Source organism: Pseudarthrobacter sp. NamE2, from assembly GCF_005796205.1.
Taxonomy (GTDB): domain Bacteria; phylum Actinomycetota; class Actinomycetes; order Actinomycetales; family Micrococcaceae; genus Arthrobacter.
Genome location: NZ_VAHN01000010.1, coordinates 1 through 56381, shown reverse-complemented (window position 1 = coordinate 56381; position 56381 = coordinate 1). Strand labels below are relative to the sequence as shown.

Sequence of the window (56381 nt, the reverse complement as noted above, 5' to 3'; positions counted from 1 at the left end):
CACTGCCCCTACGCCGCCGATGCTGAGGTCCCGCTCGCTGTCCGAGCTGATGCCGCCGCTTGCGAAGGTGTGGGCCAGGACAACGGCGTGGACAACAGAAGACGCTGCGCGCCGTTCGATGTCCTGCCGGATCAACGCCGTGGCCTCGCGGGTGACCTCGAAATGGGTGGCGTCCACTCCGAGCTGCGCGGCAACCAACCTGGGTTCAAGCCACGGAATGCCGTAGATGGCCAGTACTGCGTCCCGCCCTGCCGGATCTGCGCCCAGGGGTAGCAGCAAAGGCTCGGCGAGGCCCTCCACCTGCGTCCTGAGGTGTACTCCCCCGCGTTCCAGCAGCCTGGCGGCGAAGCCGAGGCGGATGGCAGAGTCATGATTGCCGCTGGTGAGGACCACCTTGGCACCGGCGGAAGTGAGCCGGACCAGGGCTTCGTCCAGGAGGTGCACCACATCGACGCCGGGCAGCGCGCGGTCATATACGTCCCCCGCGATCAGGACCACGTCAACCCGGTGCCGGGACACCGCCTCGACGAGCTGATCGACGAAGGCGCGCTGGGCCTCCAGCATGCCCACGCCGTGGAAGGAACGGCCCAGGTGCCAGTCCGAGGTGTGAAGTAACCGCATATTCCTAAGGTATCGGCCGCCACTGACAGTTTGCGTTACCGCGCCGCCGCGCCCACATCAGCCCTGCTTGCCTTCGAAGAACTCCTGCGCCTCGCTGACACCGGCTGCACTGGCGGAACGGCTGCGCGCCGGCGAAGCATTGCGTGCCGGAGTTTCCGGCGCGGTGCGCTCCGCCGCTTCTGAGCGCTCCTCCCGGGCGTCGCCGTCGGACCCGCCTTCCGGTGCTTCCGCTTCCGGTCCGGCAGCGGCGCCGGCGGGCGAGGAAGCGGCGGGCGCGAAGAGGCGGAACAGCAACCCGGCGACGGCTGCACCCACCAGCGGCGCGGCAACGAAGACCCACAGCTGCGCGACGGCCCAGCCGGAGCTGAATATGGCGGAGGCGGTTGCCCGGGCAGGGTTGAACGGCAGGTTGCCCACCGCCTGTCCCAGCTGGAGCAGGGCGGCGAAGGCAAGGCCGACGGCGATGGGCGCGGCCATCCCGGTGGACCGGCCGCGGGCGGCGGCTCCCAGGAACACTGCCACGATAATGGCCCCGCCCAGGACCTCCAGCAGGAGCACGGCTGCCGGAGGCGCCTGGATAATGGAGTGCTCGCCAAAGCCCGCCGTGACAGTGTCGAACGCGGTCCGGGTGTCGGCGATGCCGGGCAGGGTCCGCAGCACCGCGAACAGCGCGAGCGCACCAACCACGGCGCCGGCAAACTGGGCTGCCACGTAGGCGGCAGCCGCGCCGGGACGGATCCGCCCGGCCAGGAGGTGGCCCAGGGTGATCGCAGGATTGAAGTGCCCGCCCGACACGTGGCCAACCGCGAGCATCGCGGCGGTCACCGCCAGGCCGGCGGCAAGCGCGGCCGGCAAGGGGCTGGACTGCGGGATGCTGAACAGCGGCACCCCGAGCCCGGCCACCGCAAGGAACAGGCTGCCGAACCCCTCGGCTGCCAGCTTGGGGAGCAGGCCGTGCCGGACAGTTTCCGGACCGTCGGGCAGGTCGGAATGGCGGGAGTCAACGGGGGTGCTCATGATAAACCTTCAGGTCGATGGCGTCGAGGTGCTGCTGTCAGGCAACCTGGGCATTATTCCAGCCCATGCTGGAGGTTTACTGGACAATGCCACCATTGCAGGGCGGGCAGGGCGGGACGGCGCAGCGGCCACGGTAAATTTACTGCATGAGCATCGAGACCGGTACAGCCACGCCCACCCTGAAGTCACGCATCCACGGCTGCCTGCTCGGGGGTGCGCTGGGTGATTCCCTTGGCTATGCGGTGGAGTTTGACAGCATCGATGAGATCCGGCGCCGGTTCGGCGGAGCAGGCCTGACGGGTTTTGCCCAGCTGTCCGGCAGCCACTTTTCGGACGATACGCAGATGACGCTCTACACCGTGGACGGACTGGTGGAAGCCCTGGAGTGGGCCAACTCCGGCGTTGCCGCCGATGTCAACGCCTGCCTGTGGCTCGCGTACCTGCGCTGGTTGGCGACGCAGGGCGAGGTTGCGGACGCTTCCGCACCAGTCCCCCAGCCGCGGTGGATCGACGGCAACAGTGTGCTCCGCGAGCGCCGCCACCCGGGGAAGGCCTGCATCTCGGGCCTGGCCACGGGCGAGATGGGCACCGCCACGCGCCCGGTCAACCTGGAGTCCAAGGGATGCGGGACGGTGATGCGGTCCGCCCCGTTCGGGCTGATCCCGCACATCGCTCCCGACGCCGTCTACAAGTTGAGTGCCGACGCCGCCTCCCTGACCCACGGCCACCCCTCCGCCCGGCAATCCGCCGGTATCTTCAGCCTGCTGATCCACAGGCTGGTCTCCGGAGAAGGACTCCGGGAGGCGGCCGCCGGCGTGACGGCCCACGCCGCCACCCTGGCAGACGTTGCGCCGGAACTTCCGGAACGGCTGGAGGCGGCCCTCCGGCTGGCAGACAAGGGCCCCGTGCCGCCGGAGGAACTGGTGCAGGCACTCGGGGAAGGCTGGGTAGCAGAGGAAGCGCTCGCCGTCGCACTGTACGCGGTACTCGCCACCCTCCGGGACGGCGGCGCGCCGGGAGGCCCCGCCGGGCATTTCCGGGCCGCCGTTGCGCTTGCTGTCAACCACAGCGGAGACAGCGACTCCACTGGCTCGGTGGCCGGCAACATCCTGGGCGCCTGCTACGGTGAGGACTGCCTGCCCGCCGACTGGCTGGATGCGCTGGAGGCCCCTGAGGTGATCCGTGCCATGGCGGACAGCATGGTGGCCGTGACAACCGGAGAAGGCTAGGCGGTTGCAGGTTCGGCGAATCCGCCCACCATCTGCAGAAATTCGCCCTCGGACAACACCTCGATCACCTGGCCCCGCTCATGGAGCTCAAGCACACGGCGTGCCTTGCCGGTCAGCCTGCCCGAGCGCAGGTCGGATGCCATAAAGCCGTCGCCCACCACGAGGACCGTGGTCCGTCCGGTGACCCGGCTTTCGGTGCGCGCCCCCACCCCGGCCGAGCGCACCTTGGCCTCCGGACGTCCGATGGACAACTGGCCCGTAAAAACAACCGTCTGCCCGTACAGCGGGTGGCCCGGCCCGGCGTCCGGGTTGGGCTCCGGGTTGATGCCCTCCTCCGGCCACCCTGGCTGGAAGGGACGGCCGAGCGCTGCTCCTATGCTGAGTGCCCCGATGGTCGAACCGGTGGCGACGGCGGCCTGGCTGGGTTTGGAGAGTCCGTCCAGGGCGGGGTCGAACGCCTGTTGCCGCGGCAGCACCAGGCCCAGCGAAAGGTAAAGCTCGGCGAGGCTGTTCGCGTTGTTGCGGCGTGCGATGTCGATCAGGATCCCTGCACAGGCCCGGGCGTCCGCGGCCGCGTCGTGGTGTTTGTCCAGCGGCACACCGGCTTCCTCCGCGGCAAACGGCAGTGAGTTGGACACCAGGGAATAGCACCGCCGGGACAGCATCACGGTGCAGACATAGTCATAAGCCGGGCCGGGCAGGCCGGACACTTCCAGGGCGGAGCGGATCACCCCGAGGTCGAAGGCGGCGTTGTGCGCCGCCAGCACGTCGTCTCCAATGAAGGCCCCAATCTCGGCGAAGAGCTCACCGAAACGTGGCCTGCCCGCGACGTCCGCAGCGGTGATGCCGTGGATCCGAACGTTGTGGTAGTCGAAATGGTCGTGGTTGCGCGGCGGCCGCATCAACCATGAGGCTTCCGCCACGATCCGTCCGCCCCGGACCTTCGTGAGGCCGACGGAACAGGGTGAGCCCCGGAAACCGTTCGCCGTCTCGAAGTCGATCGCAGTAAAGTCCAAACCCACGGCCCCCACCTTACCGCCGGTCGCCCGGCAGACCCGTCAAGTACCCTTGAGTGGTGAACTTTCCTGTGATGAACGACCTCGCCGTGTCCCTGCTGGGCGGGGCAGGACCGGTCCAGCCGCAGCTGGCTTCCTTCCTGCCCGACTGGCTGAACCCCCAGGTCTTCCTGGCCGACCCCGCCTTGGCCCCGTGGGTGGTACTGCTTGTCTGCGGCATCGTCTTCGCGGAAACCGGCCTGCTGGTGGGGTTCTTCCTGCCGGGTGACTCCATGCTGTTTACCGCCGGCCTGCTGGTGGCCACGGACACCATCAAGTTCAATGTGTGGCTGTTCGCCCTGCTGATTGTGATTTCGGCCATCATTGGAAACCAGACGGGCTACTTCATCGGCTCCAAGGCAGGCCCGGCAATCTTCAACAAGCCGGAGTCGCGGCTGTTCAAGCGTGAAAACGTGGAAAACGCCCACGCCTTCTTTGAAAAGCATGGCGGCAAGGCCCTGATCCTGGCCCGCTTCGTCCCGATTATCCGCACCTTCGTCCCGGTCATTGTGGGTGTGGCGCAGATGAGCCGGAAAAAGTTCTTTCTTTACAACGTCATCGGCGCGGTCCTGTGGGGCGGCGGCGTAACCCTGCTGGGCTACCTCCTCGGCGACCGTATCCCGTGGGTGCGTGAGAACTTGGACATCATCTTCATCGTCATCGTCCTGGTTTCGGTCCTGCCGATCGGTATCGAGGTCCTGCGCGGCATATCCGCGAAGCGCCAGGCGGCCGCTTACGGGACGGATCCCGTGGACGAGTTCATCGAGGAACACGCTCCCGAGGACGAGCAGAAGACACCCCCCGTACCCTAGGCGGAAGCCTGCAACCACAGAATGCACAAAAGGTGCGCTCCCGCTGCGGCGGGAGCCCACCTTGTGCCATTAACGCTTCAGGAGTCAACTGCCCGCAGGGCCTCCACGATGGACGGCAGGAGTGCACGGAACGCCTTGCCGCGGTGGCTGATGGCGTTCTTCTCCTCGGACGACAGCTCTGCGCAGCTGCGCTGTTCCCCCACCGGCTGCAACACCGGATCGTAGCCGAAGCCGCCTGTGCCGCGCGGTTCCCGGAGCAGGGTGCCCTCCAGTTGGCCGTATTCCACCACTTCACGTCCCGTACTGCCGTCAGTGGCGGGGACAGCCAGGGCTGCCGCGCAGACAAACGCCGCTGCCCGGTGCTGGTCCGGGACGTCCGAGAGCTGGTTCAACAGGAGCGCGAGGTTGGCCTGGTCATCGCCGTGCCGGCCGGACCAGCGGGCGGAAAAGATGCCGGGCGCCCCGCCCATCACGTCGACGGCGAGTCCCGAATCGTCGGCAATGGCCACCAGTCCGGTGGCCTCGGCAACGGCGCGGGCCTTCAGCAGGGAGTTCTCGGCAAACGTCACGCCTGTTTCGACGACGTCGGGGGCACCTGCCGCCGCCGCGTCCACCACCTGCGTATCGACGTCGAGCCCGGGCACCTGGTTGCGCAGGAGCTCGCGGAGCTCACGAAGTTTTCCCTTGTTGTGGGTGGCGAGAACAAGGCGGGGCCCGTCCGTGCTCACAGGGTGTCCGCCAGGGTCTCGCGCTGGATGGCCGCAAGCTGGGTGGTGCCCAGCAGGGCAAGGTCCAGGAGCGCGTCCAGTTCGGCACGGTCGAACGGTGCGCCCTCGGCGGTGCCCTGCACTTCGACGAACTTCCCGGAGCCGGTGACCACCACGTTCATGTCCGTTTCCGCCCGCACGTCCTCCACATAGGGCAGGTCCAGCATGGGGACGCCGTCGATAATTCCCACCGACACGGCCGCGATGGTGTCTACCAGCGGCTGCGCGTTCCTGGCGATTAGCTTGTTGTCGCGGGCAAAGCGGATGGAATCTGCAAGGGCCACGTAGGCGCCGGTGATGGCAGCGGTGCGGGTCCCGCCGTCTGCCTGCAGGACATCGCAGTCCAGCACAATGGTGTTCTCGCCCAGCGCCTTGGTGTCGATGATTGAGCGCAGGGACCGGCCGATCAGGCGGGAGATCTCATGGGTGCGGCCGCCGATCCTGCCCTTGACGGATTCCCGGTCTGAACGGGTGTTCGTGGCCCGGGGCAGCATGGCGTATTCTGCGGTAACCCAGCCCCGCCCCTCGCCCTTCAACCACCGGGGAACACCCTCGGTCAGCGAGGCGGTGCAGAGGACCCTGGTGTTGCCGAACTCGATCAGTGCCGAACCCTCGGCCTGGTTGGACCATCCCCGGGTGATGCTGATGGGCCGGAGCTGGTCCGGGGCACGGCCGTCGGCGCGCACGATTGGCACTGCAGTTGCTTCAGAAGTCATGCCTTTAGCTTATCCACTGCGGACGCGGCCGGCGGCTACCGGGTCCGGCATCCCGCCAGGCCCAGGCGGGCATCAGATGGTGTAATGCACCCCGGCTACCGCAACCGCCACGTCCCCGCCGAAGGCCGGGCGCGCTTCCGCCATAACCGTCGTCTGGGACGTCCAAACCGGGATGTGCGTCAGGAGCAGCCGCCGGGCACCTGCCGCCGCTGCCGCCTCCCCGGCGCGTTTGCCGGTCAGGTGCACATCCTTGATGTCATTGTCCCGGCCTTCCTCGAAGGCCGCCTCGCACAGGAACAGGTCGGCGTCCTTGGCAGCCTCTTCCAGGCCGGGGCAGGAATCGGTATCGCCGGAGTAGGTCAGGGTGCGCGAAATCCGGTTCCCGTCCTTGTCCGGTTCCACCACTTCCACGCGGAGGGCGTAGGCCTCCTCGATGGGATGGTTCACGGCGAATGGCGTGACGGTGAAGGGACCCACCGTTACGGGTTCACGCTCAGCCCAGTTGGTGAAGTCGAATTCCTCATGCATGCCGGGGTCGAGCTCCAGGCCATAGGCGGTGGCCATCCGGTCCGCAGTGGCGGCAGGCCCCCAAACAGGGATCCGGCCGCGGCCCCAGCCGCCCGGCTTCCAGCGGATGGCGACGTGCAGCCCGCACAGGTCCATGCAGTGGTCCGGGTGCAGGTGCGTAAGAAATATCGCGTCGATGTCCTCGAGGTCCGTGTACCGCTGGATGGCGCCCAGTGCACCGCTGCCCAGGTCCATCACGACTTTCCAGGTCCGCTGCCCGTCGCTCGCGGTCAGGAGATAGCACGATGCGGGCGACCCGGGGCCGGGGAAAGAGCCGGTGCAGCCTACGATGGTCAGCTTCACAGGGCGGAACCTCCCGCCCTGCCGGCGGCGAGGCCGCTGTCCGGGAGCGCCCTTTCCACGAAATTGGAGATCCGGGGACGGCTGCGGGCGCTTTGGGCGGCGGCGATCATCTCCGGAGTGATGCGTGCAAGGCTGCCGGTGGGATACTGCGCCGCCACATGGTCCACGTGCCGGACGGACAGGACCTCCGGGCCCAGGAACCTCCTGGCCAGCGCCTCAAACTGGGCGGCGTCGCCCGTTGCCACGAAGTGGTGTTCCGGCGGGGTTGCGGCAGTGCGCTGCAGCTGGTGCATGGCCAGGGCACGGTACACGTCCTTGGCCGTTTCCTCGGCGCTGGAAACGAGCGTGACGTCGGCACCCATGACGTAGGAGATCACGCCCGTGAGCAGGGGGTAGTGCGTGCAGCCGAGCACCACCGTGTCCACCTGGGCGGCCTTCAGCGGAGCCAGGTACTCCTCGGCGACGGCCAGCAGGGCGGGACCGGTGGTGATGCCGGCTTCCACGTAGCTGACGAATTCAGGACAGGCGACCGACGTGATGGACAGGTCGGGCGCCGCGGCGAACGTGTCCTCATAGGCCCGCGATCCGATCGTGGCGGAGGTGCCGATGACACCAACCCGGCCGGCGCGGGTGGCCGCCACGGCCCGGCGGACGGCAGGCTGGATCACCTCGATGACCGGAATGCCGTACCTGGCGGTGTATCGTTCGCGGGCGTCCCGCAGCACCGCGGCCGATGCCGAGTTGCAGGCGATGGTCAGCAGCTTGACGCCGGAGTCCACCAGTTCATCCATAACGCCCAGGGCGTTGGCGCGGACTTCCGCGATGGGCAGCGGCCCGTAGGGGCCATGGGCGGTGTCCCCGACATAGAGGATGGCTTCGTTGGGAAGCTGGTCGATAATGGAGCGGGCTACGGTGAGGCCCCCCACGCCGGAATCGAAAACGCCGATGGGGCGTGCTTCCAGGGCGGCGGCCTGAAGGTCGTCCGGTTCGGATACCTGTTCAGCTGCGGCTGCCGGATCCATGCTCGAGGCTGTTGTCATGATTATTCGAGGATAGGTGCTCGCCGATGCGTCAGCCATCATCTTGTGGCTTGTGACTCATGTCTAATTTGTCACAGGAACCGCAGGTACCGCGGCGGACAGAGCTTAACGGCGCGTTTCCAGCGACTGCAGCATGGCCTGCACCAGGGACTCCTGCAGCCACGTGGCGAAGTTGTAGACCAGGGCAAGGTAGCTCTCCACGTCCTCCGCCTGGGACCAGTCCTGCATGAGGTGGACGTGTTCGGCATCCTCCTCGTCGCGGATGTCCAGCCGCTCGGCGAGCACCAGCCGGACGTCGTTCAGCGCCATGGACCAGTGCTTGGCCCCTTCCGTCGTCAGTACAATCTCGTCCTTGTCCAGGTCGAGCGCGGCCGCGCGCAGGGCTCCGATCTTTGTCTCCCGCAGCGAACGCTCGGTGAGCTGGCGGAACTCAAGTGATGCGGCGCCGTCGTCCTTAACAACGTTGGGCAGGAGCCGCCGGACCGCCCGGTCCGTGGGCTCGGCGACGTCCATGTCCAGGCCGATGAGCGCAGCAAGGGGGTCCTGGCCGTCGCGCTCCTGGGGCTGGAGCATGGAGATGACGTCGTCGATCAGGCTGCGCAGCAGTTCCCGCTCGGCGGGTTCCAGATACCCGGTGATGCCTTTGAGTCCGTATTTGAACGCCTTAGCCACGTTTCCCCTTGCCCTGGCCCGGTCCGCCAGACTTTCCTGAATTGCCGCCGGGACCGCCGCTGGCTTTTTCCACCGTGGCCCAGAGCCCAAAGCCGTGCATGGCAACCGCATGGCGTTCCACCTGCTCCTTGCTGCCGTGGGCAACAATGGAACGGCCCTTCTTGTGGACCTCCATCATGAGTTTGTTCGCCTTGCTCTCCGAGTAGCCGAAATAGCTTTGGAACACGTAGCTGACGTAGCTCATCAGGTTGACGGGATCGTTCCAGATCACCAGGTTCCAAGGGATGTCGGGAGCGGTCAGGGAGTCGGTGGCCTCCTCCGTTCCGGTCCGGGTGCCCTCCTGTGTATCAGGGCCGAGCGCAACGCTTAAGGTCATCTGTCCATTCTATGGGGAGGATGGGCCCACGCCGGCGAGGGGCCCGCGGCGAAGCGAAGCGAGACGTGGGAGCCGGTGGATGGGCCCACACCGGCGAGGGGCCCGCGGCGAAGCGAAGCGAGACGTGGGAGCCGGTGGGGACTAAAGTGACTTTCGTGAGTACCACTGCCGGCTGGGAGCATCCCCGCACGTCCTTTTACACCGACCACTACGAGCTGACCATGCTGCAGGCGTCACTCCATTCGGGCGCGGCGCACCGCAAGTCGGTCTTTGAGGCGTTCACGCGGCGGCTCCCCGACGGCCGGCGGTACGGAATTGTTGCCGGCACCGGCCGGCTCCTGGAAGGCATCGCGAACTTCCGGTTCGGCGAGGCAGAGCTGGACTTCCTCAAGCAGACCCGTGTGGTGAACGACCAGACGCTGGAATACCTGGCCAACTACCGTTTTTCCGGGGACATCTGGGGATACGCCGAGGGCGAGGCGTACTTCCCCAACTCCCCCATCCTGATTGTCGAGGGCACGTTCGCCGAGGCCTGCATGCTGGAGACGTACCTGCTGTCCGTGCTGAACCACGACAGCGCCATCGCCTCCGCGGCCTCCCGCATGATAAGCGCCGCGCACGGCCGGCCCTGCATCGAAATGGGGTCCCGCCGCACCCATGAGGAAGCGGCGGCATCGGCGGCGCGGGCCGCCGTCATCGCCGGGTTCGACAGCACGTCCAACCTCGAGGCCGGCATCCGCTACGGGATCAAGACCGTGGGCACCGCCGCCCACTCCTTCACGCTTTTGCATGACACCGAGCGGGATGCCTTCGAGGCGCAGATCGCGGCGCTCGGCGAGGGTACGTCCCTCCTGGTGGACACGTACGACGTCGAAACGGCCGTGCGGACGGCCGTGGACATGGCGGGTCCCCGGCTGGGCGCCGTCCGGCTGGACTCCGGCGACCTCGTGGACCAGGCCCAGTGGGTCCGCAGGCTGCTGGACGACCTGGGCAACGAAAACACCAAGATCGTGGTCACCTCGGACCTGGACGAGTACGCCATTGCCGCACTGCAGTCCGCCCCCGTTGATTCCTACGGAGTCGGCACCTCCCTGGTGACCGGCTCCGGTGCGCCCACGGCCAGCATGGTCTACAAGCTGGTCAGCCGTGTCGACGACGACGGGAATTTCGTGTCCGTGGCCAAGGCCGCCAAGAACAAGGCGAGCGTGGGCGGGCGCAAGTACGCGCTGCGGAAACTGAACGAACACGGGATCGCCACGGCGGAAATCGTGGGGGTCGGGCACCGGCCGGAGGATGACGGCAACGACCGGCCGCTGCTGCACCAGTTCATGAAGAACGGCGAATTGATGCCCGGGTGGACGGGGCACGAAGGCGTGCTCCGGGCCCGCCAGCGGCACGCGGACTCGATGGCCGAACTGCCACCGGTGGTCAACCGTCTCCAGCGCGGTGAGGCCGCCATTCCCACCATTTACGAGGAGTACTGATGTCGCGTGCCCTGATCATCGTCGATGTCCAAAACGATTTCTGCGAGGGCGGTTCCCTTGCCGTAAAAGGCGGTGCGCGGGTTGCCGGCGCCATCAGCGATTACGTGGACGCCCACCACAATGAGTTCGACCACATCGTGGCCACGCAGGACTGGCATATCGATCCAGGCGACCACTTCTCGGACAACCCCGATTTCAAGGACAGCTGGCCGCCGCATTGCGTGGCCGGAACCCGTGGCGCCGAACTTCATCCGGACCTGGACACCGAGTACATCCAGGCCTACTTCCAGAAAGGGCAGTACGCCGCTGCCTACTCCGGCTTTGAAGGGCTCATGGCCCCCGAGGACGCCGTCCCCACCGGCGAACGGCAGCCCGGCGACGCCAGCCGCTTCGCGCCGGACGAGGACGCCATTGGCCTGGATGACTGGCTGCAGAGCCATGACGTCGAGGACGTTGTGGTGGTGGGAATCGCCACAGATTACTGCGTCATGGCCACGTCCCTGGACGCCGTGCAGGCGGGCTACTCCGTTACCGTGATCCGGTCGCTTACGGCCGGCATTGCCGAAGACCTGGAAGAGGCGGTGGCCGAAATGGAACTTGGCGGAGTGGACGTAGCCTAGGCGGTTGTTCATGAAGTGGCCGGGCAAAATCACCCGGCCACTCTGCGTCGCAGCAGCTACGTGCGGCCGATGAACCAGTCCTGCAGCTTCCGCAGCCGTGCCTGCAACTGTTCCTCGTTCGCCTGCGCCACGGCGGGGCCGCCGCACACCGTCCGCAGCTTGGTGTGCACCACGCCGTGGGGAGTCCCGGTCCGCGCGGCCCAGGCAGCAACGTTCTTGGCCAGCTCGTTCCGCAGGTCCATCAGCATCCGGTGGTCCGGAACGGCCGGGGCGGAACTCTCGGCGGCAGCTGGGGCCTTGCGGTTCTTCCGGCTCAGCTGCTCATGCTGCCGCTGGCGCAGCAGGGTGCCCACCTGCTCCGCGTCCAGCAGCCCGGGAATGCCCAGGAAGTCCATCTCGTCGTCGGACCCCACCTCGCCTCCGGTGCCGAACTCGCCGCCGTCGAACAGCACCCGGTCAAACGAAGCCTGCGAATCAAGCGCCTCGAATTTGCCCTTGGTAAGGCTGTCGGAGGCCTTATCCTCGCGGTTGGCCTCCGCCATCAGCGAGTCCTCCGGATTGAAGAGGCCGTCGCCGTCCTCCTTCTCCGGCCGGTCCAGGGCGTGGTCGCGTTCGGCCTCCATGGAGTTGGCGAGCGCCATCAGCTGCGGCACGGAAGGCAGGAAGACCGAGGCCGTTTCGCCCCTTTTTCGGGCACGCACAAAACGGCCCACGGCCTGGGCGAAGAACAGCGGCGTGGACGTGGACGTGGCATACACGCCCACGGAAAGCCGCGGAACGTCCACGCCTTCGGACACCATGCGCACGGCCACCATCCAGCGCGAGTCCCCGGCGGAGAACTCCTCGATCTTGCTCGAGGCCTTGGCGTCGTCGGAGAGGATGACGGCAGGTGATTCGCCGGTGATCTTTTTCAGCTGCCCGGCATAGGCCCGGGCGTCCTCGTGGTCGGTAGCGATCACCAGGCCGCCGGCGTCGGGAACCGTGCGGCGCACTTCGCTGAGCCTCTTGTCCGCTCCGGCCAGCACGGCCGGGATCCACTCGCCGGCGGGATTGAGCGCGGTCCGCCAGGCATGCGAGGTGATGTCCTTGGTGACCGCGGCCTCGCCAAGCGACGCCGCCATCTCCTCCCCCGCGCTGGTGCGCCAGCGCATCTGCCCCGAATAGGCCATGAACATCACCGGCCGGACCACGTGGTCCCGCAGTGCGTTCCCGTAGCCGTAGGTGTAGTCGGCTTTGGAGCGGCGGATGCCGTCCCGGTCCTCCACGTACTCCACGAACGGGATGGGCGAGGTATCGGAACGGAAAGGCGTCCCTGTCAGGGCCAGGCGCCGGACTGCAGGGTCGAACGCCTCCCGCAGGCCATCACCCCAGGACAGTGCTTCCCCGCCGTGGTGAATCTCGTCGAGGATCACCAGCGTGCGGGCAGCCTCCGTTTTGGCCCGGTGCAGCAGCGGCTTGCTGGCCACCTGTGCGTACGTGACAGCCACGCCGATGAACCCGCGGCCGTGCTGGCCGTCGGAGTTCTTGAAGTTGGGGTCGATGGCAATGCCAACCCGGGCCGCCGCGTCCGCCCACTGCCGTTTCAGGTGGTCCGTGGGCGCCACGATGGTCACCCGGTTAACGGCACCGGAATCAATGAGGGTGGAGGCGATCCGGAGCGCGAATGTCGTCTTGCCTGCACCCGGGGTTGCCACCGCGAGGAAGTCCCGCGGGCTGTTCCGCATGTAAAGGTCAAGGGCTTCCTGCTGCCAGGCACGGAGTTTCGGGGCGGTTCCCCAGGCTGCACGTTCCGGGTAGGCCGGAGGCAGGGTGGGGCCGCCAAAAAGCGTCTCCGTCACTACTTGTTGTTGCCCGGGTTTCCTCCGGAGCCCTTGCCGCCGTCGTCACCCGGACGGAGGCCCTCATAGACTTCCTTGCAGGTGGGGCAAACGGGGAACTTCTTCGGGTCCCGGCCGGGCGTCCAGACCTTGCCGCACAGCGCAATGACGGGCTCGCCGGTCATCGCAGACTCCATGATCTTTTCCTTGCGCACATAGTGTGCAAAGCGCTCCCGGTCGCCCGGTTCCAGCTGCTCGCGCAGTTCTTCGCGCTCAATGGTGGCTGTGGACGTTCCAGCCCCGGAAAGCTCACGCATCGGGTCGTTTTCGAGAGGGTCCGTCATGCTAGTCATGCCCACCATCTTAGCCTTTCCAGATGGCGGAACGTCCGACGGCGGCGCGTGCGTGCCGCTGCCCGTCACCGCCCGGCCATCGGGCATTTTTCCGGCAGCGCTTCCGCTGTTGCCGGCGCTAGATGCCCTGCCAGTCGGGTTTGTTGTCGTAGGTGTGACGGTAGAAATCCGCGAGCTTCAGGGCAGACGCCGCCGCCTCGTCCAGCAGGACAGTGGCGTGCGGATGGAACTGCAGGATGGACGCCGGGCAGATCGCAGCTACGGGGCCCTCGACGAACTCGCGCACCGCCTGCGCCTTCTGTGCCCCGGTGGCCAGCAGGATCACGTGCCGGGCTTCCATGATGGTGCCCAACCCCTGGGTGATGACGTGGTGCGGGACCTCGGCCAGGCTGTTGAAGAAGCGGGCATTGTCCCGCCGGGTCTGTTCGATCAGGCTCTTGATCCGGGTGCGCGAGGCGAAGGAGGAACCGGGTTCGTTGAAGGCGATATGCCCGTCGGTGCCCACCCCCAGGAGCTGCAGGTCGATGCCGCCGGCCGCAGCGATGGCGTCCTCATAGGCCTGGCACGCCGCGGGGATATCCCGGGCGGCGCCGTCGGGCCCGTGGACGTTGCCGGGAGCGATGTTCACCCTGTCCGTAAATTCCCGCCTGATGACTTCACGGTAGGACTCCGGGTGCCCCGCGGGCAGGCCCACGTACTCGTCGAGGGTGAACGCGGAAGCCCTGCTGAAGTCCAGGCCGCCGGTGTGGCGGTCAGCCAGTTCGTTGTAGACCGGCAGCGGTGAGGACCCCGTGGCAAGACCCAGCACCGCGTCCGGTTTCCGCCGGAGCAGGTCCTCGACGGCGTCCGCTGCCAGTTTTGCGATCTGCCTGCTGCCGCCGAGGATGACCACTTCCATGCTGTTCCTTTCTGCCCTACGCCGGTCAGCGGTTGACGGCCACCTGGGCCAGCAGTTCCGGACCGCGTGCATCAAGCCATTTCCCGCCCAGCCTAACGCCGGCCACAAACAGCACAAGCCCCAGCGCCGGTCCCGCCACGAGGTTGATCCAGCCAAAGAGGCCGTTCCCCGTCACCAGCTGGGCGATGACCAGTGCCGCCTCGGGCAGGACCAGCACCAGCAGGACCAGCATTCCGCCGAACTGCACCGCGAGGGTCTGTCCCACATTGCCTGGCGGCTTCTTGAAAGGACTGTCCCCGGGCAGTGGTACGGCCACCGTGTACCGGGCGGAGACCACGGAGGCGAGACCCAGGCCGGTGAAGAGGATTCCGAGGCTCAGGCCGAGCTGGCCCGGCAGCCCGGTCCAGTCTCCGGTGAATCCTGAATAGCCCACGGCGAATACCACCACCACGGGGAGTGCGAACGCCAGGCAGGCCAGGGCGCGGCCCAACCGGTCGGCCACGCCGCTGACACCCGTTGCAAGATGGAGGGCAAAAGCCGTGTTGTCGTAGGAGACATCCGCCGAGATGGACCAGGCGATGATGAAGGCGGAGATGGGCGCCAGGAAGGCGAGGCTGAAGTAGTCGCCCGTCTGGGCACCCTGGAAAACCAGCACCACGGGCAACAGCGGGATGACCACAAGCGATCCCGAATAGCGCGGGTCACGGAACCAGTAGGTGAGGGACCTGGCCATGACGGCACCTGCCGGCACCGCCGGAAGCAACCCCAGCAGGCCCAGCCGACTGCCCTTCCGCTTGCCGGTGCCGGCATACGGCGGAGTGACGAGGGCCCGTTCCAGCAGCAGTTTCCAGCACCATGCCAGGACGGCAATCGCGGCACAGGACACCAGGAGCTTCAGGGCGGCCGGACCGGACTCCCCCGCATGAAGGTCACCGGCCAGGGCCCACGGAGCACCAAGCGGCGTCCAGGACAGTGCCCGGGCGAGATCCGGCAGGAAGGCCGTGGAGTTGGAAATCCCCTGGCCCACGCCGGCGATGATCGGCCCGAGGAGGACCAGCGGGACCATGAAGGCGACGGCGCTGATGTCCCTGAAGCGGCGGGAGGATGCCAGGCTTGCGGTGGCTGTGGTGACTACTTTCGCAACCACCACACAGGTCAGCACGCCCAGCACTGCCCCTGCCAGGGCGCCCAGCACCGGCAGTACGCCGCGGGACCACGTCACCACCGTGGCCAGGGCCACCAGCGTAGTGGCGAGGCCCGGAACGCCGATCAGTCCACCCAGGGCCAGCCCCGCCAGCATCTGCTTCATGGGAATGGCGAACGAGGTGAAGCGGGCCGGGTCCAGGGTCATGTCCGTGGCGGACGCCACCACCGGAACCACTGCCCAGCCCAGGACGGCGGCGGAACCGCCCAGGACCACCGCAGTCTGGACAAGTGCGGGGTCGGCGGTGCGCAGCAGAACCAGCGCCACCACCAGGGTGCCCACGAGCCCCAGCGCGTAGAGTCCCGCGATCGCGAGCCCCACCAACTGCCACGGGCTGCGGCGGAAGCCGTTGCGCAGCAGGGTCAGTTTCAGCCTTAGAAGGTGCGCAACCATTCCAGCCCTTCCGTGCGGCTGCGGCCGCCCACGAGCTGGACAAAGCGGTCCTCGAGCGACGCGCCGGCCCGGACCTCGTCAATGGTTCCGGCAGCGAGCAGGCGCCCGCCGGCCACCACGGCCACGTGGTCGCACATGCGCTGGACCAAATCCATCACGTGGCTGGAGACGATCACTGTGCCGCCGGATGCCACGTAGCTGTCAAGGATGGACCGGATGTTCGCTGCCGACACCGGGTCCACCGCCTCGAAGGGCTCATCCAGAACGAGGAGCCGGGGCGCGTGGATCAGCGCAGTGGCAAGTGCGATTTTCTTGGTCATGCCCGCGGAGTAGTCCACCACCAGTGTCCCGGCGTCCCGTGCCAGGTCCATGGCGTCCAGCAGCTCGCCCACGCGGGATGCCACCACGTCCCTGTCCATGCCGCGCAACAGGCCGGCGTATGTGATGAGCTGCTCTCCGGTAAGCCGGTCGAAAAGCTTCACGCCGTCGGGGAGGATGCCCATCAGCTTCTTGGCCGCCAGCGGTTCCGCCCAGACGTCGATGCCGTGGACCAGGGCCGTTCCGAAGTCCGGACGCAGGAGTCCGGTTGCCATGAACAACGTGGTGGTCTTACCCGCGCCGTTGGGTCCCACGATCCCGAAGAAGGAGCCGGGAGGGACATCCAGGCTGATGCCGTCCACCGCGATCTTCTCGCCGAAGCGCTTGGCGAGACCGCGCATGGACAACGCAGGAGTGGTTCCGGTGGCGGGTGCACCGGGTGCGGGCACATGCAGTGCCGGGCCGGCCGGATCGGGTTGCGGGGCAGTCATGAAGCCAGACTAGTCCCAGCGGCCCGCCTCCGGGGTCCTCCGGAAGGAGTAGCAAGAAGGGCATACGCGGGCATCTCACCCCGCATTGCGGGCCCGTGCGCCTAGCGCGCCTTCCGGATGCGGATCGGCCCTTTGGCGGACTCCGGATCCACCACGGAACCGCGCTGGGTTACTTCCACCTCGCCGGCGTCGACGAGCCTGCGGGCTGCCTGGCGCACAGGTTCCATGAGGTGGCGCCAGTGCTCCCCGCCCAGGGCACGGGCCACATCGGACGGGCAGATCGTGGCGGAGGCTGCCCTTGCAGCCAGCAGCTCCATGATCTTTGCTTCCAGCTCCTGCCCGGTGGGGCCAGTTTGCCCGGTGCCGTGGCTGCCGGTGCCGTGGTTCATGGGGGCCTCCCGGTCAGAAGGCCCGCCGGGGCAGGGCGCGCTCATACTGCGGGACCCAGCCGATGTCATGGCCGAGTTCGAAAGCCGCCCGGAGCCACCAGTGCGGATCGCGGAGCGCAGCCCTGGCAATCAGCACGGCGTCGGCCTGGCCGGTGGCCACGGCATGCTCCGCCTGCCCTGCAGAAGTCAGGAGGCCCACCGTTCCGGTGGGAATGCCCGCCTCCTTCCGGATGGCAGCGGAAAATCCCGTCTGGTAGCCCGGCCCGGGGGTGATCCGCTGGTGCGCCACCGCTCCCCCGCTGGACACATCGATCAGGTCCACGCCGCGCCCGGCCGCCTCACGGGCCAGCCGGAGGGAAGCGGCCAGGTCGACGCCACCCTCCGCCCAATCCGTGGCGGAGATCCTCAGCAGCAGCGGCATGGAGTCCGGAATCACGGCACGGACGGCGTCCACCACCGCAAGCATCAGGCGGTTGCGTCCGGCTTCGTCCCCGCCCCATTCGTCGTCACGCAGGTTGGTCAGCGGGCTCTGGAACTGGTGCAGGAGGTATCCGTGCGCACCGTGGATCTCCACGGTATCGAAGCCGGCGTCCACTGCGCGCACTGCCGCGGCGGCAAAATCCGCCACCACGCCCCGGATCTGGTCCGTGGTCATCGCCTCCGGAACCGCAAACCCGTCAAAGGCCACCGCGGACGGGCCTACCGTGTTCCAGCCGCCGTCGGCCGCGGGGACGGTTCCGTGGTTGCCGGAGAACGGCCACCAGGTGGACGCCTTCCTGCCGGCGTGCGCCAGCTGTGCGCCGATCTTCGCCCCCGCCGCGCCATGCCGGTGCACAAAGGAGGTAATCCGCTCCCAGGCCTCCGCCTGCGCGTCGTTGTACAGACCGGTGTCCCGGGGGCTGATGCGGCCCTCGGCGTTCACCGCTGCCGCCTCTGCCACGAGAAGCGCGGCACCGCCCGCGGCGAAGGAGCCCAGGTGCATCAGGTGCCAGTCGTGCGGAACGCCCGGTGCGGCGTCGGGATCGCAGCTGTACTGGCACATCGGTGACAGCCAGCCCCGGTGCTGAAGCTCCAACGAGCGCAGCTTCAGCGGCTCGAACAGTGCAGGCACTAGAAGAGGACCCGCGCCAGCGCCTGGCGTGCCTTGGAAACCCGCTCGTCGGAGGCGCCGACCACGTCGAAGAGTTCCAGCAGCCGTACGCGGGCGGTCTCGCGTTCCGGGCCAAAGTTCCTGCCGATGAACGCCACCAGACGGTTCAGCCCGTCCTCGACGTGGCCGCCCGCGATGTCGAGGTCGGCAACGCCCAGCTGGGCTTCCAGGTTGTCCGGTTCGTTGGCGGCCAGCGTGCGGATGGTCTCGCTGTCCTGCGCGGACAGCGGCTGCAGCCTGGCCATAAGCTCCACCTGTGCCAGTCCCGCCTTGGCATCGTGGTCGGAGGGCATTTCCTTAAGCGCCTGCCGGTAGGCCTCGGCGGCTGCCTCGTAGTCACCGGCCTCGATGGCGTCGAAGGCGGCCTGGTGCAGGGGCGGAAGCGGGGCGGGCTCCGGCTCGTTCCCGGTACCGGCATCCAGGCTGCCCGTGACACCGTTGGCGGCAGCTACCTTCAGCAACTCGTCGAAGAGGGCCCGTACCTGCTGTTCCTCCGCACTGCCCTGGAAGAGCGGCACTGGCTGTCCCTTGAGGACGGCGACGGCGGTGGGGACCGCCTGCACCTGGAAGGCCTGGGCCAGCTGCGGGAAAGCTTCAATGTCGGCAGCGCCAAGGACCAGCCTGCCTCCGTAGCTGGCAACCACGCGCTCCAGGGTTTCAAGCATCCGGCCGGACTCGGGAGAGTACGGAGCCCACAGGGCGAAGACGACCGGCACCTGCGCGGACAACTCCACGAGCTGCTGGAAGTTTGCCTCGCTGACGTTGACCTTGAGCTCGGGCCCTCCCGCTCCGGCGGGTGCCCCTTCCTGCCCGCCGTTGCCGGCCGGCGTCCCTGTTCCGGCAGGTGCCGGCCGCTGCTTCAGGGTGGACAGGTCGACGGCGCCGCGCAGGTTAAGCAGGCTGGCAGCGGCTGGAGGGGCTGGGCGGGAAGCAGGCGAAGTCATGCTTTCCACTTTAGCCACTCCGGCCGCTGCCGGAAGTACTGCGCGAACGCGTCTATTTAAAGCTGGCACCCACCAGGCCGCGGGTGGCCGCCACCAGCTTCATGGGGTCGGTTGACCCTGCCGGCGGAACGTACACCGCCACGGACTCGGCAAAGTCCAGCACCATGCCGGTGGTTGTTTCCTTGCCGCCGGCCAGGGCAGCGGCGTCGTCTCCGATGGTGAGCTTATCGCCGGCGGCCTTCGGCGTACCTTCGAAGCCGAAGTTGATCCGGCCCAGGACCAGGGCGCCGCCGTCCTCGGTGCGGAAGACCACCGTGCTTTCCGGGACCACCTTGTGGGTGAAGGAGAAGTTGCCGTTTTCACCGGCCTTCACCACTTCGGCCTGGTAGGACAGCGTGTCCGCGATGTACGGCGAGGACTCTCCTTCCACCAGCTTGTCCTTGAAGGGAGACTCGGCAGTGGTGAGGCGGTCAGCCAGGCCGGAAAGGGCTTCCTCACCGCTGTAGAGCAGGCCGGTCTTGTCTGCCGGAGCAAGCGTCTCCGTGCCGGTGCGGCTGATGGTGGGAAGGGTGGCGCCGGGCTGGAGCGGCGTGGCCTCAACCAGTTTGTAATTCTCGCGCGGGGACTGCTGGACCAGTGTCAGCAGTTGGGGAACCACGTTTCCTTCGCCCTGCGTGACGGCCATGACGGAGCGGGGCCAGTCACGCTCGGTGGTGACAACGGTGGTGAGCAGCTTGGTTGACCGGACCGGCATCCGGGCCTCGTAGGACCCCACCTGCGAACGGATCTTGTAGTTCTGCGTCCGCACTTCCAGTTCGGTCCCGCCGACGCGTCCGGCCAGCTGGGCTGCGTCCTTGGCGGCATCCCCGGCATCGGCGGCACTGGCAACCTGTTCAAGGATGCGCCGGAACTGTGCGTCCAGCAGGACCGGAGCAGCCTCGGCCCCGGCGGCCGGGGCCGAAGTTCCGGAGGGTTCCGGAGCCGGCGTCGCGGCCACCGCGGCTGTTCCCGTGCCGGCAAGCACTGCGGCAGTGAGGCCGGCAGCCACCATGGTTGCGCGCGAGGATCCCGCGGAGCCGGTGCCGGCGGCGGCCTTGGGACGGGCGCGCTGGACAGCGCTGCCGCCGTCAACGCCACCGGCGGGCTTTCGGGCGGACAGCAGCGCCAGCACGATGCCGCCGATGATCATCAGGCCACCAAGGAGCATCAGCGGGATTGCCCACGGCGTGGAAGTGTCGTTGGGGAACGTCATGGATACGGATGCCGGAGCCGGCTGGGTTCCGTCGGAGGCAAGCAGGAGGGTCCAGTCGCCGTCGGCAGGCGGGGTCCAGGAGTACTCGAGTTCGCCGCTGGCGCTCTCGGTGGAAACCCAGAGGTCGGATCCTGCCGGGTTCGGGGCCGCAGCCTCGCCGTCGGAGTGTTCCACCTGCAGGGACTTGCCGTCCTCGGACACCCCGCTGATGGTGTTGTGCGCCGTCTGGCCCACCCAGGCGTCGACGTCGTCGGGCCGGCCCGCGGCCAGCAGGAAGTTCCCGTCACCCTCGATGTTGATCTTCACAGTCCCGCCGTGCAGGGTCCGCAGTTTCTGGTCGATGACCGTCAACGGGGCTTCGGCCGTATCGGCCGGCGCGGCGGCCGTGAAGGTTTCGGATGGAGCCCAGATGGTTTTCTGGCCGATGCCGGCCAAAAGTGTCAGGAGGCCGAGCAGCACGAGTGCGACTGCAGTCTTTAAACGCAAGGGAACACCTATCATCAGCGGGGGTTTGCCTTCCATAGTAACCGTTTTGTTACCACGGACCCTGACCGGCAGCTGCCGCAACCCCTGCGCCGGCCCTTCGGCACGGCCTCCTCCACAGCTCTTGACAAGGCTGCTGATAGTGTTTGCGATGATCATCACACCGGCCCGCCGATGCGTGCCACGGACGGAACAGGCCCCAGAAACCAGTGACTGACAGAACGGACGAGTCCTCCGCGGCATCGGAGAATCCAGGCGGCCAGGAGACTTCTGCCGCCCGGGAGACCCCTGCCCGGGAGGCGCGGCGCAAAGGCTCCGCCGCCGTTGCGCTCGGGCTGGTGGCACGCAGGCTTCGCCAGCCCCTGCCCGGGGCCCAGCCGCGGATCCGGTTCGAAATGCCGCCCGAATACGTTCAGGAACAGGAACCGGCCGGCGCTGCTGCGGACGGCGGGGTGAGCCCGCAGTTCGGCAGTCCCGGCCCGAGGATGTCCCCGCAGCATCCGCTGTACATGGGGTTCATGGGGACGGTCGGCGTGGGGCTTGCCCTGCTGGTGTACTGGATCGGTTCCAACACCACCCAGCTGCTGCTGTGGATCGTGGCAGCGCTGTTCATCGCCCTGGGGCTGGAGCCCGTGGTGGGCTGGCTGGAGAACAGGAAGATCCCCCGTCCGGCCGGAATCCTGGTCTCGGTCACGGTGCTGGTGAGCGCCGTCGTCGGCTTCTTCGCCACCCTGATTCCCACCATCGTGGAGCAGGTGACCGACATCGTGGAACAGGCCCCGGTGTGGATCCGCGACTTCATCAACTCGGAATTTTTCCGCAGCCTGGACGACCAGTTCGGGGTCCGGGACCGCATCACCGAGGAGCTCGACAAGTTCGTCAATGATCCCGCGGCGGTCGGCGGCATCTTCGGGGGCGTAGTGGGCTTCGGTTCCACCGTGGCGAACGGACTGTTCGGCACCCTCATTGTCCTGGTGCTGAGCCTGTACTTCCTGGCCGCACTGCCGGCCATGAAGAGGTGGGGGTACCGGCTGGCGCCGCGCTCCCGGCGGCACCGCGTGGAGGCACTGTCTGAGGAGATCACCCGCTCCGTGGGCAACTACGTGATCGGCCAGGCCTGTGTTGCGCTGCTCAACGCCACCTTCGCTTTCATCGTGATGTCCATTGTGGGCATTCCGTTCGCGCTGCTGCTTGCGTTCGTGGTGGCCCTGCTCGCGTTCATCCCCCTGGTGGGCGGCATGATCGCCGGCGTGGTGGTGCTGCTGGTCTCGCTGACCGAGGGCTGGCAGACCGCCGCCATCTACGGCGTCTGCTACTTCGCCTACCTGCAGTTCGAGGCCTACTTCATTTCACCGCGCATCATGCAGAAGGCCGTGGCCGTGCCCGGCGCGGTGGCGGTCATCTCCGTCATCGCGGGCGGCAGCCTGCTGGGCGTGCTCGGCGCGCTCATCGCCATTCCGACGGCGGCTGCCGTGCTCCTGCTGATCCGTGAAATCTACATCGTCCGGCAGGACCAGCACTAGCGGCAGCCCGGCGGCGGGCCCGCCGCATCCAACATGCCCCGCCTAAACCGGAGCGGTTGCGGCGGGCCCGTCCCACTCCTGGGGCAGGCCGGCAGGTCCGGAACCGGCTTCAGTGACCTCGTCCACAATCTCGTTCAGGACCCGGGAAGCGTACTTCTCCCCCACCCAAAGATGTTTGGCGCCGGCCACGCCCACCACCCTTGCCTGGGGCACCAGGCTGAAGCGGGCAACGGCCTCGGCCGGCTGCAGGAAGTCGTCGTGCTCGGGCACCAGGACCGTCAGCGGCTTGCCGGACTCGGCCCACTGGAGGAGGTGCTTGTCCGTTGCACGGTGCAGCGGCGGCGACAGCAGGACCGCGCCTTCCACCTCCGACGCCACCGGTTCGACGGCCCCGTACATCAGCGCAAGCTCGGTGCCGAAGGACCAGCCCACCAGCCACCGGTTGGGCAGGCCGCGTTCGACGGCGAAGCGGACGGCCGCCTCGACGTCGTACCGCTCCCCGATGCCTTCCTCGAACCCGCCGCTGCTGGTGCCTCGCGGTGAAGCAGTACCCCGCGTATTGAAGCGAAGCACGGCGACGCCGGCCAGGGCGGGCAGCCGGTAGGAGGCCTTGCGGTAGACATGCGAGTCCATGAAGCCGCCGTGCGTGGGCAGCGGATGCAGCGTAATCAGCGTGGCGTTGACCGGCCCGGACTCCGGCAGTGCCAGCTCGCCCACCAGGGTGTGGCCGTCGTCCGTCCGCAACTCGACGTTTTCGCGCCGGGCGGGGAGGACGGTGGACGCACGGATAGGGACGGGGCCCTGGGAGGAGGCAAATTCGTACGACGCCGGATCAAAAGTCATGCCTGCCAGCTTAGCGACAGCGGGGCTTCCCGCGCCCGCCCGCGTCAGCGGTAGCGGTAACTGCGCGACATCCAGCAGTTGGTGTGCCAATGCCGCCGTTCAGCGAGGCCTGCGGCCGGGCCGAAGAGGTGGTCATCCTTCCACACCACCAAGTGCGCCACCCCCGGGAGGACAGCGGTGGAGCATTCAGGGCAGATATAGGTTTTCCCGGCATTCTTCGCGGTCATCGTGCGCACCATCCAGTCGCCGTCCGGAGCACTCTCCCGGCGCGCGATGCCTGCACGGGCACGCTCAAGGTCCAGTTCCGGAACTCCACCGTCCCTTCTTCCGGCACCGCGGCCGCCTGCACCTTTTCCGGAAGCAGGACGGCGGGGACGGTTGGAACGCGGCATGCCTCCATTCTGCCCCAGCCACGCCGCTGCACTGCACCTCCGCACCCTCCCGCACAGCCGTCGTCGGGAGGTGGCCGGAAGGCGGCACGCGGTAGTCTGTACGGCGTGCGACTTGTCATAGCCCGATGCTCCGTTGATTATGTTGGCCGGCTCAAAGCCCATCTCCCCCTTGCCACCAGGCTCCTGCTGGTCAAGGCCGACGGCTCCGTGCTGGTCCACTCGGACGGCGGATCCTACAAACCGCTCAACTGGATGAGCCCGCCCGCCACCTTGCGGGTGTCGTCCCCCGAGGACGTTGACCTTGAACTGGGCGTGATGGAGCAATGGACCGTCCAGTCTGCGAAAACGGATGACCGGCTGATCATCAACATCCACGAAAAGATCAGCGACACGGCGCATGACCTGGGCGTTGATCCGGGCCTCATCAAGGACGGCGTGGAGGCGGACCTGCAGCGGCTCCTCGCCGACCAGATTGAAACGCTGGGCGCCGGCTACTCGCTGATCCGCCGTGAGTACTTCACGGCCATCGGCCCGGTGGACATCCTGGCGCGCGACGCCGAGGGCGGCACCGTTGCCATCGAACTCAAGCGCCGTGGCGACATCGACGGCGTGGAGCAGTTGACGCGCTACCTGGAACTGCTTAACCGCGATCCCCTGCTGGCCCCGGTGCGGGGCATTTTCGCGGCCCAGCAAATCAAGCCGCAGGCAAAGGTGCTGGCCATGGACCGCGGGATCGACTGCATCACCCTGGACTACGACGCCATGCGCGGCGTGGACGACAGCGAATCCCGCCTTTTTTAACTCCACCGCCGGCACCCATAAAGTGGCAACAAGCCCCTGACAAGGCATTTAACCCGGTCTTAACCTAAATTTTGTCCGTTTCGGCGCCAAAAGCGTTGACCCGCGCGAACAGGCATGAAATTCTGTTCTCAGTCTTTGTGTAGGTGTTTTTCATGCTCGCAAGACATGTTGCGAGCGCGAAGCTCCTGCAACCGGCCCCTATTAGTGGGCAGGAATTCAGGATTCTTCTCGCGGAGTAACCCAAGGCCGGTACGAGGTGTGCCGATCTTAAAAAGTTCCACAATGAGGAGAAATAAATGGCACAGGGAACCGTAAAGTGGTTCAACGCTGAAAAGGGTTTCGGCTTCATCACCCCGGATGACTCCGATGGCGATGTCTTCGTTCACTACTCCGAGATCCAGACCAGCGGTTTCAAGACCCTTGACGAGAACCAGCGCGTTCAGTTCGAGATCGGCCAGGGCGCCAAGGGCCCCCAGGCAACCGGCGTCACGCTGGTCTAGCCTTACCGCTCCGGGTTGCAGCAGGCAACCCGCAGCAATGATCCCCGGCAATTTCCGCCGGGGATCATTTTTTGCCAAAATCGCCCCGGCCGCCACTATTTTCCGTGTTTGGAAAATGGTCATACCGCCTAATCGGGGGAAATCCTACTTCACTAAATTCCGCACCAGGCGGGCGCCCTGAGCCAGGGAGAGCCCGGGCAGGTATGCGCGGGTCAGTGCGCGTCCGATCGCGGGAAGATGCAGCGGATCCTGGTAATAGAGGTACAGCGCGCGGTACTCAGGCTTGAACCGGGATTTGAACGCAGCGAGGGACCGGAAGCCGTAGACCGGTTCTAGGGCATGACCCACAAGGTCCAGGATCCGGACCAGGTTCTCGGCACTGTCCCGGCTCCCGGCATCTCCCCCGGTGCCGCCGTCGTTCGCCAGAGGGGACCCGGACAAGGAAATCACTTCCACAGATTCCCGTAGCTCGAGCACAGCGGAAGCGATCAGGAATTCCATGACGCCGGGAAACCCGTCGGCGCCGCGGCGCATTACGTCAAGCGTCCTGCTGACCAGCCGCCCGCCGTCGTACACGGGCAACCAGCTGGTGATCCCGTGGACGGTGCCGTTCCCGTCCACGGCGAGGCAGCACAGGACCTCGTCGTCGTCCAGCTCGTCCACGCCGCCGAGGGTGAAGCCCATCTCAGGGACGGACTTGTTGGCTGCCCACTCCTCGGAGACCTCGGTCAGCCGGGTCCGCAGGGCGGCCGGCAGCGAGTGGTAAGGGCCCCAGACAGCCTTCACGCCCAGCTTCGCCGCCCGGTTCAGCGCGGTCCTGACGTTCTGCCATTCCTTGCCCTTGAACTCAAGTTCCCGGATGGCAAGCCTCGTTTCCTGCGCCACCGGCACCCTGGCGAAACCGCGCTCACGGAGCACCGGCCACATTGAGCCGTCGCAGGAATAGAGCGCCGGGACCAGGGCATGGGTACGGCAGTGCTCCAGGAAGCCCTCCGTCACAGCCTGCCGGGTGTGCGGCGGACCAAAGGCGTCGCCAAGCGTCAAGGCAACGCTGCCATGCTGCTGGTACGCCACTGCGCCCTGCCCGTCAGGGCTGAACCAGTATGTGTTCGGTTCCCACAGCGCCATCCAGGACAGCGGGCCGCCGCCCTGGTGCAGGAGGTCCCTGGCCTTGGACCGGTCCTGCCGGCCGGAGTCGTGGCCGTGCTGGCCGCCCAGCAGCACCGCCCAGACCGCTACAAGGGCGACCACCCAGAACACAGGACCGGAGTAGGCGAAAAGGACTGCCTCGAGGCTGTTCCGGTCGGCAAAAACGCGGTGGTAATGCTGCGGAATGGGCACCGGAACGTACTGGCGCGCCAGCTCCGCGAAGAGACCCAGCAGACCGCCGTCACGCGAGAGGCCGCCGGACCACAGCCAGGCGGCCGTGTAGGCGGTGGCCAGCACCGCCCACGTACCGCCGATCACCGCGGCCAGCGTCCGCCGGGCCGCCGGCTGCGTTTGCACCCTGAACTGCCGCCGGTTCAGCCACAGGACCAGAGCCAGCAGCAACGGCACGACGACGAGAGGCAGCACGTGCGCGAAGGCCGAACCCATGGGTGCCGCCTGGGGGCCGTTCGGACGCGACGGAACCAGGGCGAACAGCGCCAGGTAGACGGCGGCAAGTGCCGTGACGGCCAGCTGGATGGTGATCGCGATATTCAGCGCCAACCTCCGGCCGCGCCGCATGCCGTCGGCGCAAATCAGCAGCAGGACCACAGGAACCACCGCGAGGGCAAGTCCGAAGGGGCCCGCGAACCCCGCCCGCCCTGCTTCCAGGCACGAAGCTTCCACCGTTGCACCGCAGTTGAAGGCAAGCTCACCGAACGTGGGCATGGGATTCAACACCACGTCCCGCAGCAGCGCGAGCGGCCCGGTGGGAGCGCGGGCAATCCCGGTGAGAATCGGCCCTACCGCGAAGACGGCCACCGTCAGGGCCAGCAGGTTTCGCGTCTCACGGCCCGTGGAGCGGTGCCGATGCAGCTTGCCCTGGTCGCCCTGGATCCACCATCCCGCCAGCAGCCCGAGGAGGGCACCGAGCAGTCCAATGACGGTTTCGGCATGCCCAATGTAGAGGACCAGCAGCAGCGAGACTGACACCACCGCGGTCCGGAACCGCCGCTGCCAGAGGACCGGAAGCCGGGCGCTGCCTGCCAGCCCTGCCGCCAGGACCGGTCCGTACGGGCCGATGAGGATGTCGTCCGCCATTCGGTCCAGCCACCCGTCCCCCGCGTATTGGGCCAACTGGGTGATCAGCAGGAACAGTGTGACGGCCGCGAACTGCCCGCCGAAAAGCAGCCCCGCGGCCGCCCGCGACCCGAGTTTCCGCTCGGCCAGCCCCAGCAGGACGATGATCATCACGGACGCCGCCAGGTACGCCAGCGGGTTGGTGGCAAAGAAGAGGCTCGTGAACAGCGACCACCAGTTTCCCTCCCGGAGCCCGGGCCCGCTCACACCGGCCAGGTCAAGCAGGTGTTCCGGGGGTCCGGCCAGGAAGCTGCCCGTGGCGGCACCCGCGCCCAGGAAAACAGCCAGGACTGCCAGGGAGAAGGGGACCGACTTCAGTTCGGTGGCGACGAGCGCCAGCGCCGGACGCACCACGGTGTCCCAGGCCAGCGCCGCGGTGCGGACCTGCTTGTCCGTGCTCATCCCGGAAGGTTCCACTTCTCCGAAAGGAACTCCAGGGCGTCAGCTATCCGCCTGGAGGAAGTGTCCCAGGAATGGCCGGTCTTCTCCACCTCGTGGGCGCGTACTGTGAACCCTGCCTTTTCCGCGGCTGACGCGAGCGTCCGCATGTAGGCAACGAATTCCGGATCGTCCTGCCCGGCCGTGAGGTACAGGCCGCTGCCATCAAAGCGCTGCTGCTCCATGAGGGCAAGCGGGGTTTGCCGGTTGAAGGCGTCGGGGTCCCCCGGGAAGGCGGCGTCGATCGTTTTCTGCCGCTCCTTGGCGATGGCCGGCTCCGCCTCGGCCGAAAAGCCGAGTGCCGCCGGAAACAGCTCCGGGTGCCGGGTGGCCAACTGAACCGCGCAAGTCCCGCCGAAGGAGAAGCCGCCGGCGGCCCAGCGGTTGTGGTCGGGGTCCACTGTCAGGGTGGACCGGATCCACGTGACCACATCCTTGGTGAGGTACGTATCTGCCTGGGCTATCCGGCTGTCCATGCACATCGTATTGGCATTCTGCGAACCGTTGGGATCCGGTATGACTACCACAGGTGCCACGCCGCCGTGGGCGGCAGCCCAGGAATCCATATGGGTTTGGAGTGACCCTCCGGTAAGCCAGTCCGCGGGACCTCCGGGCTGCCCGGCGATGAGGACAAGCACCGGCAAGGCAGGGCGGTTGGCCGCAAAGTAGGCCGGCGGCAAGTAGATGTACGCTTCCCGCGTGGTCATTCCCGAGACGGTCCCCGGGATGGCTGACCTGCGCAGGGCTCCCCCGGCCGGCAGCCCGCCCTGGGGTGCCCACCCGTCCAGCGGGACGCCGTCGGGCCTTTCCGGCTGGCGCTGCAGCCCGTTTTCCAACGGAGGAATCCTGGAGAGGGCGGTGCCGAGGAGGTCGCTGACGGTACGGTTCAGGCCGAAGTACGCGTTGATCTGCACGGAAGAAAGGGCGGCAACCAGGAGGGCGGCCACGATCGCCAATATGCCCTGCCGCCAGTTGCCGCGGGGCAGCCGAAGCAGGGCGAGGAGGACGGCTGCGACGCCCGGCACCACCCAGCCCAGGACGGCGTCCGGAATATTCTCGGGGAATACCGAGAAGACGTTGATGAGGGCCCAGTGGACGGTGGCCACGAGCGCGAAGCCTGCCGCGGCGGCCGCGATGACCCTCAGGGCCCAGCGCCATCCGATGTTGCGGGGCGGAAAGAGGAGGAAGCCGGCGCCTGTCAGGCCCAGGACCAGTGCTGTCCAGTACAGCGGGCCGTCGGTGAGCCGGACGTCGAAAATCCAGTCCACGCGGTCAGCGCCAGGTCCCCACGCCGATGACGGGGCCGGCCTCGAGCCAGGACGACAGGCCCGTGTAGGCGTCGAACTTCATGGCGAGCTTCAGGTCCTGTCCCTCGTAACGGAGTTCCACGATAACGACGTCGGGCTGGACCTTTACGGCTTCGGCGTCCGTCGGCTTGCGGCGGCCCAGCAATTCCAGCGAGTGCCGCTTGAACTTGTGCTTGGGCCGGACACTGAGCGAGAGCAGGCGGAACCACTCGAGGTCGTTGTCCTGATAACGACAAACCCCCATCTGCCAACTGTTTCCAGCCATGCAGATGGAGGCGTCCACCGTGCCGAGGGCACGCCGCAGATTGTAGCGGCGCACCCCCGAAAGGCACAGTGCAAGAATCAGCAATCCGAATGTGATTGCCAGTGCGATGAACGAAATGCCCGGTGCGTCCATCAAGGTGGTGCTAGCGATTCCCAGCGGTAGCCAGGCCACCCAGGTGGGCGTTGTCTGCGACAATCACCACGCGGTTGTTGTCAACGGAGAAGAACCCGCCGTCGACGGCAACTGCGATGCGGTCACCCGATACCGGCTGGATGGCCAGTTCACCCTCGGCCAGGATCGCCAGCAGGGGCGAGTGGCCGGGCAGGATTCCGATTTCACCATCGCTGGTGCGGGCCTTGACCATCTTGGCCGCTCCGGACCACACGAAGTGGTCCGCTGCGACAATCTCAACCTCAAGCTCAGCCATGTTACTTGGTCTGTTCCTGGATCTTGGCCCACTGGCGCTCGACGTCGTCGAGGCCGCCGACGTTGAAGAACGCCTGCTCCGCGATGTGGTCGAGGTCGCCGTCGCAGATCGCAGCGAAGCCTTCAACGGTGTCCTTGATGGAGACCGTGGAGCCCTCAACGCCGGTGAACTGCTTGGCGGTGTAGGTGTTCTGGGACAGGAACTGCTGGATACGGCGTGCACGCGACACGACGATCTTGTCCTCTTCAGACAGTTCATCAACGCCGAGGATGGCGATGATGTCCTGGAGTTCCTTGTTCTTCTGCAGGATCTGCTTCACACGGACAGCCGTGTTGTAGTGGTCCTTGCCGATGTACTGCGGATCCAGGATGCGGGACGTGGACGTCAGCGGGTCAACTGCCGGGTACAGGCCACGGGACGCAATTTCACGGGAAAGTTCCGTGGTGGCGTCCAGGTGCGCGAAGGTGGTTGCCGGGGCCGGGTCGGTGTAGTCATCTGCGGGAACGTAGATGGCCTGCATCGAGGTGATGGAGTGGCCCTTGGTGGAGGTGATGCGCTCCTGCAGCAGGCCCATCTCGTCAGCCAGGTTGGGCTGGTAGCCCACGGCGGACGGCATGCGGCCCAGCAGGGTGGAAACCTCGGAACCTGCCTGGGTAAAGCGGAAGATGTTGTCAATGAAGAGCAGCACGTCCTGCTTCTGGACATCGCGGAAGTACTCCGCCATTGTCAGCGCGGACAGGGCAACGCGCAGACGCGTTCCCGGCGGCTCGTCCATCTGGCCGAACACAAGGGCGGTGTCCTTCAGAACGCCGGCCTCTTCCATTTCGACCCAGAGGTCGTTTCCTTCACGGGTGCGCTCACCCACGCCGGCGAAGACCGAGGTACCACCGAAGTTGCGGGCGACACGGGTGATCATTTCCTGGATCAGCACGGTCTTGCCCACGCCTGCACCACCGAACAGACCAATCTTTCCACCCTTGATGTAGGGAGTCAGGAGGTCGATGACCTTGATGCCGGTCTCGAGCATCTCAGTGGAGCCTTCGAGCTGCGCGAAGGAGGGAGCCTTGCGGTGGATCGGCCAGTGGGCGTCGGCCTGGATCTCGGACTCGGCAACGTCCAGCGGCTTGCCCAGCACGTTGAAGATGTGGCCCTTGACGCCGTCACCGACGGGGACGGAAATGGGGGCACCGGTGTCCACCACAGAAGTGCCGCGGACGAGTCCGTCGGTGGCCTGCAGGGAGATGGCGCGGACGAGGTTGTCACCCAGGTGCTGGGAGGTCTCGAACGTGATGGTCTTGGTCTCACCGTTGAGGGAAATCTCGGTGGTGAGGGCGTTGTAGATCGACGGGATTGCGTCAGCCGGGAATTCGACGTCGACAACCGGGCCGATTACGCGCGCAATACGGCCGGTGGCGCCGGCCGTTGCGGCTACGTTTTCGGTAGCAGTGGCAGTCATCTCTCTCACTTCACTCAGTAGATGGCGTGGGGTTAAGTTTATGCGTTGTGGTGCAGGTTCCGCGGAACGCGATGCTGCGGGCTAGGACGCCAGGGCGTCGGCACCGGCAACAATCTCGGACAGTTCCTGCGTAATTTCGGCCTGGCGGGCCGTGTTGCGCAGACGCGTGTACTTCTTGATGAGTTCCGTGGCGTTGTCCCCTGCGGACTTCATCGCGCGCTGGCGGGCAGCCAGCTCCGATGCAGCGGCCTGCAGCATGGCCGCGAACAGCCGGGACTCGATGTAGCGCGGCAACAGGGCGTCAAGGACCCGCTCGGTTTCCGGCTCGAACTCGTACAGCGGCAGCAGGTCCGACTCGGAGGCGGCTTCCTCTTCCACTACCTCCAGCGGCAGCAGGCGGATGACCGTGGGCTCCTGGGTCACCATGGACTTGAAGCGCGTGTAGACAACGTGGATCTCGTCCACGCCGCCGTCTTCGAAGTCCGCGGCGAAGTCAGCCAGCAGTGCGTCCCCGATTTCACGGGCGGTGCCGAACTCGGGTGCGTCGGTCCCTCCGGTCCAGACCCGCGCGTACTGGCGGTTCCGGAAGTCGAAGTAGGCCTGTGCCTTCCGGCCCACGAGGTAGGTTTTGACTTCCTTGCCTTCAGCGTGGAGAAGCTCGTTGAGACCTTCCGCCTGCTTGAGGACACTGGCGGAGTAGGAACCTGCCAAGCCGCGGTCCGAGGTGATTACCAGGACGGCGGCACGGCGGATCTGCTCCGGCTCGGTGGTCAGCGGGTGGTCGATTTCGCTTTGGCTTGCGACAGCAGAAACGGCGCGCGTGATCGCGTTCGCGTAAGGCAGTGAAGCTGCTACGCGCGCACGGGCCTTCCCGATGCGCGAGGTAGCGATCAGTTCCATCGCCTTGAAGATCTTGCGCATCGACGTGGTCGAGCTGATCTTCTGGCGGTAGACCCGGATCTGGGCTCCCATACTTATCCTTTCCTAACATTCCGTAAACCGGGTGTGCCGGACCCTGTGGATCGGCACACCCGGTGTTCGGAACTAGCGCTTCTGCTTGACGATCTTTTCCTGGTCAACGTCGCCCTCGGAGATGGCATCATGCTCCTCGTGGCCGGCGCCTACCAGGTGGTTGTCACCTTCACCGAAAAAGCCCTTCTTGAACTCCACGACAGCGGACTTCAGCGCCGCGACGGTGTCGTCGTCCAGTACGTTGGTCTGTGCCAGCGTTGTCAGGATGGAGGACTTCCGGTTCAGGTGGTCCAGGAACTCGCTCTCGAAGCGGCTGATGTCCTCAACCGGAACGTCGTCCAGGTAGCCGTTGGTGCCTGCCCAGATGGACACAACCTGGTTCTCGACCGGGAACGGCGAGTACTGGCCCTGCTTCAGCAGTTCCATCAGGCGGGCGCCGCGGGTCAGCTGCTGGCGGGATGCGGCATCCAGGTCCGAAGCGAACATGGCGAATGCCTGCATGTCACGGTACTGGGCGAGGTCCAGCTTCAACGTGCCGGAGACCTTCTTCATGGACTTGACCTGTGCGGCACCACCCACGCGGGACACCGAGACACCCACATCGACGGCGGGGCGCTGGTTGGCGTTGAAGAGGTCGGACTGCAGGAAGATCTGGCCGTCCGTGATGGAGATGACGTTGGTCGGGATGTAGGCGGACACGTCGTTCGCCTTGGTCTCGATCAGCGGCAGGCCCGTCATGGAACCGGCACCCAGCTCGTCCGACAGCTTTGCGCAACGCTCCAGCAGGCGGGAGTGCAGGTAGAAGACGTCGCCCGGGTAGGCTTCGCGTCCCGGCGGGCGGCGCAGCAGCAGCGACACTGCGCGGTAGGCCTCAGCCTGCTTGGACAGGTCATCGAACACGATGAGGACGTGCTTGCCGCCGTACATCCAGTGCTGGCCAATGGCCGAACCGGCGTAGGGAGCCAGGTACTTGAAGCCGGCAGGGTCGGATGCGGGAGACGCCACAATGGTGGTGTACTCCAGCGCGCCGTTCTCCTCCAGGGTCTGGCGGATGGCGGCGATGGTGGAAGCCTTCTGGCCGATGGCGACGTAGATGCAGCGGACCTGCTTGGTCACGTCGCCGGAAGCCCAGTTGGCCTTCTGGTTGATGATGGTGTCGATCGCGATGGCGGACTTGCCGGTCTGGCGGTCGCCAATAATGAGCTGGCGCTGGCCGCGGCCGATCGGAATCATGGCGTCGATGGCCTTGAGTCCGGTCTGCATCGGCTCATGCACGGACTTGCGCTGGGTAACACCCGGCGCCTGGAGTTCCAGTGCACGCGTGGTTTCGGCCTTGATTTCGCCGAGGTCGTCGATGGGCACGCCCAGCGGGTCAACAACACGGCCGAGGAAGGCGTCGCCGACGGGAACGGACAGAACCTGTCCCGTGCGGTGGACTTCCTGGCCTTCTTCAATGCCGGTGAAGTCGCCGAGGATGATGACGCCGATTTCGCGGACGTCGAGGTTCTGGGCCAGGCCCAGGGTGCCGTCCTCGAAGCGCAGCAGTTCGTTCGCCATGACCGAGGGAAGGCCCTCAACACGGGCGATACCGTCACTAGCGGTGGTTACGCGGCCGACCTCTACGCGCTCTGCGTTTCCGGGTTCGTAGGACGCCGCGAACTCGTTCAGCGCATTACGGACGTCGTCGGCGTTGATGGTCAATTCGGCCATCTGCAGTCCCTGCTCTCCTGTTTTTGTGATCACCCGAGGGTGACCGGGGTTTCTATCAGTTGGGTTGTGCTTGTCCGGCTAGCCGGCCAGCTGGCGTTGCAGCTCGCCCAGGCGGGTGATGACCGAAGCGTCGAGCACTTCGTCGCCTACCTGGACGCGGATGCCGCCAATGAGTGACGGGTCAACGTTGATGTTGACCTTCAGTTCCCGCCCGTACAGTGCGTTCAGGCCCGCCTGGAGGCGTGCCAGCTGCGTCTGCGTCAGGGGACGGGTCACGCTGACCGTTGCAATCCAGCGCTGCTGCCGCTTGGCCGCCAGCTCGGCGAACCGTTCCACCAGGCGGGTTGCCTTGATGCCGCGCGGCTGCGTTACAGCCTGCGTGATGAGGACCTTTGCTTCCTCGCTGACACCGGGCACCAGCCTTTCGGCAAGGGCAGCCTTTGCGGCTGCGCTGGCCTGTGGCTCGGACAGAGCACGTTGTACCTCGTGGTTGGAGGCAACAGCCTGGTTGAAGGAGAACAGGTCGTTCTCCAGCTCTTCCAGGCCGGTGATTCCGGAGGCAGAAACGGCCGACTTGTTTTCAGCAACGGAAATGACCACCGTTGCGGCAAGAGTCTCGAGTGCATCGCCGATATCCCGCGCCGATGCCCAGCGTGAACTGGCCAGTCCGCCCGCGATCTCCGCAGCATCGGCGGAGACTTTGCCGCCAACCAGCTGCTTGACCAGTGCCGACTTTTCGTCACCGTTGCGGGACGGGTCAGTCAGGGCACGGCGCAAGCCAGCCGAGCTGTCCACCATTCCCAGAATTCCGAAGAGTTCCTTTGCCAGCTGCAGCGACGCCGTCGGAAGCTTTGCCTCCAGGGCGGCCAGTGCTGTTGCCAGCGATTCGCTCGATACGCCTGCCATTACTTAGCTGCACCTGCGTTCTGGGTCTCCAGATCTGCCAGGAAGCGGTCAACGACCCGTGCTGCACGCGCGTCGTCATCCAGGGACTCGCCCACGATGCGTCCGGCGAGGGTGGTAGCCAGTGAACCCACCTCCGAACGCAGGGCCACAACAGCGGCCTGGCGCTCGGATTCGATCTGTGCATGGGCCTGCGCCGTGATGCGTGCGGATTCGGCAGCTGCCTTCTCCTTCAGATCCGCGAGGATCTGGGCACCTTCGGCGCGGGCTTCCTCACGGATGCGGTTGGCTTCGGCGCGGGCGTCGGTCAGCTGCTGCTTGTACTCTTCGAGTGCAGCAGACGCCTCAGCCTGGGCCTTTTCAGCCTTTGCGATGCCGCCTTCAATGGCCTCGGCACGCTCGGCGAAGGTCTTTTCGAACATCGGGACAACGAACTTGACCACGATGAACAAGAGGATGAGAAAGCCCGCGAGGACAACGCCCATTTCCCAGAGGTTGGGCATCAGGGGGTTGACTTCGCCCTCAGTGGCGGCTGAAGTGATCAGCTGATTCATTTTTCACCCGTCCTTTTCTACTCGGTTCTGTTAGTTCGCTTCGCTCTAGGACTAGAGAACGAAGGCGAAGACCAGGCCGAGGATGGCGAGGGCTTCGGTCAGCGCAAGGCCGAGGAACGCGATCGGCTGCAGCACGCGCTGCGCTTCCGGCTGGCGTGCAACACCGTTGATGTAAGCAGCGAATACGAGGCCAACACCGATACCACCGCCGATTGCGGACAGACCGTAACCTACGAGGTTGAGATTGCCTTCCATTTTTCTTCCTTTCAAGATGCCACCAATGTGGCAGGTTGTTTGGGTTGCTTTATCCCCCCAGGGGGAATTCTGTGTGTGCTTGCCGGGGCAGGCCGGCAGCGGGCCTAGTGGCTGTCGGCGTGCAGCGCGCCTTCGATGTAGATCGCGGTCAGCAGGGTAAAGACGTAGGCCTGCAGGACCATGATCAGCGCCTCGAGCATGTACAGGGCGATCGCGCCGGCCAGGACCAGGAGCGAGGTGCCCTTCAGCAGGATGTTCTCCTGCATCACCAGGAACTCGATGCCGGATCCGGCGATCATCATGATCAGGTGGCCGGCGAGCATGGTCGCGAAGAGTCGGAGGCTGTGCGTGACGGGCCGGACCAGGAAGTTCGAGATGATCTCGATGGGGACCACGATCGGGAGGATGAACCAGGGAACTCCGGAGGGAACCGTGGCCAGCTTGAAGTAGCGGATGCCGTTCTTCTTGATGCCGATGGCGATCCAGGTGACGTAAACCAGGCCGGCCAGGACGTAGGCGCCGCCGACGTGTGAGAACGTCGGGAGCTGGAGCAGCGGGATTGCACCGTAGATGTTGTTGACCAGGATGAAGAAGAACAGGCTGAACAGCAGGGGGACATACTTGATGAAGTCCCTGCCGCCGATGATGTCCTTGGCGATGCCGTTGCGGACGAAGCCGTAGGCGGCTTCGCCGGCGAACTGGAGCTTGCCGGGTACCAGCTGCTGCTTGCGTGCGGCCAGCACGAAGAAGGCGGCGATAATGACGACAGAGAGGAGGACCAGCAGCATCTGCTTGGAGAATCCTTCTGCGGCACCCCACGGCAGGATTGCCGGCAAATGCATTTCGTTAATACCAGGAGGAGTAAACTCTCCTGAATCTTGGGCCGGGAGCGCAAGCGCGATCAACGCGTTTCCTCTCTGCAGTGTCCATCATTGGGCGTTGGGCGGGGTACGGCAGCCTGTCGGCCTGCTGTTCCCCCTGTGAAATTATTTGGCATTCGTGTCGCCGTCCGTGGACGGCCCGCTGGCAGCAGGACGCTCACCAGCGTTTTTCCGGGAACTGGTGAGGCCATGCATGTGGGAAAGGTAAAAACCTCCGACGGCTCCAAGCAGAGCGCCTGCGAGCACAATCCAGCGCGTTCCCCACAGATAATCCAGTCCCCACCCTATCAAACTCCAGACGATGATTCCGCCAATCATGTAGCTGAAGACAGCCATTCCGGCGTTGTATCCGCCGTTGGAATTTACACCGGAGACACCGGGCGCGGAGGTGCCGGAACGGCGCTGTCCGCCGGACGCTTTTCGGGGCTTCTTCGGGTCACGCATCGGGGGCATCCTTGATTTCTGGATCGTTGTAGATCTGCAGCCGTGCCTTGCTGAAACCGTAGAGCTCCGCCGCCTGCCACAGGACGACGGCGGTAACGGCTCCGGCCACGAACCAGCGGCCGACCAGCCATTGCGGGGCGCCGACCACAAACAGTACGGCGGCGAACCCCACCACCTTGACGAAGTACGTGGCGACGAACATTCCGATGGCCCCGGAGGGGTTGTTGCGCCCTACAAAGTGGCCAATCAGGAGGCTGATCCCGAAAAACAGCATCACCAGGAGTCCGCCCAGCACAGCGGAAACGGCACCGGACGTACCTTGCAGCAGGGCCGCCAGGGCGGCGCACAGCACCAGGCCGGACGCCGCGGCTGCGGCGCTGAACTTCAGGAGGTGCAGCCAGAGCGATGTGGCGGGACCGGAAGCACCAACGTGTCCTTTGCCGGACGCAGGGCCGGACTCGGCGTTGGAGGTCATGCGATCCCAATCGTCGTCAGCAAGGCTGGTGGCCTATGGCGGGGTGGAGGGGCAGCTTTGGCTGCCCCTAAATTCTACATGAGATAGAAATTTTCCCGCACCGCCATTACGCCGGAGTTTCGTCGCTCCTGCGGGCAAGGTAGGGCCAGGCCGTGACTAGCCCCATGACCAGGGTGGCGAAGAGGTCCACGGAGAGGACGATCTGCCAGGGGAAAACCGCGAACGCCAATCCCCCGAAGGAAAGCACGCCAGTCCAGAGGTACATCAGGATGACCGCTGTCCGGTGCGAGTAACCGATGTCCAGCAGCTTGTGGTGCAGGTGTCCGCGGTCCGCCGACCATGGGGACCTGCCGCGGGCGGTCCGGCGGACCACCGCGAGGCCAAGGTCCAGCAGCGGGAGGAACAGCACCGCGAACGGCAGCAGGATGGGAATCACGGTGGAGATTCCGTTTGCGCGGTCGTACAGCCCGGAGGTGATCTGCCCCGTGGACACCACGCCGGCGGAGGCCATAAGGAGTCCGATCAGCATGGCGCCGGAATCCCCCATGAAGATCTTCGATGGAAACCAGTTGTGCGGCAGGAAGCCCAGGCAGCTTCCCACAAGAACTGCCGTAATGAGGGTAGCCAGGTCCGAGTAGTCCAGGAGGATGGCGTTGCGATGAACCCAGTAGGCCGTGAAGAAGAACGCAGTGCCGCCGATGATGGCCACGCCGGCCGCCAGCCCGTCGAGGCCGTCGATGAAGTTGAACGCATTCATGGTGGTGACGATCAGCCCTGCCGTCAGCACCACGCGAATGGTTTCGTTTTCCAAATGAATGGGTTCCGGTATCCAGGGCACGATGGTCATCTGGACGCCCCAGACCGCCACGGTGAGTGCGGCTGCGCTCTGGCCGATGAGTTTGATCCACCACCGGATGTCAAGGAGGTCGTCCAAAACGCCTACCAGGACGATCACGGCGGCGCCGGCCAGGACGCCCCAGGGCGAGAAGTTGTTCCGGTAGATGTCCTTGACGAAGAAGGACTGGCTTGCCACGATCAACGCCGCCATCACGCCAAGGAATATTGCGACGCCGCCCAGCCGGGAAACCGGTGTGGAGTGCACGTCGCGGCTGCGGATGGGCAGGTGCAGCTGAAGCCGGTGGCCGATTACCCGGGCGCCCCACGTCGCCGCATAGGACACGACCGCGGCGGTCAGCCCCATGAGCAGGTACATGATCATGGGGTATCGGCCGTTTCGACGAAAGTGGAAATGGATCCGGGGAACAGCATTGGCAGTTCCCCGGCGGGTGGGCTCACTGGCAGGGAATCTGTTCTTCGGTAAATGAAACTTCTCCGTCGCCGAGCGCGCAGCAGGCAGCGCATTTGCCTGTGCGCAGTGCCTTACAGGACTGTATTACAGTGGACTCTAGTCAAAGATACTAGCGCCACCGGCTTCATGGCTTCGCGCCACACGGGCGCATTACGAGCGGGGAAACCCCTGGCAGCCATGCTGAAAGGACCCCATGACACCCCCCATCGCAGTTGCCGCCGTGACCTTCAACCGCCCCAAGGAACTGGCCGTGCTGCTCGACTCGATCAATGCCCAAACGGCCGCGGTGGATACGATTTGCCTGGTGGACAGCGGCACGGAGCCGGCCAGTGAGGTAGCCGGCCGGCACGCGAATGTCGATTACATCCGTTCGGAGGCCAATCTCGGCGGCGCCGGCGGGTTCGCCCTCGCTGCACTGAAGGCAGTGGCCAGCGGAGCCAGGTGGATCTGGATGATGGATGACGACGCCGAACCCGCCGATCCGGAATGCCTTGCCACGCTGCTGCGCGAGGCTGAGGCGCGCGACCTGGAGGCCGTGGTCCCGCTGGTAACAGCGCCGGGCCATCCGGACCGCCTGTCCTTCTTTTTCCGCCTGGACGGCAAGGTCACCCACGAGCGGGCGGAGGTGGAGAAACTGGGCTTCCTGCCCAATGACGGCCACTTCTTCAACGGTGCGCTGATCCGCTCCGACGTGTTCTTCAAGGTGGGGCTGCCGGACATCCGCCTGTTCATCCGCGGGGATGAGGTGGATTTCACCATCCGGCTGCGCAAGGCGGGCATCCGCTTCGGAACGGTGACGACCACCGCCATCAGCCATCCGCATGCATTCTCCGAAACCCGACACGTCTTCGGCGCACGCTGGCACGTCATCGTTCCGGAGGGTGCGTTCAAGCAGTACTACTACTACCGCAACCGCGGCTATCTGATCCGCCGCTACTTCCGGGTCCGTTCTTTGGTGGCCGACGTCGGCGGGTACCTGGGATATTTCCTGCAGCGGCGCGACCCTGCAGGCTTCGTCCGCTGGGCCAGGTCCTTCAGCACGGGCCTGCGCGGCAAGGGATTCGCGCCGCTGGAGGACCAGAAGTTCTAGCCGGGCAGGCCTACTTCCCCCGGTTCAACCGCTTGCGGGCAAGGAGCCACAGCAGCACCCACGGCTCGCCGAACACCCGGTACGCAACCCGCCGCGGATGCACCAGCAGCCGCCATGCCCATTCAAGGCCAAGCCGGCCCAGCCAGCGCGGAGCGAGTTTCTGGACTCCGGCCAGCTGCTCGATGGCCCCGCCCACCGCGCAATACACTGCGGGCGGCAGTTCAGCGAGCCTGCGCTGCAGGACCTCTTCCTGCAGCGGCATGCCAAGGCCCAGCAGGACCAGCTGCGGCTGCTCCCCCTGCAACCACTGCAGGGCTGCCACTTCCAGATCGGCATTCCAGCCTTCACCGGGAAAGCCGGCCACCGCAGCGCGGGGGACGATGGCCTTCAGCCTCGCGACGGCGCCTGCGTTCGCCTCCGCGCCGGCACCGACGACGGCAATACGTTCTAGGCCCTGCACCTGGTCAAGCGCCGGGAGCCAGTCCGTGGAACCCAGGCGGTAATCCATGACAGGTCCGTCGGCATTGCCGGTCCTCCCCCACAGCCAAAGCACCGGTGCTCCGTCCAGGAGCACAATATCGCTCTGCTCGTAGAGGTTACGGAAGCCGTCGTCCGCAAGGGTCAGGGTGACACTGTGCAGGTTGTGCCCGAGGATAGTCCTGGTGGACCCGTCCTGGACGTATCGGGTGAGTTCCGCCACGAGTTCGGGAACGCGGAGCGGGGTGGCATCAACCTCCAACAACGGGATCCGCTGGCGTTCCAGCGTCATCAAGGCTGCTTGCCCTGGTCCGCAGCGGCTTCCTGCGTAGCGGGAACGCCGCTTTCCGGAGTGACAACGGAGGAACCTCCGGAAGCAGCAGGAGCGGCAGGAGCAACCGGAGCGACCGCAGGCTTTTCCTCAACCGGTTCTTCCGCAGCCGGCTCTTCCTCAGCCATGGGGATCTCGCCCAGGCCGAGGACGCCGGGCACGTGCTCGCGGAGCTGGTCCAGGCTGACGGCGCCGTTGCGCACCACGCGCAGCCGGGGCCCGGTGGCGTCCACGATGGTGGACGGAACGGCCAGTGCCCCTTCGGCGGGGCGGAAGCCGCCTTCCAGGTAAACCTCGACCGAGTCGGCAAGCTGCTCGCGGGCAGCGGCAGCCGTTTGTGCCGGAGCATGCCCGGTGCGGTTGGCGGACGACACAGCCAGGGGACCGGTGAGGGTCAGGAGTTCCTGGGCAATCTCGTCGTCCGGCATCCGCAGGGCCACCGTTCCCTTGGTTTCGCCGAGATCCCAGTCCAGGGACGGCTGCGCGTGCAGGATCAGGGTCAAACCTCCGGGCCAGAACGCCTCGGCGAGCTTGCGGGCGTCCGCCGAAACCTCGGCGGCCAGCCCGTCCAGAGCGTTGATACGCGGAATCAGGACCGGCGGCGGCATGGTGCGGCTGCGTCCCTTGGAGACAAGGAGCATGGTGACGGCCTGTGGCGAGAAGGCGTCCGCGGCGATTCCGTAGACGGTGTCCGTGGGAAACACCACGCACTTTTTCTCGCTGATGGCGCGCTGGGCATGCTCAAGTCCCTGCGCGCGCTGGTCGTCAACGGTGCAGTCATAGGTTGTGGTCACTGGCCTATTCTTTCATTCCGATTGGTCCGGTTCCGCGAGTACGGCGCTGGTGGCGCGTTCCTTGTTGTTCAGGTCCTGATGGGTGGTGATGCCGCTCCAGATGCCGGCCCGGGCCATCATGGCGGCGATCCAGCCGGCCTGGACTTCGGCGTGTTCCATGACGAAGTAGCCCCCCGGGCGCAGGAGCCTGGCAGCCGAGGCCGCTGCCGCCGTCGGAAGTTCCATTCCGTCCGCTCCCCCGCCGTACAGCGCCTCGGGAGGGTCGTGCAGCGCGACTTCGGGCTCATTGGGGATGGCTTCCGCCGGAATGTACGGCGGATTGGACACCACGACGTCGAACGTTCCGTTGAATTCCGGCAGCGCGTCCCGGAGGTCCCCCAGGACCAGGTGGACGCCAAGGGGCGCAAGGTTTTTCGCTGCCCACGCGTGGGCGAGCGGGCTGAACTCGACCGCGTGCACCTCGGCAGCCGGGACTTCGTGCGCGATGGACCCGGCGATGGCGCCCGATCCGGTTCCCAGGTCCACCACCCGGGGGGACGGCATGCCCTTGATGCGGTCGATGACCAGCTGGACCACTGACTCGGTCTCGGGGCGAGGAATGAACACACCGGGCCCTACCGCGAGTTCGAGGTAGCGGAAGTGCGCAACGCCCGTGATGTGCTGCAGCGGTACCCGGCCCGCCCGCTCCGCCACCAGTTCCGCATAGCCCGCCGGCGCCGGAGTGTCACCGAGCATCAGTGCACGGAGCCGGCCCAGGCCAACGTTGAGGAGGTGGTCTGCGAGGAGCTCTGCGTCCACGCGGGGAGTGGGGACACCGGCGTCGCGGAGGATGGCAGTGGCCTCGCTGACTGCCGCCGCGAGGGACTGGTCCGGCCCGATGGTCATCCGTTGCGGGAACTACTCGGCCAGGGCGTCCAGGCGCGCCTGTTCGTCCATCTCGATGGCGGACTGGATGACCGGTTCGAGGTCGCCGTTCATGACCTGGTCCAGGTTGTAGGCCTTATAGCCGGTGCGGTGGTCCGCGATGCGGTTTTCCGGGTAGTTGTACGTGCGGATACGCTCCGAGCGGTCCATGGTGCGGATCTGGGATTTCCGCTGTTCGGAGTTGGCGGCGTCGATCTGCTCCTGCTGATGGGCGAGGAGGCGGGCACGGAGCACGCGCATGCCGGCTTCGCGGTTCTGCAGCTGCGACTTCTCGTTCTGCATGGCCACCACGATGCCGGTGGGCAGGTGGGTAATGCGGACAGCGGAGTCGGTGGTGTTCACGGACTGGCCCCCGGGACCTGACGACCGGTACACGTCGATTTTAAGGTCGTTCTGGTTGATCTCGAGTTCTTCCGGCTCGTCAACCTCCGGCAGGACCAGCACGCCGGCGGCGGAGGTGTGAATGCGGCCCTGTGATTCGGTGACGGGGACGCGCTGCACGCGGTGCACCCCGCCTTCGAACTTCAGCCGGGCGTAAACGCCTTCGGCGGGGTCGTTCGAACTGCCCTTCACGGCCACCTGGACGTCCTTGTAGCCGCCGAGGTCGGATTCCGTGGCTGAGATGATTTCGGTCTTCCAGCCGCGGGATTCGGCGTAGCGGGTGTACATGCGCAGGAGGTCGCCGGCGAACAGGGCGGCCTCGTCGCCGCCTTCGCCGCCCTTGACCTCAAGGATCACGTTGCGTGCGTCGTCCGGGTCCCGCGGGATGAGCAGCCGGCGAAGCTTGGCAGCGGCAGCCTCAAGCGAAGCCTCGAGCTCGGGCACCTCGGCAGCGAACTCGGAGTCCTCTGCTGCCATCTCCCTGGCAGCGGCCAGGTCGTCCCGCAGCCCCTCCCACCGGTGGTAGGCCTCAACAATGCCGTTAAGCTGAGCCGACCGCCGCCCAAGCTTCCGGGCAAGCCGCTGGTCAGCATAAACAGCAGGATCCCCCAACTGCGCCTGAATGGAATCATGCTCATCAAGCAGGCCCTGTACGGACTCAAACATCTTTCACAACCTCTTTCGTTCTGCACCCAGTTTAAATCAGGCACAAAAATCGGCGCGCTTCGGTGAGCGAGCCCCGTAAATGCCGTGCGGATGTTCCGCCCCGGGAGTGGCATCGGGCCTGTCGGAGCGTTGCGGCTGACGTACGCAGTACGTCAGCCGCAACGCGAAGGGGCGGGGGCGGAACATCCGCGCGGCACCAACCGCACGAACGCACCGACGCCCGCCCCTTAACTCAGCTACTTGTCGTTATCCGACTTCGCCCCAAGCGTCGTCTTCTGGACCTGCATGAGGAACTCTACGTTGCTCTGGGTTTCCCGGATCTTGTTGGTGAGCAGTTCAAGGCTCTGCTGGGTCTCGAGTCCGGAGAGGACGCGGCGCAGCTTCCACATGATCTTGACTTCCTCGGGCGAGAGCAAATTCTCTTCCCGGCGGGTGCCGGAGGCGTTAACGTCCACGGCGGGGAAGATGCGCTTGTCGGCCAGCTGGCGGGACAGGCGCAGTTCCATGTTGCCGGTGCCCTTGAATTCTTCGAAGATGACCTCGTCCATCTTGGATCCGGTTTCCACGAGGGCCGTTGCCAGGATGGTGAGCGAGCCGCCGTTTTCGATGTTGCGGGCGGCGCCGAAGAAGCGCTTGGGTGGGTACAGGGCTGCGGAGTCGACGCCGCCGGACAGGATGCGGCCGGAGGCCGGTGCTGCCAGGTTGTAGGCGCGGCCCAGGCGGGTCATGGAGTCCAGCAGGACCACCACGTCCATGCCCATTTCCACCAGGCGCTTGGCGCGTTCGATGGACAGTTCGGCCACCGTGGTGTGGTCATCGGCGGGACGGTCAAAGGTGGAGGCAATGACCTCACCCTTGACGGTGCGCTGCATGTCGGTGACTTCTTCGGGGCGTTCGTCCACCAGCACCATCATGAGGTGGACCTCAGGGTTGTTGGTGGTGATGGCGTTGGCGATCGACTGCAGGATGAGCGTCTTGCCGGCCTTGGGCGGGGAGACGATCAGGCCGCGCTGGCCCTTGCCGATGGGGGCCACGAGGTCGATGACGCGGGGGCCGATCTTCTTGGGATCGGTTTCCAGGCGCAGGCGCTCGGACGGGTAGAGCGGAACCAGTTTGGCGAATTCAACGCGGTCCTTGAGCTCTTCGGCAGTCTTGCCGTTGACGGAGGTGACGCGGACCAGGGCGTTGAATTTCTGCCGGTTGGACTGCTGGCCGCGGTCTTCGCCGTCGCGGGGTGCGCGGATTGCGCCCACCACGGCGTCACCCTTGCGCAGGTTGTACTTCTTGACCTGGGCGAGGGAGACGTAGACGTCGTTCGGGCCGGGCAGGTAACCGGAGGTGCGGATGAACGCGTAGTTCTCGAGCACGTCCAGGATGCCTGCAACAGGCAGCAGGACGTCGTCTTCGGTGATTTCGATGTCATCGACGTCAGGTCCCTGGGAACGTCCACGACGGCGGTCGTTGCGGTCGCGGAAGCGCTCGTTGCGGGCGTTGCTGTCGCGGTCCTGGCTGCCGGAGCGGTCGCTGCGGTCGTTGCGGTCACGGCGGTTGCGCCGGTTCCGGCGGCTGCCTCCGTCGGTGTCGTCGCTGTCCTCGCGACGGCCGCCCTCGCGCTGGCCTGCCTCACGGCTGCCTGCGTTGTCGCGGCCGCCGTCGGCGTCGCGGCCACGGCCGCGGCCTTCGCGCCGGTCGCTGCGCTGGCCGGCCTCGGTGGTTTCGGGGGCAGGGGCTTCAGTGCGCTGTTCAGCGGGGGCCTGCGCCACGCCTGCCTGCTCTGCCGCGGGCTGGTCAGCGGGTGACTCAACAGGGGCTTCCTGGACTGCGGCTGCCTCGCCGCGGCGGCGGTTGCGCGTGCGCGGCTGGCGGCGTTCCGGAGCGGCCTCCGCCTCGGCGGCTTCCGGTGCGGCAGGCGCTTCGGCAGGAGCCTCGGCTGCCGGAGCCTCTGCTGCAGCTTCCGGGGCGGACGGGGCTACGACGCCGTCGCTTACCGCGCGGCGGCTGCGGCCGCGGCGGGCGCGGGTGGGCTCAGCCGCGGGAGCTTCGGCGGCAGGCGCTTCCGTCGCAGAAGCCTCGGCGGGAGCGGAGACCACCGGGGCAACCACGCTCTCGGCGGCCTTTTCCGCCGTCTTGGCGGGAACCTTGGTGGCAGGGGTGCCGGCGCGGTGGGCGGAGATGGCCGAAACCAGGTCCCCCTTGCGCATGCGCGAGCCGCCGGAAATGCCCAGCTGGCTGGCAAGGGCCTGCAGCTGGGCAAGCTTGAGGCCGGCCAGGCCGCTGCTCTTGGCGGGAGCTGCCTGTGTCTCGGCAGCGGAAGATGGTAGTTCCACAGCTGGTGACAGCTCAGTGGTTTCGGTCACGAAGGATCCTTCCCCCTCGACGGCGTCCAGACTGGGAGCTGGACGCGATGATTTGATCTGGGCTGCAGTTCAGATCTGCAGCCGGGATGTCGGCCTTGCCGGTTGGATTTCGGCCAGCAGGGCCGGATACTGATTCACCCTGCGCTCCGCCATGGCGGAACGCTGGACTGACGTTCCAGGGGCAGTTGGATGCTGCAGATTCCTGCGTCAGACCAAGCAGGCGGCACCGGAATGCATTCGCAGTAGGAGATCAAATAGCAACTGAGAGCAGGAGCAGATCAGATAGGCGGAATTACCGCCGGTGCATGTCCACCTTAGCACCTTCAACGTCCACTGCGAGCTTCAGCACGCGCCAGGACACATCCGGCGTGTTTGCGGCGGTGAATGATGCGATGAATTCCAGCGCTTCGGCAGCCTTTCCCTCCCCGTCGGCGAGGACCAGGACGGTGGGCCCGGCACCGGAAACGACGGCGGCATGCCCGGCCGAGCGCAACGCGGCGATCAGTGCCGCGCTGGGACGCATCGCCTGGGCCCGGTAGCTCTGGTGCAGGTAGTCCTCGGTCCCCGCCAGCAGGAATTCCGGTTTGTGCGTCAGCGCGTGGATCAGCAGTGCGGCGCGCCCGGAGTTCATCGCGGCTGCGTGGTGTCCCACCGAGGCAGGCAGCAGGGCCCTGGCAGCTTCGGTGGAGAGCTCGTAGTCCGGGACGGCCACAATGGGGATGACGGATTCCGCCACGGTGGCACTGGTGCTGCTGTACTGGTCACTGTCCTGCCATGACAGTGCCAGTCCGCCGAAAATCGCGGGAGCGACGTTGTCCGGATGCCCCTCCAACTCGCTGGTGAGCTGGAGGATCCAGTCCTGTCCGCGCCGGTGCCCGGCAGGCACCATGGCGTTGGCCGCGGATACGGCGGCGACGACCGCGGAAGCGGAAGAGCCCAAACCGCGGCCGTGCGGGTTGACGTTCTCGGCGGTGATCTTCAACCCGCCGTGCCGGAACCCCAGCCGATCGAAGGCGGTGTCCATTGCCCGGACCACCAGGTGGCTGGCGTCCCGCGGCAGCGTGTCGGCACCTTCGCCGCGGAGGTCGAACACGAGCTCGTCGGTGTCCAGGCTCTCCACCGTGAGGGTGTCGTGCAGCGCGAGTGCGAGGCCGAGGCTGTCATAGCCGGGTCCAAGGTTGGCCGTTGTGGCGGGCACCCGGACCGTAACGCGCTGGCCGGACTCGATAAGCTGCAGGCCTACGGTGGCCTGCGAGGTGATGTCCAAGGCTATTTTTCTTCCAGTCCCAGTTCAGCAGCAACTGTCACGACGTCGTTGGGTACCTTGACCGGCTGGACGTCGCCTCCGTCCTCGGTGCGGAGGGCCCACTGCGGGTCCTTGAGGCCGTGGCCGGTGACGGTGATGACGATGGTCTTGCCGGCGGGCACTTCGCCTGCGGCATGCTTCTTGAGCAGGCCCGCCACGCCCGCGGCGGAGCCCGGCTCCACGAAGACGCCTTCCTTGGAGGACAACCAGCGGTGGGCGTTCAGGATCTCTTCGTCGGTGACGGAGCTGATGAGGCCGCCGGATTCGTCACGGGCGCCGATGGCACCGTCCCAGGAGGCCGGGTTGCCTATGCGGATGGCGGTGGCGATGGTGTCGGGCTCGGTGATGGGGTGGCCTGCGACGAAGGGCGCGGCGCCCGCAGCCTGGAAACCCCACATGGCAGGAGTCCTGGTGGAGACGGCGGGAAGGGTCCCCGCGGTGGCGGACTCAAATGGAGCCGAGTACTCCTTGTAGCCCTTCCAGTAAGCGGTGATGTTGCCGGCATTGCCGACGGGGAGCACGTGGATGTCCGGGGCGTCGCCGAGCGCGTCAACGATCTCAAAGGCGCCGGTCTTCTGGCCCTGGATGCGGGCAGGGTTCACGGAGTTGACCAGGAACACCGGGTAGGACTCCCCCAGCTTCCGGGCAATGTCCAGGCAGTTGTCGAAGTTGCCGTCCACCTGCAGGAGGGTGGCGCCGTGCGCGATGGCCTGGCTGAGCTTGCCCATGGAGATCTTGCCCTCGGGCACCAGGACGGCGCATTTAAGTCCGGCGGCGGTGGCGTAGGCGGCGGCTGAGGCTGACGTGTTGCCGGTGGATGCACACACCACGGCCTGCGCGCCGGCTTCCACGGCGGCGGTCATGGCCATGGTCATGCCGCGGTCCTTGAAGGAGCCGGTGGGGTTCATGCCCTCCACCTTGAGGTACACCTCGGAACCGGTGAGCCCGGACAGCTTCTGCGCGTGCACCAGCGGGGTTCCGCCCTCGCCCAGGGTGATGACCCGGGTGGCTGCCGTGACGGGCAAACGGTCAGCGTATTCGCGGATGACGCCGCGCCATTGGTGAGCCACTTAGACTCCTTCTACCCGCAGAACGGATGTAACTGAGTTGATCACGTCCAGGCCCTTCACGGCCTCGACGGTGGCCGCAAGGGCGGCCTCTGACGCGCGGTGGGTGATGATCCGCAGTTCGGCGGATTCCACGTTGGACTCCGTGTCCCGGTGGATGGTCTGCCGCATGATTTCGATGGATACGCCGTGCTCGGCGAACAGCTGCGCAATTTTGGCAAGCACGCCGGGCTGGTCGGCCACGTCAAGGCCGATGTAGTAGCTGGTGACGGCAGCGTCGATGGGCAGCGCGGGAACGTGGCCTGTGGTGGTCTCGGTGCGGGCCGGGCCGCCGAGGACCAGGCGGCGGGCGGCGGAGATCAGGTCACCCAGCACGGCAGAGGCGGTGGGGGTGCCGCCGGCGCCCTGGCCGTAGAACATCAGTTCACCTGCGTTCTCAGCCTCGATGAAGACGGCGTTGAACGCACCGCGGACCGCGGCCAGCGGGTGCTCGCGCGGCAGGAGGGTGGGATGCACCCGGACGGACACGCCCTCGTTGCCGTCGGCGTCGTTCAGCTTCTCGGCGATGGCCAACAGCTTGATGACGAATCCTGCGTCCTTGGCGGCGGCGATGTCCGAGGCGCTGACGGAGCTGATGCCTTCGCAGTGGACATTTTCCAGGGCAAAGCGGCTGTGGAAGGACAGCGAAGCCAGGATCGCTGCCTTGGCGGCGGCATCGTGGCCCTCGACGTCGGCCGTCGGGTCTGCTTCGGCGTATCCGAGACGCTGCGCTTCGGCCAGGGCGTCGGCGAACTGCGCCCCGGTAGTGTCCATCTGGTCCAGAATGTAGTTGGTGGTGCCGTTGACGATGCCGAGCACGCGGGTGATCCGGTCGCCGGAGAGGCTGTCGCGGATGGGGCGCAGGATGGGAATGGCCCCGGCGACGGCGGCCTCGTAGGAAAGCTGGACGCCGGCCTTATCTCCCTCTTCATAGAGGCTGGGGCCGTCCTGGGCGAGCAGCGCCTTGTTGCCGGTGACCACGCAAGCCCCGTTTCGGATGGCGGTGACGATCAGCGAGCGGGCCGGCTCGATGCCGCCCATCAGCTCGATGACCAGGTCCGCGTCCTTGACCAGGGTGTCGGCGTCGGTGGTGAACAGTTCCTGGGGCAACTCAACGTCCCGGCGGGAATTCACGTTCCGGACGGCAATGCCACTCAGCTGCAGGCGGGCGCCGGTACGGGCGGCGAGGGCGTCCGCGTCCTCAAGGAGAATCCGCGCAACCTGGGCCCCAACGTTGCCACAGCCCAGCAGGGCCACTTTCAAGGTTCGCATTTCGGTCACGTCAGGCTCCCATGTCGCGGTTCAGCAGGTCTTCTTCGGTTTCCCCGCGGACAATCAGCCGGGCGGATCCGTCGCGCACAGCGACAACGCCCGGCCGGGCCAGATAGTTGTAGTTGCTCGAGAGGGCCCAGCAGTAGGCGCCGGTTCCCGGTACGGCAAGCAGATCACCGGCTGCCACGTCCTCGGGCAGATATACATCTCTAACAACTATGTCGCCGCTCTCGCAATGTTTGCCCACTACGCGGGACAGTTGCGGGGCGGCGGCTGATGTCCGGGACGCCAGGACCGCTGAATAATCCGCGTCATAGAGCACCGGGCGGGCGTTGTCGCTCATCCCGCCGTCCACCGAAACATACCGACGGGGATACGTAACGTTGTTATCCCCGTCACCTGCGCGGGAAGAGGCCGGAGCATCGACCTGGACGGTCTTGAGCGTGCCGACTTCGTACAGCGTGAAGGTGGTGCTGCCAACGATGGCGCGTCCCGGCTCAATGGAGATCCGCGGCGCCGTGATGCCAAGCTCGGCGCAGGTGGAACGGACGACGGCGGCCATGGCCGTCGCGATTTCCGCCGCCGGGCGGGGGGTGTCCACCGGGGTGTAGGCAATCCCGTACCCGCCGCCAAGGTCCAGTTCCGGCAGGACGATGGAGTACTTTTCCTGCATCGCGGCCAGGAAGCGCAGCAGCTTTTCTGCGGCCAGCGCGAAACCATCCGGCTCGAAGATCTGGGAACCAATGTGGCAGTGCAGGCCAAGGAGCTCGACGCCCGGGTGGGCCGAAGCCGCCGCCACCGCTTCCTCCGCCGCTGACACGCCGGCCTGGTCCGTGGTGTCAGCAGCCATGGAGAGGCCGAACTTCTGGTCCTCGTGGGCGGTGGCAATGAACTCGTGGGTGTGCGCGTGGACGCCCGGCGTAAGCCGGAGCATGACCTTTGCCTGCTCGCCCCGTGACTGCGCGATGTCGCCCACCCGGACGAGTTCGGACAGGCTGTCCACCACGATGCGGCCCAAGTGCATGTCCAGCGCGCGGATGATCTCGCCGTCGGACTTGTTGTTGCCGTGCAGGGCCACCCGCTCCCCCGCGATGCCGGCACGGGCGGCCACGGCCAGCTCACCGCCTGATGAGGTGTCCAGCCGCAGCCCTTCCTCCTCCACCCACTTCACCACGGCGGTGCAGAGGAAGGACTTTCCTGCGTAGTAGACGTCCACGCCGCCGCAGATATCGGCGAAGGCAGCGTCGAAGGAGTCCTTGAAGGCCCGGGCGCGGGCGCGGAAGTCGGCCTCGTCCATCACGAAGAGCGGCGAGCCGAACTGTTCCTTGAGCTCCTGCACGGTGACGCCGCCAACGGACAGTGCCCCGGCGCCGTTCCGTTCCACGCTGCCCGCCCACATGGGCTCCTGCAGGGCGTTCAGGTCCGCCGGGACGGACAGCCATTCCGGCGCCAGCGGGGATGCACTGTTTCCGGTTTCTACAGACATTGCGTTACATCCGTTCCGGCGCGGAAACGCCAAGCAGGTCAAGGCCGTTCGCCAGCACCTGGCTGGTGGCGTCGTTGAGCCACAGCCGGGTGCGGTTGGTGTCGGTCACCGGTTCGTCACCCATGGGGGCGATACGGCAGGCGTCGTACCAGCGGTGGTAGGCGCCGGCGATGATCTCGAGGTGCCGGGCCACGCGGTGCGGTTCGCGCAGTTCCGCTGCCTTGGCGACCACCGAGGGGTAGCTGCCCAGGTACGACAGCAGCTCGTTTTCCGTGGCATCGTCCAGCAAGGAGGCGTCGAACGCGGACCGGTCCACGCCGGCGGCCACGGCGTTGCGGGCTGCACCCCGTGACCGGGCGTGCGCGTACTGCACGTAGAAGACCGGGTTCTCGTTGCTGTGCTTTTTGAGCAGCTCGGGATCGAGGGTCAGTGGAGAATCGGCGGGGAAGCGCGCCAGCGAGTAGCGGACGGCGTCCTTGCCCAGCCAGTCAATGAGGTCCTTGAGCTCGATAATATTGCCGGCACGCTTTGACAGCTTGGCGCCGTTGACGGACACCAGTTGGCCGATCAGCACCTCGATGTTCTTTTCGGGATCGTCACCGGCGGCCGCGGCGATTGCCTTAAGCCGGTTGATGTAGCCGTGGTGGTCGGCACCGAGCAGGTAGATCTTCTCAGTAAACCCGCGGTCCTTCTTGGACAGGTAGTAGGCGGCGTCGGCGGCAAAGTAGGTGGGCTCGCCGTTGGCCCGGATCATCACCCGGTCCTTGTCGTCGCCAAAGTCCGTGGTCCGCAGCCAGACAGCCCCGCCGTCGTCGAACACGTGGCCCTGCTCGCGAAGGCGTGCCACGGCACTTTCGATAGCGCCGGCGTCGTGCAGTTCCTGCTCGGAGAAGAAGACGTCGAAGTGGACGCCGAAGGCCGCCAGCGTGGCCTTGATGTCCTTCATCTGTGCCTCGTAGGCGGCGGCGCGGATGACCGGCAGTGCGGCGACCTCGGTCAGTTCGCGGATATCCGGGTGCGCGGTAAGGACCTCGTGGCCCAAGTCGGCGATGTACTGGCCGGGGTAGCCGCCCTCGGGTACGGGGAGGCCGTGCAGGCGCGAGTAGACGGAGTTGGCGAAGGTGTTCATCTGCGACCCGGCGTCGTTGATGTAGTACTCCGCTGTGACGCTGGCGCCGGAAGCCCGCAGGACGCGCGCGATGGAATCCCCCAGGGCGGCCCAGCGGGTGTGGCCAATATGGAGGGGGCCGGTGGGGTTGGCCGAGACGAATTCCATGTTCACGGTGTGGCCGGCGAGCGCGGAGTTGGTGCCGTACTGGGTGCCGGCTTCGACGATCACCTTGGCGAGGGCACCGGCGGTGGCGGCGTCCACGGTGATGTTCAGGAAGCCGGGACCGGCGATGTCCACCGTGGAGACGCCGTCAATCTCCTTTAGCCGGGCGCTGAGGACGGAGGCGAATTCGCGCGGGTTGGTGCCCGCCTGCTTTGCCAGCTGCAGGGCGATGTTGGTGGCCCAGTCGCCGTGCTCCCGGTTCTTGGGTCGCTCCACGCGCACCTCATCAGGCACAGCTGATGCTGAAAGGGCGATGTCACCGGCGGCTATGGCGTCCTTCAGGCAGGCGGATATTGCTAGGGAGAGTTCTTCGGGAGTCACCCCTCTAGCCTACCGGGGGCCAGTGACAGCAAAGAATTTGTGTGCCGGTTGTGGCCCCCGTCCCGCACACCGGAGGTCCACAAGGAAAACGCAACTGCGGCACAGGGTTGAACCAATAGTCTGGGTTAGGCGTTGACAACACCGTAGACACCGCTTGGAACATGTGGTCCCTATGACGAAACGAGAGCCCTGATGACACCCGCCGCAACCAGAAGCACCTTACGCAAGACTGTTTACGCCGGAATCGCCGGCTTGTCACTCGCCGGAACAGTGGCCGGCTGCGCGCCGTCGGCCACCGAAAACCAGCCCGCGTCCACCGGCAGCAGCGCCGCTGAAACGTCAGCCGCCGCGCCTTCGCCGGGCTCGTCCCCGCTGGCCGGCAGCGGCTCCACGTACAAAGACGGAACCTACAGCGCCGACGGGAACTATGTCTCCCCCAACGGCACCGAGACAGTGGGTGTCCAGCTGACGCTGGCTTCCGGTACGGTGACGGACGTCCAAATCACCCAGCACCCCTCCAACCCCAACACCCGCAAGTTCCAGGGCGAGTTCGCCGGCGGTATCGCTGACCAGGTGGTGGGCAAGAACATCGACGACCTCAACGTCTCCAAGGTTGCCGGCTCGTCCCTGACCAGCGGCGGGTTCAACCAGGCCGTGGAGCAGATCAAGTCGGAGGCGCAGTAGGCAGTGCCGGGCAGGGACTGGGCGAACTTCCCGTTCGAGGGAATCGGTACCACCTGGGAAATTTCCACGCCGCTCCCGCTGGAGGCGCCCCTGCGGGAGCGCCTCCTTGCCCGGGTGGAAGAGTTTGACGCCGGCTGGTCCCGTTTCCGGAACGATTCGCTGGTCAACGCCATGGCCCGGATCCCGGGCACCTACCGCTTCCCGGAGGAGGCCGGCCGGCTCGGCCCCCTCTACCGGACCCTCTACCAGCTCTCCCGGGGCGCAATGACCCCGCTCATCGGTGCCAGTCTGGAGCGCCTGGGCTACGACGCCGGTTATTCCCTGCGCCAGGCGGGCTCACCACTGCCCGCCCCGCCGTGGGATGAGGTCATGGACTGGAGCGGAACAACCATCAGCACCAGTGCCCCCGTGGTGCTGGACATCGGGGCCGCCGGCAAGGGGCTTTTGGTGGACTTGCTGGCGGCTGAGCTGGAGGACGGAGATGTCGAGTCCTACGTCGTGGACGGCAGCGGGGATCTCCTGGTGCGCGGCCTGTCTCCGCTCAGGGTCGCGCTCGAGCACCCGTACAACCCTGCGCAGGCTATCGGAATCGTGGAATTGTCGGACCGCGCCCTGTGTGCCTCGGCGGCGAACCGCCGTGCCTGGGGTGACGGACTCCACCACGTGCTGGACGGGACCACCGGGCAGCCCGTCCGCACCGCTGTCGCCACCTGGGCGATGGCGGACACGGCGGTCCTGTCCGACGCGCTGGCGACGGCGCTCTTTTTCGTTCCGGGCGCCAAACTCCAGGAAGCGTTCGATGTCTCATGGCTGACGGTGTTTTCCGACGGCAGCGCCGCATACTCCGAGGAATTTGAAGGGACACTGTTCACATGAGCCCCGTCGAAACCCCTAGAGCCGGTCCCGCATTGTCCGTCGCCGGGCGGCTGGACACCGCTCTTGGCCGTTTCACGATGTACCGGTTTGTCCTCCTGGTCCTGGCGGTTCTGGCCGTGTACAGCCTGGTGCTGGAGGTTTTGGGCTGGCTGACGTTCGGAATCCCGGAGATGCTGGCCCACCTCGCGCTCTGCCTCGGCCTGACCTATGCATCAAACCGGGCGTTGGCGGCCCTGTTCCGGGTCCGTCCGCATTCGGAGTCGTCAGTGATCACCGGCTTGCTGCTCTACTTCCTCTTCTGGCCGTCGTTCCAGGCCATGGACGTGGCGGGGGTTGCGTTGGCATGCCTGCTGGCGTCGGCATCGAAATACGCCCTCGCCTGGCGCGGCAGGCACATCTTCAATCCCGCAGCCCTCGGAGCCTTTGCCGTGGCCTTCACCGGATTGAACGTTGCCACCTGGTGGGCGGCCACCCCTGCCATGTTGTGGCTCCTCGTCCCGGGCGTCCTCCTGGTCCTCTACCGGACCCGGAAAATGCTGATGGCGACTGTGTTCACCGTTGTTGCCACGTCCATCATCACCGTTGAGCTGCTCCGTGCGGGCATGGCGGCCGGGATGGGCGTCTACCAGGCCCTCGCGCAGCGGCCGGTCCTGTTCTTTGTGGGCTTCATGCTGACCGAACCGCTGACGCTTCCGCCCCGGCGGTGGCAGCAGCTGGTGCTGGCCGCCGTCGTAGGTGTGGTGTTCGCCATGCCCTACAACCTGGGTTTCCTCGCCAATTCGCCGGAAGCTGCGCTGTTGCTGGGTAACCTCCTCGCCTTCCTGGCCGGCCAGCGCGGTGGAGTGAAACTTCGGTTTGCCGGCAGGCGGACGCTGACCCCGAGCACCACGGAGTTCTCCTTCGAGCCTTCCCGACCCGTGCGTTTCATCCCCGGGCAGTACATGGAGCTGGACCTGCCGCACGACAAGTCGGACAGGAAGGGCCGGCGCCGGGTGTTCAGCATGACAGGTGCGCCGACGGAAGGGCTCGTGAAGTTCGGGGTCCGGACAGCTGAGCCGCTGTCCGCCGCGAAGAAGGTGCTCCTGGCGCTGAAGCCGGGTGATGAACTGACAGCCACCTCCGTGGGCGGTGATTTCGTCCTCCCCCGCGATCCGCGCAGGGCGGTGCTGCTCATTGCCGCTGGAATCGGAATCACGCCCTTCCTGTCGCATCTTGCGTCCGGGGGACTCCGGGAACGCGACACCGTGCTTCTTCTCCTGGCCCGGTCCGCGGAGGAAATTGCCTACGCGGAAGAGCTCCGGGCTTCCGGCGTCCGGGTCCTGGTCCGCCTCGCCGACGGTTCAGAGCCACCACCGGACTTCACGGCGATTCCAGGCGGGTACCGGTTGGACGCGGACAGGCTGAAATCCCTGGTTCCGGATATCAGCGGCCGCGAAGTGTACATTTCCGGCTCACCCGCCAGCGTTGCCTCCCTGCGCCGGGCGGCCCGGGCAGCAGGAGCCCGGCGCGTGCACGTGGACTCGTTCTCTGGATACTGATGCCGCGGTTTGGAATGCCTTAGCCCTGTCAATGCCAAGGCGGAGGCACGGCCAAAGCCAAGCGATGTCAGGGTAGAGCCGGGCGGTGTCGCGTCGGTTTTCCCTTGGAGCCCACCTTCCTGCTAAGCTCTAGGACGTCCCGCCGGGAACGGCAGGAAATCCGGATTGCCCTCGTAGCTCAGGGGATAGAGCGTCTGCCTCCGGAGCAGAAGGCCGTAGGTTCGAATCCTACCGAGGGCACCATCGAAGAAGGCAGCCCGGTCACATTGACCGGGCTGCCTTTCTGTTTCCAGCCGAAGCGGTGACCCGCAAACTGCCCGCCCAGCGCCTAAAGCCTGCAGTCGTTCAAAGCCTGCAATCGCTGCCTATGTCGCATCCTGAACAGTCAGCGATAGGAGCCAGTCCGGGAATGGGTCCTCTGGCAGGTCAATCTCCAGAAAGCCCGGGTCATCAGGTATGTCCAGGTCTGGGACATCCGCATCCGCTATGTCCCACTTCCAATCTTCAAACCATGGCGCCCCGCAAGTGACACACTCAGCGGTCAAGTCCGAACCATCCCATCCCGTTTGTTGCCCCACGGCAACTGTCCCAGCGGGGGTAACGGTCACGATCCCCGCGCCTGCTAGCGGCCGCGCCGCTTCCGGTGGACCTGCAGCTGCAGGTGCACCTGTGTCCACGCCGGCGAAGAATGCAGGTACTGGGGCCGGCGGCCATTGGGGTGGTTCCC

At 66.3% G+C, this 56381-nt stretch carries 55 protein-coding genes and 1 tRNA gene (1 of these 56 running past the window's edge); 12 read left to right on the top strand and 44 right to left on the bottom strand.

Going from position 1 to position 56381, the window contains the following annotated elements:
• Both FDW83_RS12855 and FDW83_RS12850 read right to left on the bottom strand, forming a co-directional pair.
• On the bottom strand, positions 1 to 621 hold the 5' portion of the coding sequence (locus tag FDW83_RS12855) for an exonuclease SbcCD subunit D (RefSeq protein ID WP_138138491.1). The gene continues 555 nt to the left of window position 1, outside the view; the window shows 621 of its 1176 coding nt (coding positions 1-621); the start codon lies at positions 619 to 621; its stop codon lies off the left edge, out of view.
• A gap of 57 nt (positions 622 to 678) precedes the next feature.
• Positions 679 to 1638, bottom strand: coding sequence for an aquaporin (locus FDW83_RS12850; protein ID WP_138138490.1), 960 nt, complete (start codon positions 1636 to 1638; stop codon positions 679 to 681).
• Positions 1639 to 1784: 146 nt separating this feature from the next.
• Here FDW83_RS12850 and FDW83_RS12845 point away from each other — a divergent pair, with 146 nt between their 5' ends.
• Positions 1785 to 2867, top strand: coding sequence for an ADP-ribosylglycohydrolase family protein (locus FDW83_RS12845; RefSeq protein WP_138138488.1), 1083 nt, complete (start codon positions 1785 to 1787; stop codon positions 2865 to 2867).
• On the opposite strand, the gene FDW83_RS12840 is transcribed toward FDW83_RS12845, so the two are convergent.
• Positions 2864 to 3889: an exonuclease domain-containing protein gene (locus FDW83_RS12840; RefSeq protein WP_138138486.1), complete on the bottom strand. Its 1026-nt coding sequence runs from the start codon at positions 3887 to 3889 to the stop codon at positions 2864 to 2866. The two genes, FDW83_RS12845 and FDW83_RS12840, sit on opposite strands and share 4 nt — an antisense overlap.
• A 68-nt stretch (positions 3890 to 3957) precedes the next feature.
• Between FDW83_RS12840 and FDW83_RS12835 the strand changes: the two genes are divergently transcribed.
• A complete protein-coding gene (locus tag FDW83_RS12835) occupies positions 3958 to 4734 on the top strand; it encodes a DedA family protein (RefSeq protein WP_138138574.1) in 777 nt (258 codons plus the stop codon).
• 77 nt (positions 4735 to 4811) lie between these two features.
• Here the strand turns inward: FDW83_RS12835 and rdgB are convergent, their stop codons facing one another.
• The 6 genes from rdgB to clpS all read right to left on the bottom strand — a co-directional run bounded on the left by rdgB (position 4812) and on the right by clpS (position 9175).
• Positions 4812 to 5462, bottom strand: coding sequence for an RdgB/HAM1 family non-canonical purine NTP pyrophosphatase (gene rdgB, locus FDW83_RS12830; protein ID WP_138138484.1), 651 nt, complete (start codon positions 5460 to 5462; stop codon positions 4812 to 4814).
• A complete protein-coding gene (gene rph / locus FDW83_RS12825; RefSeq protein WP_138138483.1) occupies positions 5459 to 6217 on the bottom strand; it encodes a ribonuclease PH in 759 nt (252 codons plus the stop codon). Before rph ends, rdgB begins: the two co-directional genes overlap by 4 nt.
• A gap of 72 nt (positions 6218 to 6289) precedes the next feature.
• A complete protein-coding gene (locus FDW83_RS12820) occupies positions 6290 to 7087 on the bottom strand; it encodes an MBL fold metallo-hydrolase (RefSeq protein WP_138138481.1) in 798 nt (265 codons plus the stop codon).
• Entirely contained in the window at positions 7084 to 8127 is a 1044-nt protein-coding gene (murI, locus tag FDW83_RS12815) for a glutamate racemase (RefSeq protein ID WP_370281277.1), read from the bottom strand. Before murI ends, FDW83_RS12820 begins: the two co-directional genes overlap by 4 nt.
• Positions 8128 to 8232: 105 nt before the next feature.
• Positions 8233 to 8799 carry a DUF2017 domain-containing protein gene (locus FDW83_RS12810; protein WP_138138480.1) on the bottom strand — a complete coding sequence of 189 codons (567 nt, stop codon included), beginning with the start codon at positions 8797 to 8799 and terminating at the stop codon, positions 8233 to 8235.
• Positions 8792 to 9175 (bottom strand): ATP-dependent Clp protease adapter ClpS, encoded by a 384-nt coding sequence (gene clpS / locus FDW83_RS12805; protein ID WP_138138479.1) that lies wholly within the window; start codon positions 9173 to 9175, stop codon positions 8792 to 8794. Before clpS ends, FDW83_RS12810 begins: the two co-directional genes overlap by 8 nt.
• Positions 9176 to 9330: 155 nt before the next feature.
• Between clpS and FDW83_RS12800 the strand changes: the two genes are divergently transcribed.
• Entirely contained in the window at positions 9331 to 10659 is a 1329-nt protein-coding gene (locus FDW83_RS12800; protein WP_138138478.1) for a nicotinate phosphoribosyltransferase, read from the top strand.
• Positions 10659 to 11279 (top strand): isochorismatase family protein, encoded by a 621-nt coding sequence (locus FDW83_RS12795; RefSeq protein ID WP_138138477.1) that lies wholly within the window; start codon positions 10659 to 10661, stop codon positions 11277 to 11279. Before FDW83_RS12800 ends, FDW83_RS12795 begins: the two co-directional genes overlap by 1 nt.
• 56 nt (positions 11280 to 11335) lie before the next feature.
• On the opposite strand, the gene FDW83_RS12790 is transcribed toward FDW83_RS12795, so the two are convergent.
• The 9 genes from FDW83_RS12790 to FDW83_RS12750 all read right to left on the bottom strand — a co-directional run bounded on the left by FDW83_RS12790 (position 11336) and on the right by FDW83_RS12750 (position 20989).
• Positions 11336 to 13117 (bottom strand): DEAD/DEAH box helicase, encoded by a 1782-nt coding sequence (locus FDW83_RS12790; protein ID WP_138138476.1) that lies wholly within the window; start codon positions 13115 to 13117, stop codon positions 11336 to 11338.
• On the bottom strand, positions 13117 to 13458 hold the full coding sequence (locus tag FDW83_RS12785; RefSeq protein ID WP_138138474.1) for a DUF3039 domain-containing protein: 342 nt from the start codon (positions 13456 to 13458) through the stop codon (positions 13117 to 13119). The genes FDW83_RS12790 and FDW83_RS12785 overlap by 1 nt, the downstream gene beginning before the upstream one ends.
• Before the next feature lie 109 nt (positions 13459 to 13567).
• Positions 13568 to 14347 carry a glucosamine-6-phosphate deaminase gene (gene nagB, locus FDW83_RS12780; RefSeq protein WP_138138473.1) on the bottom strand — a complete coding sequence of 260 codons (780 nt, stop codon included), beginning with the start codon at positions 14345 to 14347 and terminating at the stop codon, positions 13568 to 13570.
• Between the two features lie 25 nt (positions 14348 to 14372).
• Complete coding sequence (locus FDW83_RS12775) at positions 14373 to 15944, bottom strand: transporter (RefSeq protein WP_138138472.1); 1572 nt, start codon at positions 15942 to 15944, stop codon at positions 14373 to 14375.
• Entirely contained in the window at positions 15926 to 16753 is an 828-nt protein-coding gene (locus FDW83_RS12770; protein WP_138138471.1) for an ABC transporter ATP-binding protein, read from the bottom strand. The genes FDW83_RS12775 and FDW83_RS12770 overlap by 19 nt, the downstream gene beginning before the upstream one ends.
• Positions 16754 to 16854: 101 nt before the next feature.
• Positions 16855 to 17142, bottom strand: a complete 288-nt coding sequence (locus tag FDW83_RS12765) for a DUF3253 domain-containing protein (protein WP_240720975.1) — start codon at positions 17140 to 17142, stop codon at positions 16855 to 16857.
• Between the two features lie 13 nt (positions 17143 to 17155).
• Positions 17156 to 18253, bottom strand: a complete 1098-nt coding sequence (locus FDW83_RS12760; protein WP_138138469.1) for an NADH:flavin oxidoreductase/NADH oxidase — start codon at positions 18251 to 18253, stop codon at positions 17156 to 17158.
• Positions 18253 to 19236, bottom strand: a complete 984-nt coding sequence (locus FDW83_RS12755; protein WP_138138468.1) for a tetratricopeptide repeat protein — start codon at positions 19234 to 19236, stop codon at positions 18253 to 18255. The genes FDW83_RS12760 and FDW83_RS12755 overlap by 1 nt, the downstream gene beginning before the upstream one ends.
• A 52-nt stretch (positions 19237 to 19288) precedes the next feature.
• Positions 19289 to 20989, bottom strand: coding sequence for a hypothetical protein (locus FDW83_RS12750; RefSeq protein ID WP_138138572.1), 1701 nt, complete (start codon positions 20987 to 20989; stop codon positions 19289 to 19291).
• A gap of 191 nt (positions 20990 to 21180) precedes the next feature.
• On the opposite strand from FDW83_RS12750, the gene FDW83_RS12745 reads away from it, so the two are divergent.
• Positions 21181 to 22494 carry an AI-2E family transporter gene (locus FDW83_RS12745; protein ID WP_138138467.1) on the top strand — a complete coding sequence of 438 codons (1314 nt, stop codon included), beginning with the start codon at positions 21181 to 21183 and terminating at the stop codon, positions 22492 to 22494.
• A 42-nt stretch (positions 22495 to 22536) separates the two neighbouring features.
• Here the strand turns inward: FDW83_RS12745 and FDW83_RS12740 are convergent, their stop codons facing one another.
• Together FDW83_RS12740 and FDW83_RS12735 are read right to left on the bottom strand one after the other, a co-directional pair.
• A complete protein-coding gene (locus FDW83_RS12740) occupies positions 22537 to 23337 on the bottom strand; it encodes an alpha/beta hydrolase (protein WP_138138466.1) in 801 nt (266 codons plus the stop codon).
• Between the two features lie 44 nt (positions 23338 to 23381).
• Positions 23382 to 23729 carry an ATP/GTP-binding protein gene (locus FDW83_RS12735; RefSeq protein WP_138138465.1) on the bottom strand — a complete coding sequence of 116 codons (348 nt, stop codon included), beginning with the start codon at positions 23727 to 23729 and terminating at the stop codon, positions 23382 to 23384.
• A 105-nt stretch (positions 23730 to 23834) separates the two neighbouring features.
• Here FDW83_RS12735 and nucS point away from each other — a divergent pair, with 105 nt between their 5' ends.
• Entirely contained in the window at positions 23835 to 24530 is a 696-nt protein-coding gene (gene nucS / locus FDW83_RS12730; protein ID WP_138138464.1) for an endonuclease NucS, read from the top strand.
• Positions 24531 to 24826: 296 nt separating this feature from the next.
• Entirely contained in the window at positions 24827 to 25030 is a 204-nt protein-coding gene (locus FDW83_RS12725; protein WP_138138463.1) for a cold-shock protein, read from the top strand.
• A gap of 144 nt (positions 25031 to 25174) precedes the next feature.
• Here the strand turns inward: FDW83_RS12725 and FDW83_RS12720 are convergent, their stop codons facing one another.
• From FDW83_RS12720 to FDW83_RS12655, 14 genes are all read right to left on the bottom strand, one after another.
• Positions 25175 to 27718: a bifunctional lysylphosphatidylglycerol flippase/synthetase MprF gene (locus FDW83_RS12720; protein ID WP_138138462.1), complete on the bottom strand. Its 2544-nt coding sequence runs from the start codon at positions 27716 to 27718 to the stop codon at positions 25175 to 25177.
• Entirely contained in the window at positions 27715 to 29022 is a 1308-nt protein-coding gene (locus FDW83_RS12715) for an alpha/beta hydrolase family protein (protein WP_138138461.1), read from the bottom strand. Before FDW83_RS12715 ends, FDW83_RS12720 begins: the two co-directional genes overlap by 4 nt.
• Positions 29023 to 29026: 4 nt before the next feature.
• Positions 29027 to 29458 (bottom strand): DUF2550 domain-containing protein, encoded by a 432-nt coding sequence (locus tag FDW83_RS12710; protein ID WP_138138460.1) that lies wholly within the window; start codon positions 29456 to 29458, stop codon positions 29027 to 29029.
• A 10-nt stretch (positions 29459 to 29468) separates the two neighbouring features.
• Positions 29469 to 29753: a F0F1 ATP synthase subunit epsilon gene (locus tag FDW83_RS12705; protein ID WP_138138459.1), complete on the bottom strand. Its 285-nt coding sequence runs from the start codon at positions 29751 to 29753 to the stop codon at positions 29469 to 29471.
• A 1-nt stretch (position 29754) separates the two neighbouring features.
• A complete protein-coding gene (gene atpD, locus FDW83_RS12700) occupies positions 29755 to 31209 on the bottom strand; it encodes a F0F1 ATP synthase subunit beta (protein ID WP_138138458.1) in 1455 nt (484 codons plus the stop codon).
• An 81-nt stretch (positions 31210 to 31290) separates the two neighbouring features.
• Positions 31291 to 32181, bottom strand: coding sequence for a F0F1 ATP synthase subunit gamma (locus FDW83_RS12695; protein WP_138138457.1), 891 nt, complete (start codon positions 32179 to 32181; stop codon positions 31291 to 31293).
• Positions 32182 to 32253: 72 nt separating this feature from the next.
• Positions 32254 to 33891 carry a F0F1 ATP synthase subunit alpha gene (atpA, locus tag FDW83_RS12690; protein ID WP_138138456.1) on the bottom strand — a complete coding sequence of 546 codons (1638 nt, stop codon included), beginning with the start codon at positions 33889 to 33891 and terminating at the stop codon, positions 32254 to 32256.
• Between the two features lie 78 nt (positions 33892 to 33969).
• Positions 33970 to 34797: a F0F1 ATP synthase subunit delta gene (locus FDW83_RS12685; RefSeq protein WP_138138455.1), complete on the bottom strand. Its 828-nt coding sequence runs from the start codon at positions 34795 to 34797 to the stop codon at positions 33970 to 33972.
• Entirely contained in the window at positions 34797 to 35348 is a 552-nt protein-coding gene (locus tag FDW83_RS12680; protein ID WP_138138454.1) for a F0F1 ATP synthase subunit B, read from the bottom strand. The genes FDW83_RS12685 and FDW83_RS12680 overlap by 1 nt, the downstream gene beginning before the upstream one ends.
• 51 nt (positions 35349 to 35399) lie before the next feature.
• Positions 35400 to 35603 carry an ATP synthase F0 subunit C gene (atpE, locus tag FDW83_RS12675; RefSeq protein ID WP_009356484.1) on the bottom strand — a complete coding sequence of 68 codons (204 nt, stop codon included), beginning with the start codon at positions 35601 to 35603 and terminating at the stop codon, positions 35400 to 35402.
• 104 nt (positions 35604 to 35707) lie between these two features.
• Positions 35708 to 36508 (bottom strand): F0F1 ATP synthase subunit A, encoded by an 801-nt coding sequence (gene atpB / locus FDW83_RS12670; RefSeq protein WP_138138453.1) that lies wholly within the window; start codon positions 36506 to 36508, stop codon positions 35708 to 35710.
• 81 nt (positions 36509 to 36589) lie between these two features.
• The gene (locus FDW83_RS12665) at positions 36590 to 36928 is read right to left on the bottom strand and encodes an AtpZ/AtpI family protein (RefSeq protein WP_138138452.1); all 339 of its coding nucleotides are present in this window, start codon (positions 36926 to 36928) and stop codon (positions 36590 to 36592) included.
• Positions 36921 to 37403 (bottom strand): hypothetical protein, encoded by a 483-nt coding sequence (locus tag FDW83_RS12660; RefSeq protein ID WP_138138451.1) that lies wholly within the window; start codon positions 37401 to 37403, stop codon positions 36921 to 36923. The genes FDW83_RS12665 and FDW83_RS12660 overlap by 8 nt, the downstream gene beginning before the upstream one ends.
• Before the next feature lie 106 nt (positions 37404 to 37509).
• Positions 37510 to 38622, bottom strand: coding sequence for an MraY family glycosyltransferase (locus FDW83_RS12655; protein WP_138138450.1), 1113 nt, complete (start codon positions 38620 to 38622; stop codon positions 37510 to 37512).
• 283 nt (positions 38623 to 38905) lie between these two features.
• Here FDW83_RS12655 and FDW83_RS12650 point away from each other — a divergent pair, with 283 nt between their 5' ends.
• Positions 38906 to 39802, top strand: coding sequence for a glycosyltransferase (locus FDW83_RS12650; protein ID WP_138138449.1), 897 nt, complete (start codon positions 38906 to 38908; stop codon positions 39800 to 39802).
• A gap of 10 nt (positions 39803 to 39812) precedes the next feature.
• On the opposite strand, the gene FDW83_RS12645 is transcribed toward FDW83_RS12650, so the two are convergent.
• The 10 genes from FDW83_RS12645 to argS form a co-directional block, all read right to left on the bottom strand.
• Positions 39813 to 40571 (bottom strand): WecB/TagA/CpsF family glycosyltransferase, encoded by a 759-nt coding sequence (locus tag FDW83_RS12645; RefSeq protein WP_138138448.1) that lies wholly within the window; start codon positions 40569 to 40571, stop codon positions 39813 to 39815.
• Entirely contained in the window at positions 40571 to 41404 is an 834-nt protein-coding gene (locus FDW83_RS12640) for an L-threonylcarbamoyladenylate synthase (RefSeq protein ID WP_138138447.1), read from the bottom strand. The genes FDW83_RS12645 and FDW83_RS12640 overlap by 1 nt, the downstream gene beginning before the upstream one ends.
• Before the next feature lie 12 nt (positions 41405 to 41416).
• Positions 41417 to 42289: a peptide chain release factor N(5)-glutamine methyltransferase gene (prmC, locus tag FDW83_RS12635; protein WP_138138446.1), complete on the bottom strand. Its 873-nt coding sequence runs from the start codon at positions 42287 to 42289 to the stop codon at positions 41417 to 41419.
• A 12-nt stretch (positions 42290 to 42301) separates the two neighbouring features.
• A complete protein-coding gene (prfA, locus tag FDW83_RS12630) occupies positions 42302 to 43375 on the bottom strand; it encodes a peptide chain release factor 1 (RefSeq protein ID WP_138138445.1) in 1074 nt (357 codons plus the stop codon).
• A 236-nt stretch (positions 43376 to 43611) separates the two neighbouring features.
• A complete protein-coding gene (gene rho / locus FDW83_RS12625) occupies positions 43612 to 45732 on the bottom strand; it encodes a transcription termination factor Rho (RefSeq protein WP_138138444.1) in 2121 nt (706 codons plus the stop codon).
• A 292-nt stretch (positions 45733 to 46024) separates the two neighbouring features.
• A complete protein-coding gene (gene thrB / locus FDW83_RS12620; RefSeq protein WP_138138443.1) occupies positions 46025 to 46999 on the bottom strand; it encodes a homoserine kinase in 975 nt (324 codons plus the stop codon).
• 2 nt (positions 47000 to 47001) lie between these two features.
• On the bottom strand, positions 47002 to 48108 hold the full coding sequence (gene thrC / locus FDW83_RS12615; protein WP_138138442.1) for a threonine synthase: 1107 nt from the start codon (positions 48106 to 48108) through the stop codon (positions 47002 to 47004).
• Positions 48109 to 49425, bottom strand: a complete 1317-nt coding sequence (locus FDW83_RS12610) for a homoserine dehydrogenase (protein ID WP_138138441.1) — start codon at positions 49423 to 49425, stop codon at positions 48109 to 48111.
• Between the two features lies 1 nt (position 49426).
• A complete protein-coding gene (gene lysA / locus FDW83_RS12605; protein WP_138138440.1) occupies positions 49427 to 50902 on the bottom strand; it encodes a diaminopimelate decarboxylase in 1476 nt (491 codons plus the stop codon).
• A gap of 4 nt (positions 50903 to 50906) precedes the next feature.
• The gene (argS, locus tag FDW83_RS12600) at positions 50907 to 52556 is read right to left on the bottom strand and encodes an arginine--tRNA ligase (protein ID WP_138138439.1); all 1650 of its coding nucleotides are present in this window, start codon (positions 52554 to 52556) and stop codon (positions 50907 to 50909) included.
• 192 nt (positions 52557 to 52748) lie between these two features.
• Here argS and FDW83_RS12595 point away from each other — a divergent pair, with 192 nt between their 5' ends.
• From FDW83_RS12595 to FDW83_RS12580, 4 genes are all read left to right on the top strand, one after another.
• Positions 52749 to 53240, top strand: a complete 492-nt coding sequence (locus FDW83_RS12595) for an FMN-binding protein (protein ID WP_138138438.1) — start codon at positions 52749 to 52751, stop codon at positions 53238 to 53240.
• 3 nt (positions 53241 to 53243) lie between these two features.
• Positions 53244 to 54116: an FAD:protein FMN transferase gene (locus tag FDW83_RS12590; RefSeq protein ID WP_138138437.1), complete on the top strand. Its 873-nt coding sequence runs from the start codon at positions 53244 to 53246 to the stop codon at positions 54114 to 54116.
• Positions 54113 to 55654, top strand: a complete 1542-nt coding sequence (locus FDW83_RS12585) for a ferredoxin--NADP reductase (protein WP_138138436.1) — start codon at positions 54113 to 54115, stop codon at positions 55652 to 55654. Before FDW83_RS12590 ends, FDW83_RS12585 begins: the two co-directional genes overlap by 4 nt.
• Positions 55655 to 55821: 167 nt before the next feature.
• Positions 55822 to 55897: transfer RNA gene (locus FDW83_RS12580), tRNA-Arg, on the top strand.
• The last annotated feature ends 484 nt before the right edge of the window (positions 55898 to 56381 follow it).

Excerpts from the sequence above, each read along its gene's own strand:
- FDW83_RS12735 (WP_138138465.1), bottom strand. The coding sequence starts at position 23,729 with ATGCCGCGTTCCAACCGTCCCCGCCGTCCTGCTTCCGGAAAAGGTGCA.
- lysA (WP_138138440.1), bottom strand. The coding sequence starts at position 50,902 with ATGTCTGTAGAAACCGGAAACAGTGCATCCCCGCTGGCGCCGGAATGG.
- atpE (WP_009356484.1), bottom strand. The coding sequence starts at position 35,603 with ATGGAAGGCAATCTCAACCTCGTAGGTTACGGTCTGTCCGCAATCGGC.
- FDW83_RS12845 (WP_138138488.1), top strand. The coding sequence starts at position 1,785 with ATGAGCATCGAGACCGGTACAGCCACGCCCACCCTGAAGTCACGCATC.
- prfA (WP_138138445.1), bottom strand. The coding sequence starts at position 43,375 with ATGTTTGAGTCCGTACAGGGCCTGCTTGATGAGCATGATTCCATTCAG.
- FDW83_RS12850 (WP_138138490.1), bottom strand. The coding sequence starts at position 1,638 with ATGAGCACCCCCGTTGACTCCCGCCATTCCGACCTGCCCGACGGTCCG.
- FDW83_RS12695 (WP_138138457.1), bottom strand. The coding sequence starts at position 32,181 with ATGGGAGCCCAGATCCGGGTCTACCGCCAGAAGATCAGCTCGACCACG.
- rph (WP_138138483.1), bottom strand. The coding sequence starts at position 6,217 with ATGACTTCTGAAGCAACTGCAGTGCCAATCGTGCGCGCCGACGGCCGT.
- FDW83_RS12785 (WP_138138474.1), bottom strand. The coding sequence starts at position 13,458 with ATGGTGGGCATGACTAGCATGACGGACCCTCTCGAAAACGACCCGATG.
- FDW83_RS12655 (WP_138138450.1), bottom strand. The coding sequence starts at position 38,622 with ATGATCATGTACCTGCTCATGGGGCTGACCGCCGCGGTCGTGTCCTAT.
- FDW83_RS12765 (WP_240720975.1), bottom strand. The coding sequence starts at position 17,142 with ATGAACCACGGCACCGGCAGCCACGGCACCGGGCAAACTGGCCCCACC.
- FDW83_RS12685 (WP_138138455.1), bottom strand. The coding sequence starts at position 34,797 with ATGGCAGGCGTATCGAGCGAATCGCTGGCAACAGCACTGGCCGCCCTG.
- FDW83_RS12835 (WP_138138574.1), top strand. The coding sequence starts at position 3,958 with ATGAACGACCTCGCCGTGTCCCTGCTGGGCGGGGCAGGACCGGTCCAG.
- FDW83_RS12665 (WP_138138452.1), bottom strand. The coding sequence starts at position 36,928 with ATGCGTGACCCGAAGAAGCCCCGAAAAGCGTCCGGCGGACAGCGCCGT.
- FDW83_RS12645 (WP_138138448.1), bottom strand. The coding sequence starts at position 40,571 with ATGACGCTGGAACGCCAGCGGATCCCGTTGTTGGAGGTTGATGCCACC.
- FDW83_RS12775 (WP_138138472.1), bottom strand. The coding sequence starts at position 15,944 with ATGGTTGCGCACCTTCTAAGGCTGAAACTGACCCTGCTGCGCAACGGC.
- FDW83_RS12680 (WP_138138454.1), bottom strand. The coding sequence starts at position 35,348 with ATGAATCAGCTGATCACTTCAGCCGCCACTGAGGGCGAAGTCAACCCC.
- FDW83_RS12705 (WP_138138459.1), bottom strand. The coding sequence starts at position 29,753 with ATGGCTGAGCTTGAGGTTGAGATTGTCGCAGCGGACCACTTCGTGTGG.
- FDW83_RS12595 (WP_138138438.1), top strand. The coding sequence starts at position 52,749 with ATGACACCCGCCGCAACCAGAAGCACCTTACGCAAGACTGTTTACGCC.
- prmC (WP_138138446.1), bottom strand. The coding sequence starts at position 42,289 with ATGACCATCGGGCCGGACCAGTCCCTCGCGGCGGCAGTCAGCGAGGCC.
- FDW83_RS12795 (WP_138138477.1), top strand. The coding sequence starts at position 10,659 with ATGTCGCGTGCCCTGATCATCGTCGATGTCCAAAACGATTTCTGCGAG.
- FDW83_RS12585 (WP_138138436.1), top strand. The coding sequence starts at position 54,113 with ATGAGCCCCGTCGAAACCCCTAGAGCCGGTCCCGCATTGTCCGTCGCC.
- FDW83_RS12750 (WP_138138572.1), bottom strand. The coding sequence starts at position 20,989 with ATGATAGGTGTTCCCTTGCGTTTAAAGACTGCAGTCGCACTCGTGCTG.
- FDW83_RS12755 (WP_138138468.1), bottom strand. The coding sequence starts at position 19,236 with ATGACTTCGCCTGCTTCCCGCCCAGCCCCTCCAGCCGCTGCCAGCCTG.
- FDW83_RS12650 (WP_138138449.1), top strand. The coding sequence starts at position 38,906 with ATGACACCCCCCATCGCAGTTGCCGCCGTGACCTTCAACCGCCCCAAG.
- atpA (WP_138138456.1), bottom strand. The coding sequence starts at position 33,891 with ATGGCCGAATTGACCATCAACGCCGACGACGTCCGTAATGCGCTGAAC.
- nagB (WP_138138473.1), bottom strand. The coding sequence starts at position 14,347 with ATGGAAGTGGTCATCCTCGGCGGCAGCAGGCAGATCGCAAAACTGGCA.
- FDW83_RS12725 (WP_138138463.1), top strand. The coding sequence starts at position 24,827 with ATGGCACAGGGAACCGTAAAGTGGTTCAACGCTGAAAAGGGTTTCGGC.
- clpS (WP_138138479.1), bottom strand. The coding sequence starts at position 9,175 with ATGACCTTAAGCGTTGCGCTCGGCCCTGATACACAGGAGGGCACCCGG.
- FDW83_RS12720 (WP_138138462.1), bottom strand. The coding sequence starts at position 27,718 with ATGAGCACGGACAAGCAGGTCCGCACCGCGGCGCTGGCCTGGGACACC.
- FDW83_RS12660 (WP_138138451.1), bottom strand. The coding sequence starts at position 37,403 with ATGACCTCCAACGCCGAGTCCGGCCCTGCGTCCGGCAAAGGACACGTT.
- murI (WP_370281277.1), bottom strand. The coding sequence starts at position 8,127 with ATGACAACAGCCTCGAGCATGGATCCGGCAGCCGCAGCTGAACAGGTA.
- FDW83_RS12740 (WP_138138466.1), bottom strand. The coding sequence starts at position 23,337 with ATGACTTTTGATCCGGCGTCGTACGAATTTGCCTCCTCCCAGGGCCCC.
- atpD (WP_138138458.1), bottom strand. The coding sequence starts at position 31,209 with ATGACTGCCACTGCTACCGAAAACGTAGCCGCAACGGCCGGCGCCACC.
- FDW83_RS12770 (WP_138138471.1), bottom strand. The coding sequence starts at position 16,753 with ATGACTGCCCCGCAACCCGATCCGGCCGGCCCGGCACTGCATGTGCCC.
- FDW83_RS12710 (WP_138138460.1), bottom strand. The coding sequence starts at position 29,458 with ATGGACGCACCGGGCATTTCGTTCATCGCACTGGCAATCACATTCGGA.